At 46.1% G+C, this 46,282-nt stretch carries 33 protein-coding genes and 1 pseudogene (1 of these 34 cut by a window edge); 20 read left to right on the forward strand and 14 right to left on the reverse strand.

Annotation, left to right across the window (positions count from 1 at the left end):
* Both ABWW54_RS13875 and ABWW54_RS13880 read right to left on the reverse strand, forming a co-directional pair.
* Positions 1-862 carry the 5' portion of an S-(hydroxymethyl)glutathione dehydrogenase/class III alcohol dehydrogenase gene (locus tag ABWW54_RS13875; RefSeq protein ID WP_353412969.1) on the reverse strand. Its footprint begins 251 nt before the window's first position, so 862 of the gene's 1,113 nt are visible here — the first part of the coding sequence; it begins with the start codon at positions 860-862; the stop codon falls past the left edge of the window.
* 94 nt (positions 863-956) lie between these two features.
* Complete coding sequence (locus ABWW54_RS13880) at positions 957-1,646, reverse strand: SDR family oxidoreductase (RefSeq protein WP_353412971.1); 690 nt, start codon at positions 1,644-1,646, stop codon at positions 957-959.
* A 174-nt stretch (positions 1,647-1,820) separates the two neighbouring features.
* On the opposite strand from ABWW54_RS13880, the gene ABWW54_RS13885 reads away from it, so the two are divergent.
* Positions 1,821-3,005 (forward strand): MBL fold metallo-hydrolase, encoded by a 1,185-nt coding sequence (locus tag ABWW54_RS13885; protein WP_353412972.1) that lies wholly within the window; start codon positions 1,821-1,823, stop codon positions 3,003-3,005.
* 106 nt (positions 3,006-3,111) lie between these two features.
* Here the strand turns inward: ABWW54_RS13885 and ABWW54_RS13890 are convergent, their stop codons facing one another.
* The 3 genes from ABWW54_RS13890 to ABWW54_RS13900 are packed head-to-tail and all read right to left on the reverse strand — an operon-like array spanning position 3,112 to position 6,701.
* Positions 3,112-3,597 carry a Rab family GTPase gene (locus ABWW54_RS13890; protein ID WP_353412973.1) on the reverse strand — a complete coding sequence of 162 codons (486 nt, stop codon included), beginning with the start codon at positions 3,595-3,597 and terminating at the stop codon, positions 3,112-3,114.
* Between the two features lie 27 nt (positions 3,598-3,624).
* Complete coding sequence (locus ABWW54_RS13895; RefSeq protein WP_353412975.1) at positions 3,625-5,040, reverse strand: aldehyde dehydrogenase family protein; 1,416 nt, start codon at positions 5,038-5,040, stop codon at positions 3,625-3,627.
* Between the two features lie 20 nt (positions 5,041-5,060).
* On the reverse strand, positions 5,061-6,701 hold the full coding sequence (locus ABWW54_RS13900; protein ID WP_353412977.1) for an acetolactate synthase large subunit: 1,641 nt from the start codon (positions 6,699-6,701) through the stop codon (positions 5,061-5,063).
* A 793-nt stretch (positions 6,702-7,494) separates the two neighbouring features.
* Here ABWW54_RS13900 and gdhA point away from each other — a divergent pair.
* The 3 genes from gdhA (at position 7,495) to ABWW54_RS13915 (ending at position 10,410) form a co-directional block, all read left to right on the forward strand.
* Entirely contained in the window at positions 7,495-8,856 is a 1,362-nt protein-coding gene (gene gdhA / locus ABWW54_RS13905) for an NADP-specific glutamate dehydrogenase (protein WP_353412979.1), read from the forward strand.
* 243 nt (positions 8,857-9,099) lie between these two features.
* Positions 9,100-9,909, forward strand: coding sequence for an SDR family NAD(P)-dependent oxidoreductase (locus tag ABWW54_RS13910; RefSeq protein ID WP_353412981.1), 810 nt, complete (start codon positions 9,100-9,102; stop codon positions 9,907-9,909).
* Positions 9,910-9,915: 6 nt separating this feature from the next.
* Positions 9,916-10,410, forward strand: coding sequence for a GNAT family N-acetyltransferase (locus ABWW54_RS13915; RefSeq protein WP_353412982.1), 495 nt, complete (start codon positions 9,916-9,918; stop codon positions 10,408-10,410).
* A 71-nt stretch (positions 10,411-10,481) separates the two neighbouring features.
* Here the strand turns inward: ABWW54_RS13915 and ABWW54_RS13920 are convergent, their stop codons facing one another.
* From ABWW54_RS13920 to ABWW54_RS13955, 8 genes are all read right to left on the reverse strand, one after another.
* Positions 10,482-11,045 (reverse strand): hypothetical protein, encoded by a 564-nt coding sequence (locus ABWW54_RS13920; RefSeq protein ID WP_353412984.1) that lies wholly within the window; start codon positions 11,043-11,045, stop codon positions 10,482-10,484.
* Positions 11,046-11,114: 69 nt separating this feature from the next.
* Complete coding sequence (locus tag ABWW54_RS13925) at positions 11,115-12,431, reverse strand: multiheme c-type cytochrome (protein WP_353412985.1); 1,317 nt, start codon at positions 12,429-12,431, stop codon at positions 11,115-11,117.
* Positions 12,421-16,269 (reverse strand): LVIVD repeat-containing protein, encoded by a 3,849-nt coding sequence (locus tag ABWW54_RS13930; protein WP_502907820.1) that lies wholly within the window; start codon positions 16,267-16,269, stop codon positions 12,421-12,423. The genes ABWW54_RS13925 and ABWW54_RS13930 overlap by 11 nt, the downstream gene beginning before the upstream one ends.
* Before the next feature lie 118 nt (positions 16,270-16,387).
* Positions 16,388-18,766, reverse strand: coding sequence for a hypothetical protein (locus ABWW54_RS13935; protein ID WP_353412989.1), 2,379 nt, complete (start codon positions 18,764-18,766; stop codon positions 16,388-16,390).
* 15 nt (positions 18,767-18,781) lie between these two features.
* A complete protein-coding gene (locus ABWW54_RS13940) occupies positions 18,782-20,521 on the reverse strand; it encodes a GlcG/HbpS family heme-binding protein (RefSeq protein ID WP_353412991.1) in 1,740 nt (579 codons plus the stop codon).
* 85 nt (positions 20,522-20,606) lie between these two features.
* Positions 20,607-22,082, reverse strand: coding sequence for a cytochrome c3 family protein (locus ABWW54_RS13945; RefSeq protein WP_353412993.1), 1,476 nt, complete (start codon positions 22,080-22,082; stop codon positions 20,607-20,609).
* A gap of 6 nt (positions 22,083-22,088) precedes the next feature.
* On the reverse strand, positions 22,089-22,961 hold the full coding sequence (locus ABWW54_RS13950) for a hypothetical protein (protein ID WP_353412994.1): 873 nt from the start codon (positions 22,959-22,961) through the stop codon (positions 22,089-22,091).
* A gap of 22 nt (positions 22,962-22,983) precedes the next feature.
* Positions 22,984-25,377: an NAD(P)-binding domain-containing protein gene (locus tag ABWW54_RS13955; RefSeq protein ID WP_353412996.1), complete on the reverse strand. Its 2,394-nt coding sequence runs from the start codon at positions 25,375-25,377 to the stop codon at positions 22,984-22,986.
* 417 nt (positions 25,378-25,794) lie between these two features.
* On the opposite strand from ABWW54_RS13955, the gene ABWW54_RS13960 reads away from it, so the two are divergent.
* The 12 genes from ABWW54_RS13960 (at position 25,795) to ABWW54_RS14015 (ending at position 38,092) form a co-directional block, all read left to right on the forward strand.
* Positions 25,795-27,162, forward strand: a complete 1,368-nt coding sequence (locus ABWW54_RS13960; RefSeq protein ID WP_353412998.1) for a multiheme c-type cytochrome — start codon at positions 25,795-25,797, stop codon at positions 27,160-27,162.
* 135 nt (positions 27,163-27,297) lie between these two features.
* On the forward strand, positions 27,298-28,317 hold the full coding sequence (locus ABWW54_RS13965; protein ID WP_353413000.1) for an adenosine deaminase: 1,020 nt from the start codon (positions 27,298-27,300) through the stop codon (positions 28,315-28,317).
* Positions 28,318-28,352: 35 nt separating this feature from the next.
* Positions 28,353-28,604, forward strand: a complete 252-nt coding sequence (locus ABWW54_RS13970; RefSeq protein WP_353413001.1) for an accessory factor UbiK family protein — start codon at positions 28,353-28,355, stop codon at positions 28,602-28,604.
* 435 nt (positions 28,605-29,039) lie between these two features.
* On the forward strand, positions 29,040-29,714 hold the full coding sequence (locus ABWW54_RS13975; protein WP_353413003.1) for a TorF family putative porin: 675 nt from the start codon (positions 29,040-29,042) through the stop codon (positions 29,712-29,714).
* A 127-nt stretch (positions 29,715-29,841) separates the two neighbouring features.
* Positions 29,842-30,180, forward strand: a complete 339-nt coding sequence (glnK, locus tag ABWW54_RS13980; RefSeq protein WP_353413005.1) for a P-II family nitrogen regulator — start codon at positions 29,842-29,844, stop codon at positions 30,178-30,180.
* 40 nt (positions 30,181-30,220) lie between these two features.
* Positions 30,221-31,456 carry an ammonium transporter AmtB gene (locus ABWW54_RS13985; protein ID WP_353413006.1) on the forward strand — a complete coding sequence of 412 codons (1,236 nt, stop codon included), beginning with the start codon at positions 30,221-30,223 and terminating at the stop codon, positions 31,454-31,456.
* A 247-nt stretch (positions 31,457-31,703) separates the two neighbouring features.
* Entirely contained in the window at positions 31,704-32,660 is a 957-nt protein-coding gene (locus ABWW54_RS13990) for a LysR family transcriptional regulator (protein ID WP_353413008.1), read from the forward strand.
* 154 nt (positions 32,661-32,814) lie between these two features.
* Positions 32,815-34,356 carry a YifB family Mg chelatase-like AAA ATPase gene (locus tag ABWW54_RS13995; RefSeq protein ID WP_353413009.1) on the forward strand — a complete coding sequence of 514 codons (1,542 nt, stop codon included), beginning with the start codon at positions 32,815-32,817 and terminating at the stop codon, positions 34,354-34,356.
* Between the two features lie 353 nt (positions 34,357-34,709).
* Positions 34,710-35,075, forward strand: coding sequence for a DUF3997 domain-containing protein (locus ABWW54_RS14000; RefSeq protein ID WP_353413011.1), 366 nt, complete (start codon positions 34,710-34,712; stop codon positions 35,073-35,075).
* Positions 35,076-35,289: 214 nt separating this feature from the next.
* Positions 35,290-35,568, forward strand: coding sequence for a 1-deoxy-D-xylulose-5-phosphate synthase (locus ABWW54_RS14005; protein WP_353413013.1), 279 nt, complete (start codon positions 35,290-35,292; stop codon positions 35,566-35,568).
* Positions 35,569-35,636: 68 nt separating this feature from the next.
* Positions 35,637-36,059: a hypothetical protein gene (locus ABWW54_RS14010; RefSeq protein WP_353413015.1), complete on the forward strand. Its 423-nt coding sequence runs from the start codon at positions 35,637-35,639 to the stop codon at positions 36,057-36,059.
* A gap of 290 nt (positions 36,060-36,349) precedes the next feature.
* The gene (locus ABWW54_RS14015) at positions 36,350-38,092 is read left to right on the forward strand and encodes an ATP-binding response regulator (RefSeq protein WP_353413016.1); all 1,743 of its coding nucleotides are present in this window, start codon (positions 36,350-36,352) and stop codon (positions 38,090-38,092) included.
* Between the two features lie 54 nt (positions 38,093-38,146).
* On the opposite strand, the gene ABWW54_RS14020 is transcribed toward ABWW54_RS14015, so the two are convergent.
* Positions 38,147-38,833, reverse strand: coding sequence for a response regulator (locus ABWW54_RS14020; protein WP_353413018.1), 687 nt, complete (start codon positions 38,831-38,833; stop codon positions 38,147-38,149).
* Positions 38,834-38,989: 156 nt separating this feature from the next.
* Between ABWW54_RS14020 and ABWW54_RS14025 the strand changes: the two genes are divergently transcribed.
* The 4 genes and pseudogenes from ABWW54_RS14025 to ABWW54_RS14040 all read left to right on the forward strand — a co-directional run bounded on the left by ABWW54_RS14025 (position 38,990) and on the right by ABWW54_RS14040 (position 46,265).
* A complete protein-coding gene (locus ABWW54_RS14025; protein WP_353413020.1) occupies positions 38,990-44,395 on the forward strand; it encodes an FG-GAP-like repeat-containing protein in 5,406 nt (1,801 codons plus the stop codon).
* Between the two features lie 32 nt (positions 44,396-44,427).
* Entirely contained in the window at positions 44,428-44,748 is a 321-nt protein-coding gene (locus tag ABWW54_RS14030; RefSeq protein ID WP_353413022.1) for a hypothetical protein, read from the forward strand.
* 215 nt (positions 44,749-44,963) lie between these two features.
* Positions 44,964-45,098: pseudogene (locus ABWW54_RS14035) on the forward strand (magnesium chelatase subunit ChlI family protein); the annotation flags it as partial.
* A gap of 363 nt (positions 45,099-45,461) precedes the next feature.
* Positions 45,462-46,265: a phytanoyl-CoA dioxygenase family protein gene (locus ABWW54_RS14040; protein WP_353413024.1), complete on the forward strand. Its 804-nt coding sequence runs from the start codon at positions 45,462-45,464 to the stop codon at positions 46,263-46,265.
* The last annotated feature ends 17 nt before the right edge of the window (positions 46,266-46,282 follow it).

The following is a 46,282-nucleotide window of genomic DNA, read 5'->3' on the forward strand; positions in this document are numbered from 1 at the left end:
CGCCGATGATGATGCTCTCGCCCCATCCCTTGTGACAACACTCTAAAGCCTGGCGCATTGTATGGACGTTTCCGATGCATTCAAATGAATAGTCTGCGCCGCCATCGGTGAGGTCCATAATTGCTTCGACTACATCATCGACACTGCTGGGGTTAATAAAGTCCGTCATCCCAAACTGTTTAGCCACATCGACCTTCGACTCATTTAGATCAACGCCAATGATTTTGTCTGCGCCGACCATTTTGGCTCCTTGAATCACATTGAGCCCGATTCCGCCAAGACCAAAAACCACAACATTAGAACCTGGCTCGACCTTAGCATCGAAAACCACCGCGCCAACTCCAGTGGTGACACCGCAACCGATGTAACAAATTTTATCGAACGGAGCATCTGGTCGTACTTTGGCCAACGCTATTTCTGGCAATACTGAAAAGTTCGCAAAAGTTGAGCAACCCATGTAATGCAACAATGGTTTGCCTTGAAATGAAAATCGACTTGTTCCATCAGGCATCAAGCCTTGTCCTTGAGTGGAGCGTATTGACTGGCACAAGTTTGTTTTAGGGTGGAGGCAGTAATCGCACTCCCTGCATTCTGGCGTGTAGAGAGGAATAACATGATCTCCAGGTCTTAGTGAGCTGACACCGGCTCCTACCTCTCTGACTATTCCAGCGCCCTCGTGCCCCAAAATTGCTGGAAATGCACCCTCAGGATCGTCGCCGGACAATGTGAATGCATCAGTATGACAAACGCCTGTTGCCATCATCTCGACCAATACTTCTCCGGCTCTTGGGCCCTCTAATTGAACCGTTTCGATGCTCAATGGTTCGCCAGCGGCGAACGCGACTGCGGCTTTAGTGTCCATAATAATCTGTCTGTAAGTTACGTGGTAGTTGGTTAGTCGCTAACAATTATAGCTGTAACTTTTCAAAGCTGCGACTGAGGTTTTAGTTCCAATCTTAAATGTCACGGCCAGCAATCACGGTGCAACGTCCTGCATAAGGTTGTATGTTAGTGGCGGCGTGAGCGATGCGTTGTGCGACTCGTTCTACCGATGTGAATTGGCTGGGCAGCAGTGGTGAAATCATTGACGTCATCCAATCTAACCGAATTGCCTTTCCGTTGTCGAGTACTCTGCGGCCAGTTACCATGCCCGGTTGAATAACGATAGAACTGTGGCTTTCTGACTGAGAGGCGAACTCCTTTGCTGAGCGTAATGCCGATTGCTTACCAGCGAAGTAGGCAAATGACTTGGATTGCATCACGCCAGGTATTTTAGCGCCTAATAAAATTACTTTTTTCACGCCAGCCTGCGAAGCGCCTTCTATGGCGTTTACGCAAGCTGTTCCATTGGCAAAAAATTGTTTATCGTAGGCCTTTCTGGAAAAAGTTGGAAGTGGCGGCGAGCCTACTAAACACACCATAACGTCCGCCGTTTTCAATAATTCGATATTGGGTTTGCTGGCGTCACCTTTGCACCACCTAACGTCCTTTCCCCAGTTTTCTTCTTTTAAGTGTAGGGGTTTATGGCCAGTTCTACTTAAACAAACAACACTAGCTCCTGACGTGATCAGGGCATTCGAGGCGTGAATGCCAATAAAGCCATTGCCTCCATACACGATTACTTTCGGTGACTTTTCCTCAATCATTTGGATACAATAAAGCATCTTGCGTCACAGTGAGGTGAGCTCATTGGCATGGGCTCTTTATTGTGTAGTTTGCAATATCCCCCTTTTGAGTGATTGCCAACGTATGTCTAGTTGGTTATAACAGTAGGTCGAAGACGTAATTTGCTGGGTATGGACAAACGGGTAGGCAGTTTTATGCAAAATATCGAGAATATGAGGGTACATTTTTATGGAGTTCAGGGAAGCGGCTCTATATTTCCGTCACGCGCGGAGCGCGATGAGGCGCGAGAGTTGTCCGATATCGATTTGCTTGAACAAATTTTCCAAGACCTTGAATCAGAAGGTGGCGCTGATAAACCAATCAACAAGTCCGTCGAGGATTTGTTAGGAGGACCAATCACGCGCAAGAATATTGCCAAATATAGAAAGCAATTTGAACTCAGTGAGAGACGCGTTTATGGCGGCTGGACATCGTGCTTTAGGATAGAGACTTCCGATGGTTATGATATCGTTTTTGATTGTGGCAGCGGGTTCCGAATTTGCGCTCAAGACATTGTTGATAAGTGGGAAATTTACGGAAATAGAGAACTGAATATATTTGGGACCCACGCCCACTACGACCATACTGAGGGCTTTGATCAAGCCGCGGTGTGCTTTGATCCTCGCAATAAAATTAAGGTGATAGGGAACTATCAATACCTCAAAGCACTTGATCAAAATTTAGGTATTTTTTCGCGACATATCGACATGGATTTGAAGGGGATTCAAACGCCACTCAATTACGAGTTAATGCCGTCGTCGTTCAGTTCAGTGGAAATACGAAATATGGAGCGTTACCCAATCCCTGAAACCAAAGATCCCACGGTTGGTGAGTATCACGATATTCTGGAGCCTGTCATTATCGGTAAAACAGTTATTCAACCTTTCGAAGTCTTTCACCCGGACCCTTGTTTAGCCTATCGAATTGAACACAATGGTAAAGTGTTTGTGTATTGTACCGATCACGAACTGCGTCGAGGGGATGACCCAGAACACCCATTGCAACTTGCTAGCCGAGAGGCAGAGGATCGTCTTAGAGAGCACTGTCAGGGCATCGATTTATTGTATCGAGACGGGCAATTTTTACGAGCAGAGTACGAAGGTGAACTAGGTATTGGGACTGCGTTCGGAGTTTCTCGAAAGGATTGGGGGCACAGTTGCTTCGAGGATGTTATTGAAATGGCCGACAGTTGTGATGTGAAAGAGACTTACATCGGTCATCATGATCCAAATAGGTCGTGGGCTGAACGGAATTGGATGGATGAGACATTAACCCGAAAGTCGGCTCAGATGGGGCGCACGATTGAAATGGCAAAGGCGGAAACTGTAATCGACTTGTAGGATATTCTCCTCAAGCAGGCAGGTAAAAGGCCGATTTTCAGGAAGAATTGGCGCTAAAACCGTGAGCTAGGCTACTAGGCTAGTTAAAGGTTGGGTTGGTGTTTACTCATACTAACTTCTTACTTACGTCTAAGAAGGCCTCTTCCACGCCGTGCCCAGTTTTTGCCGATGTCTTTATCCAGCTTGCTCCCTTGGGTAACAGTTGATTGATTTCTTGCTCACTCACCTCCCAGTCCAGGTCGCTTTTGTTAATCGCAATGGTGTAGGGCAAATCACCAATAGAAAGTTTTACTTTTTCGACCAGATCAAAACCTTTTTCAAAAGACTCTCTTCGAGTGCCATCCAATACCAGTATGTAGGCCGCTGAACCAGCTATGTAGTGCATAGGAATATCAAACACGTCTTCAGTGCCAGCAATATCCCAAAGGACCATTTTTAGATCGGTATCGCCTACTTTCAATATCTTGGTGTCCATCTTAACCCCAAGTGTGGCGTGATATTTTTCATCGAATACTTGATTTACAAAACGCGAGACCATGCTAGTTTTACCCGCGCCCCATAAACCAAGCATAGATACTTTTTTGCTTATCATTTTAGAATAGCTGACTAAATCCAATATTTACAAAAGCACATCGCTTTTGATAACAGTCATTTTATCGCGCGTCATTTCGTGCATTGAATATGGGATGCCCCCCATTCCTATACCCGACGCGTCTCGCCCTCCAAACGGCATCCAGTCGACTCTAAATGCGGTGTGGTCATTAACCATTACCGCCGTGGCATTGAGTTTTTGAGAAGTGTCTAAAGCATCATCTAAGCGCTGCGTAAATATTGAGGCTTGAAATGCAAATGGTAAGCCATTGGCTCTACTCAAGGCGTCTTCCTTATTGCTGTATCCATAAACACAAACCACTGGTCCGAAAATCTCTAATTGAGATACTTCACTTTCTTCAGCGGGATTCAACAGTACAGTTGGGGTGTAGCAGGTGTCACTTATTTTTTCACCACCCGATACTACTTTTGCACCACTGGCGCGTGCGGAATCGACCCAATCGGCGACCCGGTTAACCTCCTTCGGCGTAATCAGAGGACCGACTTCGGTATCGTGCTTTAGCTGGTCACCGACCACAAGTGCGTTTGCCGCTTGCGCGATTCGTTCGGCGAGTAATTCGCAATTTTCAGCGGGTGCGTAAACCCGTTGAACGGATACGCAGACTTGTCCCGCATGATAAAACCCTCCTTTACAAAGGCTCGCGATCATGTCGTCAAGCTTACTTGATGCCGATTCCTCAAACATTGACGCATCTACTATGACCGGAGCTGCGCCACCGTGCTCTAGTGCTGAACGAGTACCGGGTGATAGTTTACTTTGCAGCATCCAGCCAACTTTGGCAGAACCAATAAAAGAAAAGAAGTTAGTTCTGGAATCGCAGACGAGTTGCTCTGCGACTTGACGTGAAGGCAAGACCGCCGTGCACCAACCGTCCGGCAACCCAGCTTCGTGGAGTATTTCGATTAGCCTGAAGCAGGAGAGAGGGGTCAGTGCCGCCGGCTTAATCACAACAGGACAACCCACTGCCAACGCGGGAATGGTCTGATGAACGATCAAATTTAAGGGGTGGTTAAAGGCACTGACTGATACAACGGGCCCAATGGGCTCGCGGCGCGTGAACGCGATTCGGTTTGCAGATGAAGCTGTGTGCCCCATTGGAATCTCTTCGCCCTTAATCGCAGGGATATGCTCAATGGCCAATTTAACTCCATTGATAGCGCGAAGAATTTCAACTTTTGAGTCAATGTAGGGTTTGCCTCCCTCGGACGCAGCCAGCGCTGTAAGCTCTTCTATTTGGGAGCTCATGATCGTGACCACACGCTCTAAAATTTCGATTCTTTCATACGCTGGAAGCCAGCGGCGGCGATCGTTAAATAAGTCACATGCTTTGTCCATGGCGACAGTGACCTCTCGGTCACTGCTTTGCGGAATAGACTTAAGTAAGCTCTGATCAAACGGGTTAAAAACGTCAATGTCAGTCATAGAATTGCTCCTCAGTATCCCTAGATGATGCACGCACTTTCTTTAATTAGCACATTCAAAATAGAATGGTTAAGAGAGTAGTCCACAGGTAAGTCGATTAGGTGTACGCCTGGTGAGTTTAAGGCTGTGTCTAGAATTTGGTTAAAGTCTTCTGATGACGTTGGTCGATGACCGATGGCACCAAAGCTTTCGGCGTATTGAATGAAGTCCGGGTTTTTGAAATCTAAGCCAAAGTTTTCAAACCCAACGCCTTCTTGTTTCCATTTTATCATTCCGTAGGCGCTGTCATTAAGAATGATAACCACAAGATCAAGTTTCATGCGTACCGCGGTTTCGATTTCTTGAGAGTTCATCAAGAAACCACCATCCCCATTGATCGACACTACCTTTCGGTCAGGGTGAATCTGCTTGGCGGCCATTGCTGATGGTAAACCAGCTCCCATCGTTGCTAAGGCGTTATCGAGCAATAGCGTGTTTGGTTGGTAGCACTTGTAGTTTCGCGCAAACCAAATTTTATAGACTCCGTTATCAAGCGTGACTATGTCTTCATCAGAAAGTTTGTCTCTCAGAGTTGCCACTAAGCGTTGAGGTAACATTGGAAAACGCTCGTCTTCAAAGTACTTAGTTATATGGCTTTCCACTTCATCACGTACCCGTTGAAAATAGCTGTAGTCGCGGTCCTCAGGCATAGAAAGCTTGTCTGTAATATCCCAAATAGACGCAGAAATATCGCCAACAACATTAAGTTGAGGAAAGTAAACATCATCCATTTGCCCTGGAAAAAAGTTTAAGTGGATCACTTTTTTGCCACCTTTTTCCATGAAGAAGGGCGGTTTTTCGATCACGTCATGCCCGACGTTAATTATCAGGTCCGCTCGTTCGATCGCGCAATGAAGGTAATCGTCAGCTGACAGAGCCGCCGTGCCGATGTACTTATCGTGACGTTCATCAATAACACCTTTACCAAGTTGAGTGTTAAAGAAGTAGATGCCGGTTTTATCCACAAAACGTGTGAGTGCCTTACCTGCCATTTTACGGTTGGCGCCTGCGCCAATGAGCAACAATGGCATTTTTGCATTCTGGATCATTTCCACGGCGGCATCTACGGATTTAACGTCGGGGCTTGGGCGTCTATGGCCTACAACGTCAAACACGGTCGCATCTGTGTCTTCCTCAGCAATGTCTTCCGGCAGCTCTAAATAGGCAGCCCCTGGCCGTTCTTCCATTGCCAGTCTGAATGCCTCGCGGGTCATTGAAGGCACGTTATTGCCATCGACAATTTGTTCCGAGTATTTGGTGATCGGTTTCATAAGGCCGACCACGTCAACGATTTGAAAGCGCCCTTGCTTGCTCTTACGTATGGGTTTTTGTCCAGCGAGCATCACCATTGGCATTGCGCCCAGTTGAGCGTAGGCTGCTGATGTCACGAAGTTGGTGGCACCAGGGCCTAGGGTCGATAAACACACACCAGGCTTACCGGTCAGTCGGCCGTAGGTGGCGGCCATAAATCCCGCAGCTTGCTCATGTCGAGTCAAAATCAATTTAATCGAAGATCCTCGAAGAGAATCTAAAAAGTCCAAGTTCTCTTCTCCGGGTATCCCATATATATATTCGACGCCTTCATTCTCTAATGCTTTAACAAACAAATCAGATGTTTTCATCCTCGTATCTCCAGTTAGTTCCGTTTGACTCGTAATAGGATCGGTGGTGCACAACTTATATTGCAATCATGAGCTGACAGGAATTATCGCGTTAGGGATAAAACTTAACCGTGCGTTGCCGCATACCACCGGCATAGCCATGAAATTTAATAAAGATTGTGGGCTTATTGAATTAACTAAGCCTTTCTGTTTTATACCCTATCTTTTCGACCCGTATTTTTGGTAGCACGCTGCTCTCATTTAGATATTAGCGTGCGCTTTGGACCATTATTTTTCTCTGTAATAGCCTTTAGGAATGCTCGATCCAGCTGAGCAAAAATCCCAGTATCTAAAATAGGTGAAATAGGCATGTCGAATCAAGCTCATTGTCTCAAATCAATTGATTTTTTCTTACAAATGTGTGATTTTTGAGTAAGCTTAGTCCGTTAGCGTTTTTGCATAGTGAGTCAGGTTAAAGTTTTCGCTTTAAGTTTGGCTTATACGGGTGAAGGAGTGACTAAGTCAATAATAATAAGGTAAGGGCTGAGGAGCCATCTAAGCTTTCGAACTAAGAAGAATACGAGCTTGATTTGATCTGACGACGACCGTCATTAAGAGGATGTTCGGGTTAAAAATAAAAGAAGACTGACCATGAATTACTGGCACTGGAATGGCCTAAATGTATTCAGTCTAATCGTCACTTCGGTGTCGCAAGAAGAAGGATTTAGAAGGTAACTATTGGTGCTTAACGTAAGAAGAATAAACGCAGTCAGTGACGACTAAAAAATTAAACAACATATGAGGTCCAAGGGATATGTCTAGTGAGTCAAATGAACAATTAAGTGAATTTATGAAAGGGCTTGTTCGCCGCAATCCAGGTGAAACTGAGTTTCATCAAGCGGTAGAAGAGGTCGCAGCGACTATTTTGCCTTTCATTGCCGATAAACCACGATATCAGAAAGCGCAAATATTAGAACGCATGAGTGAGCCTGATAGAATGATTAGCTTCCGTGTCGCTTGGGAAGACGATGGCGGTAACGTGAGGGTAAATCGAGGGTATCGAGTTCAATGTAATAACGCGATTGGCCCGTATAAAGGCGGGATTCGTTTCCACAAAAGTGTCAACGCAAGTATTTTGAAGTTTTTAGCGTTTGAGCAGACTTTTAAGAACAGTTTAACTGGGTTACCGATGGGCGGTGGCAAAGGCGGGTCTGATTTTAACCCTCGCGGAAAGTCCGATCGAGAGGTGATGAATTTTTGTCAGGCATTCATGACCGAACTTGTTCGACATATTGGTCCGAATACGGACGTGCCTGCCGGTGATATCGGCGTAGGTGCGCGTGAAGTAAGTTACATGTTTGGCCAATATAAACGCTTAAAAAATGAATTTGTGGGCGTTCTTACCGGCAAAGGCCTCGAGTTTGGTGGAAGCGAAATACGGACCGAAGCCACTGGTTATGGGTGTGTTTATATGATGGAGGACATGCTTAACCATCATAAGTTATCGATGCAAGGGCAGATTGCCATTGTGTCTGGATCGGGCAATGTTGCGCAATACACGTGTGAAAAAGCCACGGAGCTTGGTGCTAAAGTCGTTACGCTGTCCGACTCATCTGGATTTATCTACGACCCTGAGGGAATTGACGCTGAAAAACTAGCGTTTGTGAAGGAGCTTAAAGGTGCTCGTCGCGGACGAATTAGTGAATATGCTGATGAGTTTGGTTGTGAATTTCATGAAGGACAACGTCCATGGGGAGTTAACGCAGACCTAGCGTTCCCTTGCGCGACTCAGAATGAAATAAATTTGGATGACGCAAAATCTTTGATTGCCAACGACGTTAAAGCCGTTTGTGAAGGCGCGAATATGCCTACCTACAAAGACGGTATTGATGCACTGCTCGCGGCTGGCGTATTGTTCGGACCAAGTAAGGCTGCAAACGCTGGCGGTGTGGCGGTTTCTGGCTTAGAAATGACTCAAAATAGTATGCGTTTATCGTGGGATCGTGATGAGCTGGATGAGCGTCTACGAAAAATTATGAGTGGTATCCACAGCAGTTGCGTACAGTATGGTGCTGGTCAACACGACACAACAGATCAGGTGGATTACGTGAAGGGTGCAAACATAGCAGGCTTCATCAAAGTCGCTGATGCTATGTTGGCCTACGGTGTGATGTAGCCGATTTTCAATGGCAATATTGTTAGACCGGTTCACAGCTCTTTGCTTTCTATGAGCTTGAGCTGGTCATCACGTTGGCGCTGGCAAAGGAATGTCAGCCCCAATTTCCGAGTATCCCTAAAGGACGGGTTTTAGGAATCGTAAGTTTGCGAAATTCTTTATGAAGAAGTTAATCAAAGTGACACAAACTGGGCGAGACTTCGCCTATCATGATCACAACTCGATTACTTGTTGAAAAAAACGATGAATTTGCAAAATAAGATAGTAGTGGTGACTGGTGCAGCCAATGGGATTGGTGCTGCGGTAGCGAGAGCGTTTTCAGCTAAAGGAGCTAGGTTGGTCCTGTCGGATATTAACTTAGAGGCTCTTCAGCCGTTTGCGGCTGAATTAAAGGCGGTTGCCGTTGAATGTGATGCGACCAGCGAGGCCGATATTCTCAATTTGGTTGCTCAAGCCGAAAAGCTTGGGCCCATTGATTTGTTTTTTTCAAACGCAGGTTATGCTGAAGGGGAACCCTCCCACGCAGCATCGGCGAGCAATGCCACTTGGGAAAAGAACTGGCAGTTACATGTTATGGCTCACGTGTACGCTTCTCGTGCGCTATTACCCAAAATGATTGAACGTAGTGAAGGTTACTTGGTCAATGTTGCTTCGGCAGCCGGGCTGTTGCAACAAATCTCAGATGCTGCTTATTCCGCAACTAAACACGCGGCGGTATCTTTCGCAGAATCATTAGCAATCAGCCATGCAGATGATGGGATTAAGGTTTCCGTAGTTTGTCCACAATACGTTAATACGAACATTCTCTCTCTTACTGAAGAAGAGCGTGCCGCTGAGCTTCCAGGTGTTATTACACCCGAAGAGTGCGCACGAGTGATTGTCGAGGGAATTGAACAAGAGAAGTTTTTGATATTGCCACACTCCGAAGTACAAGGGTATGTAGAGCATCGAGCAGTCGAGCGTGAGGCATGGTTGGATGGAATGAGACGCTATCGTCGATCGTTGCTCGACGGTGATGGGAACGTAGACTTTCGACGTATTTTCTCAAAGTAGACGAATTTGATTCGAAGCGCAAAAGACTCTGATTGGGATTCCATTGAACGGATCTACAATGCCACAAAGCTGGACGAACTTCGTTTTGATTCAAGGAATTTCGTCTTATTACGTTTGCGAGAGGATTTTGTTAGATTCACGAAGCTTTATGAATCAGCGATCATCGTGCATGAAGCTTTCTCTCCAAATTTAGATGGCGATATGGAGAGTCGTGTCGTTGCGTTCTTGGCGCGTTTTGAGAATGAAATCAGAGGGCTTTACGTTGAAGGTGCATACAGAAACCAAGGCCTCGCATCTAATCTTTTGGAATACACATTAAGCGACGCCACGTCAGAGGTGAGCTTGAGTGTCGCTAAGAGCAATGTTATTGCCCAGCGGCTGTATAAAAGTTTTGGCTTTAGCGTGAGTGGAGAATTCCTATCCACGTACAATGGGGTTGAAACTCACGCACTGACTATGGTGCGGTGTGGTGATCAGCCAACCGCCGCTGATAGCATGTAGTTCGAGGGTAAATCCTATCTTCATCGCTTACGCTGAACCTAGACACTCTCAAAATACGTGAGCGCGTAATGCTAGAGCGCCGGGTCTTTCTTGTATAAAACTGCTGTGAAACGAGGCTTTTCATGACGTTCCAAATGGTAAACAAGAGAGGAAAGGTCTTTTGACAATTCCATGGACCACACATTTGTAGATGCAGCCGGGATGAGCTGTTTGGTGAACGCATCCGCTGGGAAGGTCTGTTTTAATACCTCACCAACAGTCAACGTATTGCCCCCATAGTTTGTTACCTCATCGGGTGTGCCATCTGAATGGCGGTGATCGTGTTTAAATTCTATTCCATCCACTGTTTTTCTAATAATCCAAGTGCGAGAAGTGTCTTCCCCGACTGAAAAAGGTATTCGAATTTCCTCATTCGAACAGGTTTTGAAATCAGCCACCAATTCCTTGTCTTTAAAGCTATCTTGACCCTCGGTAGGGAAGGTCATTTCACCTACGAATCTAGATCCACATAAGGACTGCAATGTCGCGAAAAAGGCACTTTGCTCGTCGATGGTCGCGATGGATTCGGCGGTTGAAAAAGAACCGATGGAAAGATAAGTGGCGGATAAAATGGAAATACAAATGTTCTTTATCAAAACGTGCCTACTCCGATTGAAATTCATTGTTAAAAAGAGGGTGCGTAAGACGGGCTACGCACTGCTGTTTTACTCAGATTTAAGGAAGGAGCTTAGCATTGTTCTAAAATCATTTGGCTCAAAAGTCTCGTCGCTCTTGGTAAGTTGAAACCCCTTATTTAACATAGACTCTAGAGTAAGATTTCCTGGGTACTGATAGTGAATTGCATCCATCGCCATTAATGCTTGCTCTGCAGCGGTATAGTCTCTGTATTCGCCTCTGACCCCAAATTTCGCAAGCTCTATCAACATAAGCTGACTGCTATTTTTCGAAATAGTCAGACGTTTGAATTTCGTTTCCGCTTGTTCGGTCAACTGTATTACTTGATCGGCAGCTCTCTTTACTTCAGCAATTGAACTTCTAGATGCGACGTGTAAATCCTTGATGGCTCGCACAATTTTATCTTGAAAAGCTTTGTCGATCGCTCCACTTACCGCCGCCAATAGGATCAGGCTTCCGTCATTCAGTCTAATAGAACCAGGCTTTAGTCCAGCCGTGGTGGGGCGGTTCTGCCACCTTTGGTCGTCTAAAGGTTTATGGCAACTGTGGCAATTAAACAACGCTATTTCAGGAAATCCTTGAGGGTGATCCAAAAGACTTCCTGTTAGATTTTGGGCGGTAGCCCTGGCATGCAAAGCGGCGCCAATCAGCATTCGACGAATCGGCGTATCGGCATTTTTCCGCTCTAAATAATCGGCGTCAACGTCATAGTGTTGTGGTTGACGAGCTGTGAATGTATCTAATTCAAACCCCAGTCTAGGGTGTCCAGCCCCCATAATATTATGGTTGGCAAGCTTTTTACTATTCCCAACATGACATGAGGTACACAGTTCGGTTCTATTGGCGAGAGGTGCTGATGGATACATTCCATCGCTGATATTACGTGTCGCGCTATACGGAGTCAGTGTGTGCGTTGCCAACCATTTTTCAGAGCCTCCGTGGCAAGCTTCACACCCTACGCCATCGGTAATATGAAACTCATCGCCCCGCATTTCTTCGCGTACGTTATCTGCATGGCAGTCTAAGCATATATCAGCCGTTGCCGCGCTCTTGAGACCTAGATTCTTAGCGATTCGCTTCGATTGCTCATTCATAAGAGTCTTATACGACTGCGAATGGCGATCATTGAGTAGCCAGGTGTGATACTCATTTTGTCTTACGTTACTAGGCTCGCTCAAATTTCGAACGCCATGGCAAATTGCGTTACCACAGGTGGCAACACCCATGTGTTTGTTGTTATCGTATTGAGGTAAGACCTGCTCTGAATCACTTGCCGTCGCAAGTTGCAATGAGAGTGCCCCAACCATCAGGGCCATAAGAGCTTTTTGTATAAAGCTATTTTGCATCGACTCGTTCCTTATTATTCGGAGTATCGCTAACCGTCCAAATTTTACCCTTGGAGTTTTGATACATTTTCCGCATTTCTGCTTTATTCAATGGCCTTGATCCAAGCCTTCCGAACACCGCTATTTGCCCGCCAGTTTCATCAACACCTCGGTCTCGATCTAAGCCTTTGGACAGCGCAATTGCTGGAGACTTCGTTTTTTTCCAGGCAATGAGTTCCGGTTTAGGTTCAGGGCTAAATCCATAGAACTTCGGTTGTGAATCAGGAGAGGTGAGTTGAATGACTTTAAGGCCATTGGCACCGTCAGCGACATACGCAAACAAGCTCGCGTTGGTGCTTCCGACGACAACATCATGAGCGTCGTTAATTTGACCGTTAGCGGTGAACTTCTGAACCAGCTTCATCTTAGTTGGTTGCTTTACATCCACGATTGCCAGCCCTTCTTCTCCTGCGGCTACGTAGGCGAAGGTTCTAGCAACGTAGATTCGCTGTGCATTGCTCAAAGAAATTGTATTCTCTTCGAGCAATTCTGGCTCTTGGCCCTGAGTCACATCGATTACCTTCAGACCGTCGGCGTCCGTAACGAAGAGGTATCTAAATTGAAGAGCACTGGCTCTGCCATCATTCAAAGGTATGACTTTAACTAACGTAGGCTTTAGCGGATCATCCACATTGATTATGACCATGCCCGCGTCAGCAACAACGTAAAGAAAATGGCCGCCCATTGTTATGTGTCTAGCCCCATTGAGTATGCCGTTCTCATTCCAGACCGCATCTGCATGGAGGTTGTTATTTCGAAACTCTCCGTCGGCTAGGGTATTTACATCAACGAGTATCAACCCGCTTTCAGAATCGGTTATGAACGCGTAATTGTAAATCGGGTGGAATGGTTGTTCCTGGTTTACCTCTCTCATTAACTCGCCTTGATTTCGTTCGGGGGCGATATTCTGATTGGTAGGTAAGACCATGCAGGTAGCATTATCCGTCTTCACCTTAGTTTTTTGACCTGCTTGACTGAACGGCGCCGTGACGATTCTAAGGCTGTAACCTTTATTGGCTATATTGGCGACATCGTAGGCTCTGAAGCCTTTTTTGCCTTCGGCCACGAAAAGATATTCACCTCGTAACTGTAGACAGGAGGCTCTTCCAGATTTATGGCTGTGCTCTGTTTTTAGCTTTTGTTTACGTTGTTGATGTTCTTCAAACCAGTCGGGATAAGCGTACTTTTGCAGGTAGCTGCCTATTACCGCTTGAGGTTCTTCCCACTCCGTCACCTGAACAGCCGAAATGCTCTTTTCTCCACCAACCCAGGCATGGTAGCCCACAAAGTTGACGAAGTTAGTTCCTTGTAACAGGAGCTGAGCCATGATCGCGTTGTTGTCATTTTCTTCAGACAGGTGGCAATCGGTGCAAGTTTTGGTTTCTGTCAATCGCGTTGTGTGCGGAAAATGCGGCGCAAACGCTTGAGAGCTAAAACCACTTGATGCAATGGGGGGTTGTTGAATGTAAATTTTCTCACGATTTGCGTTGGTCGATGATAGAACCAAACCTGACGATGATCGTACAGGAGCAATTCTTCCTCCGTTTATATCGCCACGTCGCCCCAGTTGAAACATCTGATCGCGTGCTACTTGAGGGTTATACGTTGCGAAGTTTCGTGATTCACCGCCTTCATAATGGTGCTTAGGTGTTTTCCAGTTAGCTTCAATCGGGAGGTGGCATCCTGCACAGCTCGTTGTCCATGATGTATGGCATGAATAACATTCCATTTCTTCATCTTGATGAGCGCGATCTTGATAAGCAACGCCTGTTCCCCAAGTTTGCTCTTCCGTATTACTGCTAACCGTTTTGGCTCTTGAGGCCTTGGGGTTGTATTGTGGGTGGCTCGGGTTGATCGTATCCTTAACTAAAGACACTTCCCATTCTAGGCCTTCAGTTAACAATGAACGTTGTATCAGTTTTCCATCGACCCACTCGAAGCGCAACTTACCATCAGGGTTTCTTAAGGTAGCTAATTTATTGCCACCACTTGGCGAAGCCGGACCAGACGTTGTCAAAGTTGGGTATTTGCTTGCGGTTCCATGGCAATCAACACAATCTATCTCTACCGCGTTGGCGACTTCTCCGTAGATATGTCCATTGCCATGTGAGTCTTGTGAAAAGTGACAATCTGAGCAATGCATGCCCTTGTCGGCGTGAATGGAAGCCATGTGCACGCCTTTTTCGAACTTCTCAGGGTCATCGTCACGTATCTGACCACCTTCGGCATCGAGCAGGTTGCCGTCTCGATCTCGCTTATAGACCGCTCTAAAATTCCAGCCGTGACCGTGATAGTCGGCAAATTGAGTGTCTCTGAGTTTTGGATTCAGTTCAGAAACTTTAGAAAGAAAGTCGGGATCACCCCATTTACCGCGAATAGCGGCTTCTTCGGGGTTACGTTCATTGATTTTCCTGATTTTCGAATCCGATGGGTACTGTTGCTCTTCAGGCCACATGTGAGGAGCATCAGATTCGTAGTCCCACATGGTGTACCCAAGATAGGTATTAACGAACATGTTTGGCTGATGCATGTGGCAAATCATGCATTGCGATGTGGGAATTGCGCGTGTGAATTCGTGTTTAAGTGGGTGCCCTGACTCTCCTTTAGGAATCGTTGGATCTTTGGTTTGCGTAACTCCATGGTGGCCAAACTTTGCGTATGGGCCAGAATGTTTCGGGTCTCGGTCGTTTGCGTAGACCACATGGCACCCGGAGCAACCTGACGAACGGTAGTCACCCGGATTGTCATTGGTACCGAGAAACCACGAAATAGGGTCGTTAAGTCGAGTTTTCGTGAGATTTATAATCGGAACCGAGATGCGAGCTCCGGTTCCGGGTCCACGGTTTGACTGACGAATATCTGGTCTGCCTGGCTCCTCTAATCTTTGTAGCTGTCCCAAGGCGTTGGGCAGTCCTGTTTCTGGAAACAAATTACTGATATTGCGTCCGCCACGTTCAAATACTCTAAATACATCGCCAGGGCGTACCGTTTCCCATGCTGGCAGAGGAGCTAGTGAGGGTAAAACGCCATGTGCTTTAGCGAGCTGCTCTGGATTCTTCATAGGAGGACCTTCAATCGCGGCGCCGACACCTTCTCGTGTGTAAGCCTCTCCCAATATGTAGTTTTTGTAGGGTAGAATTCCGTTATTGTACGATGCGCCACCCCACAACATTGCACCAGTGGTCATGAGACTTCGCTTAGCGGCTTGAATGATGGGCAGGTGGCACGCTCCGCAAGATTCTTCAGCAATTCGGTAGTCGCCAGGGTTAACGAAACGAACGTATTCTGGGCTTTCCGTGTTGAGAATCGTGTAAGAGTGTGGTGGATTAGCGCTGGAAGGGTAGTGCCATGTTTTTGGCAATGTCGGTGTAACATGAGCTGAGTCCATCGCTGCTCTGTACGCAGCGTCATACTCTTTGTTGCCTTTAGAATGATCTTTGTTGTTGTGGCCAGGCTGGTGGCTTACTTTTTCCTCTGATTTACCAGACTCATTCGCATACCCATCAGATTTGCCTTTTTCCTCAGTCGAGATTACATGATGATCTTGAGTGTCGCTGGCCGTCCAAGTCACGTTTGCGTCGCCACCATGACAATCCGTACAACCCAGAATTACGGCGGGGTTGCTATGCATTGTATGTCTGTCCGTCGACGTGTGGCACGACATACACCCAATTGACTTAGAGTCTGCTTCGGTTTGAGTTTGAGACTTCGGCGCCGGAGGATAAAAAGGGTAGGACACGTCTACCGGAACTTCACCTCCGGCCGCTGAGGTTAAATTGCTCCATCCAATGCAAAGCATCGATACCAGAATAATCGCAAAGGAGTGCGACCCCGGTCGCTTTCTGCTTTGTTCATGTATCACGCTATTTGTCATTTGAAACTCGATATTTTTTGATTTCACAATTTTAGATTTTTCTTTAGTAAGCCAATATCAAATTGGCAAGTACAGAATAGGGTGTCTTATCTCCGTAAAGATCCACGAAGCCTGACCCTGGGTTCAAAACAGCTCCAGATAGGCGGAAAACGACATTTTGGGTTGCCAAAGGGCGCCAAATAAGGGCTGCTGAGAGATCTTGACCAATGTTCTTACGAATATTAGTTTGGTTTCTCGCAAGTTCTAAACTGGACGTATCCTCAAACCACATTTGGTTAAGGTTTAGTGATAAGCGGGTTTGAGGTGTAATATCAAAATCAGCGCCTAAACCAAAAAGCGTTAACCCAGGGTTTGTAAAGTTTGATTGCCCAAGCTCTTTTGATGACCGTAATGACGGAATGATCGAATTACGACCATTGAGTGCAACGCGCCCTCCGCCAATTAATGGGACACCTTGGCGAATGAAAAATGCTGTATCGCCTCCTGCAAATTGCGGGTTTTCAAATATGGCATCAAACCCCGTTTCCTTATTGTCAAACGGGTTATCGTCACCGCTAGTATGAAGGAAAGACGCTTTTGCTCTTATCCAGTCGTAATCACGCGATAACTCGGCTGCAAAAAAGTACGCATCGATGTCGGTTTCTTCGTTAGTGAACACGCCATTGGATTGGTCTCCAAAAGCATAGTACGCTGAATAAGTTAGATTGTTGCGCCCGAAATGACCATCGCCACTCAACCCTAGGTAGGTGACATCGTAGTCACGACCTCGTTCGAACCCCAGTGAACTGGGCCTGGCTATGAACGAATTATCATCGAAGAAAAAGTCTTCAGCTTCACGATTTCTGTTGTGCGTGATCGACGCCTGAGAAACAAAGCCTAAGCTAGGGAAATCTTGCCAAAACAGGTTCGCGGTGAAAATGTCGTCGTCCCGAAGGGAGTCAGCAATGTCGTTCAGCCCGCTGTTTATTTCTTTTTCCATCCGCCGAAACCAGGCGAGATTATATTGGAAGATATTGTTATTACGAGTTCCAAACAAGCGCACGCCGAACTGGTTGTCTTGGAAAAGAAAACCTCTAAAGTCACTGGAAAACGGCTGAATTCCAATTCTGAAACTGTCAAAGTCATATCGATCAGATACATTTCTGATGTGATAGTCCCAAAACGCTCCTTGAATGCCGATGAAGCCTTCCGTTCGCGTTGTTCCCTCCGCGGGATCTGCTTTTAAAAGACCTAGTTCATCAACCACGGTGTGATTGATATTAAAGACAGTGATCAGGCGAAACTCATGATCTGGTGGCCTAAATACCGTATCTCCACGGTATAGGACAGTTTCGACAATGAGATTTTCGTTGATCAGGTATTGTTCGCCTTTACCGAGTAAGTCTAACTGTGACGCGTTTGATGTGGTTGCCGCACCGACTGGAACGGGAAATTTCCTTGGTTCATAAACGGTATCGGAAATGGCAGATAGGTTGAAGAACCAGTCTTTCCCTGGTTTGCCGAAAATTGGTTTGTCACCTTTAAGTGTATTGTTTCCGTTATAGGGATCCCACCAACGCTCTTCGTAGCCTAGGCTATCCACGATACGCCAACGATCGGGCACTGGTGCAGGGTCTGCCAATAAAATTGGACGCGGGGCGTCGAGTCTATTAGGTCTGCAATCTTCAGCTTCGTACGTCAACACTGGGTATCCGGGGCGTCGACGTTGGCGAACGGGAGTATCATTTGCTTGAGAGCATTCCTGAGCCTCAAACAACTCAGCTTTGCTTAAATCGGTGACAGATTCACTGCTAGGAGCTTTGTCTTCTTCGCTTGCGGGCGATGCGTCTGGCACAACGAGAGCTGGCAGGAACTGATTGTCTTTAGGGTTAGACTGCGAAGAAACGGACACAGGTTGCCCAATAATGGGTTTTGCGTTCCTAGACGTCGCCAATCGATCTGCAGAACTTTCGAGATCACATGACTTAGCTAGCTCAGGAGGGATTCCTTGTAAGTCACATCGACTGTCTTTGATCCTGTCCAGAGAATTAACCCAATAGTCGGTAATTGATCGTTGCGACGCATCATTATTAACGTCAGCCATTGTCGAATAGGAGCCCGAAATTGCGAAATAACGATTCGCTACGGAGCTGGATTCATAACAAAAAGCTTTTAGCCCAGTTGTGTTTGTAAAACCATCAGTCAGTCGCTGACACCGTGTTAGACCATAAACAGTTCCAATTTGCATTGTGTAGCGCTCATTGGGCTGCTGGGCAAGCCAAGAATAGCTCTGACCTAACGCTGAATTATGGCTATGTTCAGAGACGGTAGGTTCATTTGATTGTGCGAATGACGCGTGACAAGCAAGGGCAATCGCAGAAACCAACATAGGTTTTATGCGTTGGTGATCAAACCGTTTTTTTGTTTTTATGACGTTTAACATTATTGGATTGATGCGTTATTTGCCGTTACAAGGAAATGCTTCTGTTGAATCAATAAAGGGAGCTTGTGGGCAATTTATATATCGCAGCCGAATGCCTTGTGGTGACAACGTATCCGCTCGTATTGCCGGGTCCGCGTTATTGATGGCACCGCCGAGTTCAAGTCCCGCATTGTGCAGGCCTAAGAACGAAATCATGTCATCTTGATCAACGCCGTCCCCTGATACGCCTATGCCACCAATTAACTGTCTACCTCGGTAGATTGGAACACTGCCTGGAAAAATTTGGATACCATTGGGTAGATTTGGAATACCCGTACAATTATTAGATGGGGGCGCATTACTTAGTAAGCCAACGATGGCATTGAACACCAAGTCGAGTTGTAAGCCGACATTAAATGGGCTCCAATTTGCGATAGGCTTGCTGAATGGGCCATTGGGATTAGTGTCAATTCCATCTGGGTAGAAAGGCCTAGCCAAGTTTCCGCCGGCGCGATCAGAAAAGGCTATGCCGTCTGCTAATGCCGTGGGGCCAATAAATGCTCTCGCGGTATTGACGTAATGATGCAAGCCGCTGTTTATTAGAATCTGTCCGGCGTCTGGTCGAGAGAAAAAAGCCGCTGTACGCGCTTTTTGCAATGAAACGTCGGTGCCGAAAATCGGTGCATCCGTTGTTCTTGCAATTCCAAGGATGACACCATTGCTATCAACGATCGATACCGTTACACGAGCGCCGGAATCAGCGGGGTTTCGTATTTGAGCTCGTGATCTGTAAGCAATGCGTAAGGCATTAGAAATTAACACCCTTACTTCATTCGCTGTTAGCGCTCCTTGATCTGTTCCCGCTCGCGGTGTAAATCGTTGGCCTAATACTACCGCTGGAACGCCAAACTCATCGGTGGCCACAAATCCGGATTGGGGCGTGCCAAAGGGAACGCCGCGGCCAATGCCTCCGATCAATGAACCGCCACTTAAAGGCGCGACCGCGTTTGATCTAAGGTCCGAGATCTTAGCGTCTGAAAAACGAACTATTTTACCGTCGAGGCTAACTTGTCTGAGGGCGATAGGTGCATCAAAACCGCGCGTTCCGGACAGTGCAATTAATTCATCTACATCGCTGTCAATATCGGAAATAGATGTATCAACAGAGTAAAGACCATCAGCAATAACACCGATGCCTCCGACGACTTGTCCATTTTTATAAAGAGGAAAACCTCCGGGATCCGCGGACAAACCTAAAGGAGACAATTTGGGCCCTTGACGCTTGGTTTTAGAGATTAAATCCGAACAACCCAATTGACTGAATTGCACGCCGAACAGAGGGCCAGCAGGTTGATTGAACTCTCCAGGGTTGAAGTGTTCTTGAACAATTTGGCTGGCAACTCGTGTGCTAAATGAATTTCCGCCACTTGAAAGATAGTTACCGGTAACGGCTTTAGAAAGCGCCGCGAACGTCGCTGGAACGGTCGCTCCGTCGAGCCCCATTCCTTGGACCGTTGCTTTACCTGAGGTAACCGTTACTTGTTGCTGAGTGCCACTCATTTGATAGAGACCGAGTGCATTGCCTGATCGATCGACAACAGCAATCGTGGCAGGGCTGTTTCTAGCTTGTGCTTCAGCCACCGCTCTTCCAAGAATCTGACGGACGTCATTTTCGGTTAAAACTTCTTGCGCGAAGCTGGTAGACAGAGAGCTTAATATCAATGTCGACAGCGTTGTGAAACGCACTAAGCTAAGTTTATATAGGGGTGATCTCATACTATGTTTCCACAAAATTTATTAGATACATCTTACTGTTCAGTAGGACTTTGTTTTTTGTTTTTGTTGATTCACTTCTATTTTTCTACGGAGAAGACGGCGCCGAAATTGTTTGAGAATTCGCTAGCGTCGTGCTCTGGTGTGCATCGTGCGCACGGTTAATTTTATTCATGGCTGACTCTGTTGGGCCGCCCCAAGGTTTCTGTTCGGGTAAATGAAAGTCGTGGCAACCAATGCAGGTTGTGGGCAGTTTACTTTCGTGTGTTCGTGATCCGGTATGACAACTTTCACAGTTGGGTAGGTCCGGCATGAGAACGTCACTTGCTGAATCAGACGAGGTTGCACTATGACAGCTAGCGCAGTTGAACGTTTTGTGACTAAAATGATCAAAATCAGATTTAGGCATCCAGTTCGTGGTCAAACGTATTGGGTTGACGCGCCATTTTGAAAGGTGCTTCCCACTGTCGTCAATGCTGATTTCATGGCACGTTTTGCAGGTGGTTCGCTCGAATATCTCTTCAGCAATGCTCATCGCCTTTCCCCAAGGACTGGCTAAGTTTTGGGTTTGTTCTACACGCCTATCCACGGTTTTTCCGGGGCGACGAAGCATAAACTCCTTAACTTCTTGTGGGGTCGGCTCTCGGCCTAATTCGGCCAGCAAATATTGGCGCGAATAGTATTCTTCCAGGGTGAGAATCACCGTGTCTGGATCGCCATGCGGCACGACTCGATCTGGCGCTTGCTCGTCGAACACCATGGTATGGCAATCACTGCAATGATTTACCATATTAATTGGTTGCATTAGTTTGCCTGCGTCATCATTCAAATGACAACTATTGCATTGCAACACTCTCTGGCCTTCAGGGGCATCGATGCCTTCAGGAACCAAATGTTTGTCGTGCGGAAAGACTAGATTTGATTTTTCCACGGGGTTGCTTGCAAGCTCTACTCGTTTTATCTTCCAAGCAGTTTGGTCTAGAGTTCCCTCAGGTTCCAACATGGAAACTTTGAAAGAAGGGTGTGGGCTTTTACGGTTCGATCGTTGTTCTTTGCCGAAACTATCGACATCAATCAGATCCGTATTCGCTACGCCAGTTTCGGCCATGTCGCTGTGACAATTTATGCATAACTGATCGTCCTGCCTGACAATTTGCAGTGGCTTTTCATGTTCTAAGTGACAGCTGGCACAGCGTGAGCCTTCCAACTTTTCGACATCGTGTTTATTGATATCAAAATGATGATTTGTGGCGGCATGGCAGCTTAGACACGTGTTGTCTTGCACGACCTCAAAGCCATTAACATGGCACGCATCACAGTTTTTATTGAGGTCTGGTATTTGATGTGGAGGAGATAAATCACCAGAAATCCATGAGTTGTCAGAGGGCAGTGGCGAGTTTCTCAATGTCGTCGCCAGATCTTTACTCGTGAGGCTCATCAACGGGATGATCAAAAACAGAGCGAGTATGCCCACAAACAGCAGCCAAGAAGGCCAGCGTTTGCTCAAGCTGGTTTGCTCTAGAGAAACTTTATATTCTGAACTTGGTTTATTTGGATCAGCCATGACGTGCTACCAGTAGTAGAAAACAACAATTATGTGCACGCTGAGTGCGGCTAGAAGGCCAAACGAAAGCGGCACATGAAAGTATAACCACACTTTCAATAAGCCTCTTATTTGGACATCTCTTCGAATGCGGGACAACAAGGTTTGCTTGGCCGCAAAGTTAGCCAAAAGGCTCTGGATCAATCCCGACTCGGTGCTATTTTGAGTCTGTGAAAGCCGTTCGGCAAGTACGGTAATAATTCGTTCTTGATTCTTGTTTTCGACGCTCTTCCCTTTGGGCCCGCCGGGCAGCTGCATGGTAGAGGTGTCAGACGAACGTAGTTGTTGCCACCAGCTACCACCGATGCTGCACCCTAAGACAGCGCTTTCAATGAGCTCACTTAAATTTGCGCCCTTAGCGTCTTTTATACAGCGGTCGTCTATTTTCTGGATCTGCTCTAGAAGCCCGTCCAGAGTTTCGCCTGACCGATTGCTTGTCATTAGATTAGGGTAGCGAATATAAGTGTAAATCCCAAAGAAGCCACTCAGGATAACAATCACCATCAAGACGTAAGCCAAGGTGTGAATATTGCTGCCAAACTGAAGACCGCAGTGTAACGTCGCGATTAACAGTAACGCGGTGCCCAAGTACACGTGGGCCGAGGTCCAGCCTTGTACAGTACCCATGTTTGATGAGTAGCTGCGTTTGCGGACTCCCAACAACATTAGCCAAACAATCAAGAGTGCGCCGATTGTACCTAAGGTATAACCCAGCCATGTGCCCCCGTTTGCTGAGTTAATCGGTTGATGCATGTAATAAGCCAAAGCAGAAGCCAAGCTTAATATCGTTGCGACCCAAAAATAGCGGCCGCCTTTGTAGTTTGTGATTGATTGATACACGATTATTTTCTATTTGTTGTCGTTAACCAAATCGCTGACTCACTAACTCAACGAACTCTTTCGGATTGAAACGTTTTGCGGCTCCGGTTGGGCACGCGCGCACGCACGCTGGGCCTCCTTTAAGATCTTTACACGCATCACACTTGACGGCTTTCTTAACATCGCTGTCGCCGCTGTACTCTTTTCCACCAGGCCCTGGGCCCTTGCCCGTCAACAGCCAATTAAGCAAGTTTGGCTTTGGCGCGGGATTCTTCTGCAATGAAATAACGCCATAAGGACAGTTTCTGACACAATTGCCACATCCAATGCACGCTTCTTGATCGATATACACTTCGCCATCTGACGCACGATGAATCGCATCAGGAGGGCAGTCTTTCATGCAATGAGGATGTTCGCAGTGCCTGCAGGCGATTGGCACATGAAGGTCAGCAAAGGATTCGCCAGCCTCACGATTTAATCTTGAGTTCCCGTCATGAGACTCGGCGCACGCCTTTTCGCAGTTGTCGCACCCTACACACAGGGCTTCATCAATTAATAGAACATCCGTTCCTTCGCCTAAGCCTTCACTCATTAAAAAGGACATTAGCTCACCACCTTTAGGTTGAGCCTCCATCCGAGCTTCTACTGTTAAGCGGTCGCGCATATGCTCTTGGACTTCGCTTTGCATTGTTTGTTCTTTCTCAAGAAGCGTTAAAAACGACTCCTTGCTCAAACAGATAGTTTCGGTTCGCACATTCGCACGCGCGGTATCCGTTCGTTTACCTTCACCCAGCGCTCCGGTTTCACCAAAGTAATGTCCAACAGGCATATAAGAGGTAATAATCTCTCGGCTATTGCTTTCTTTTATTGTAGTGACTGATCCCAAGCGTATTAAATGGACTTCGTCGCCCTCATCGCCTTGACGATAGATGTCTTCGCCTGCGTCATAAAGTCTGAGTTCAGAATTATCTATTACTTCGGAAAGCTCAGCGTGCGCTGTATTGGGCGTAAATTTAGAATGGATGGCTCGCAGCATGAATGCGCCGTCAAGTGTCCTTTTAACCGAATCTACTGAGTTTTGTAACTTAACCATCGTTCTACGTGGCGTTTCAATTACCACACAGTTTTTCCCGGCATACACGGTGGCGGTACGCCGCCGACCTGAAATTAAGCTTTGTTCGCCGAAGAAGCCTCCCTTATTGAAATGAAACTCGCCCACACCCGGGAGCTTCACGTAGGCGTTACCGTCTGCAACCACAAAGAACGTGTCGGTAAACTCTCCTTGAACGCAAAGAGTCTCACCCTCCGGCACGAGGCGTACACTGCTGTCGAGAATAAATTCTCGAAATGCCAGTGGGTTAATATCTTCGTAAAGTGGCGAAACATTCTGTAGATAGACTAAAATTTCAGCAACGGTGTTGTCGTAAGGTAACCCTTCAAATGCTTCAACTAGCAAGGGGTGATCAGCGGGCTCGATGTCGTTCCCTCTGATATATTCCACGACCTCATATCCTTGGTTCATCGCTTGCTTGATCAGGGGATAGCCGCCAAGAGCGCCAATGATGTACATCCCGGGAACATTCGATTCGTACTGGTTACTTAATTCAGGTAAAGCCGACGGACTGTCATTCGGAAACTCGATGCCAAAGGATTCAACCAAACCCCGTTGCGGAATTGCACCCAAGCGCGCGATGACGCGGTCAATCGGAACCGGCTTTTCGCCAGTTGGCGTGCTCAGGTTAAAAATATAGCGGCTTTCGTCATCGGGGTTTTCTTCGATGCGTGCGGGGTTAGATTCGTAGTGACACTCGATAAGACCATCGCTGATGTGCGACATTATCAAATCAAGATTACCTTGTTTAGCACGAGCAAACTCGTCCCTTCGATTGATAATGTGTACGGTGTTGTTGGCCGCCAGTCCGACCGCGTTCTCAATGGCAGCATCACCCGCGCCAACGATCGCGATGCGTTCTCCCTGATATTCATCTGGGTCATCGAGTTGATATTGTACGTGTTCAAAATCAGCGCCAGGGCAGGGGAGCTTTCTCGGATTCCCTTGAACCCCAATACCTAGAATGATGTGTTCTGCTTTGAGTTGATCACCATTAACTAACGTAACTAAGAAGTCTCCTTTTTTACCTTCTATGGATTTAACTTCTGCTCGATAGCGGATGTTTGTGTTGGTTTCTGTAAGTCCATCTACCCACTTATCTAAAATGTACTCTCTGGTACCCGCTTTGAATTCCAGCGGGCTACGCAATGGCAGCCTGTTAGGAGTATCCATTACGTGTTTGCCTTTCTGGTACTTTTGAATTGTGTTCGAATGTTTGGGCGACGCCTCTAGCAAAATATGAGAGACACCTAATTCTGCCGCATGAGCTGCCGCACTCATTCCGCCTGGACCTGAGCCTACAACAGCTATTTCAAACTTCTCCATCTAATCGCTCCATTAAGCAATTCAGTTTCTTTTTTTATTCCATGACGGATCGCTACCCTAATCAATACCCTTCTTGAACCGTGTGATTTTTTGCCTTTTCACTAAAAATCTTTGCCCTGATTCGAGACAGATAAAAAACGACCCACTCACATATTTTTGACCTTGAGACCATACTAATGCAAACTTTTGTTAAATTAAAGTTAATAATCCAAACAGACTAGTTCAAACTTTACTTTAGCCTCTTGTTTGACTTAGTTGTCCGCGGGGTTCAGAATTTGAAATTGGTCGCGACGATAAGCGCTTGTTGTTTTTGGTCTATCGTTATCGTTTTTAGCATATAGTACAGAACTGAAAGTACAGAACTAACCGATACATGTTTTTACTAAGGAATAGTTTGAAAGACGGGTTTTTATCAAAATGAAACAGAGCTGTTTGTTGTTCCGAAAATTATCGAAATTGAAGCAGAGCCTCAAGGTAAATGCGGGTTTTACGTTGTCACATGGATCACTGCTTTTTTTAGTCGCACTTTTTATTACGTTCGATAGCCAACAGGGTTTCGCGCAAACCGGAGCCAAGCATCTTGGAGTAGCAAGTTGTTCTGCCAGTACATGTCATGGCAGCAATGTCAGGTTTGCGGATTCGAACATTCTTAGAAACGAGTTTAGGGTGTGGAATGAGAGCGATCCCCACGCCAGAGCTTTTTTGACATTGTTGTCAGATGACTCTAAGAGAATTGCTAAGAATTTGGGGGTAGAGAGCGCGGAAGAATCTGCATTGTGTTTGGGGTGTCATGCCGATAGCGTGTTGCCCGAACAACAAGGGGAACAGTTTCGTGTTTCCGACGGGGTTGGTTGTGAAGTTTGTCATGGAGCGGCAGAGGATTATTTGGATTTGCACACCAATGGTGATCACCAGCAAAACTTGAAAAATGGACTGTATCCCAGCGAGGACCCGCACGCACGAGCGCAGCTGTGCGTATCGTGTCATGTTGGAAATGATTCTAATCGCAAAATAACCCATGAAATTATGGGGGCAGGGCATCCTAGGCTTAGTTTTGAGCTGAATACGTTCAGTAGTATCCAGCCAGCGCATTATCTGGTTGATCAAGATTACGTAGAGCGAAAGGGCGCAATCACAGAATTGCAGATCTGGGCCATGGGGCAAGTGGTGGCGGCGGAGCGCTTTTTGGAAAATGTAGTGAGCTTTCCTAAGTCCGGTTTGTTTCCTGAGCTTGTCCATATGGATTGCTTGGGATGCCATCAAGAAATGAGCAAAATAACGTGGACTCAAAACCCTCTGACTAAGTTGCCAGCTGGGTCGCTTCGCTATAATGACGCCTACCTCATGATGAGTTATCAAATTGCAAGCGCTGTCATGCCCGAATCGGCTTCAAGCTTGTTAGCCGATATAAACGAATTTTTAAGCCTTCCTAGTGATGCCAGATTGTTGGAGGCCACCACTAAGTTGAAAGGCCGTTTGGCTGAGATTCGACTCAGTTTGACCGAAAACCCCATAAAAAATAAGCAGGGATTGAGTATTCTGTCTGAGCTGATAGACGTTGGATTAGCCTCAAGTCATCGAGACTACGCTGCCGCAGAACAGTCAGCAATGGCGATTAACTCAGTTCTCAAAGTATTGGATGCTGAAAACGAACTGACTGATACTAAGCGCGAAGTGGTTGTCGGCGTTAATGAGCTGTTTGAAAGTTTAAACGATGCAAACCGTTATCGGGCTGATGAATTCGTGAGGGGGCTTAAAAAAGTCCGTTCACTGCTTGATCATTAAGCCGGAAGAGCGGTGCCGGTTAAGCTGGCGTGTTGTGGATTGGCTGGTCTATAATTCAACGTAACCAATGGCTCAATATTGATTCGGTGTTGAGCAATGCATAAGTAAGCAAAGAACCGTTGTTGGAGAAGTTAGTTGAGTACACTAGAAGCCTTTGTAAGCGGCCTACCAAAGGCTGAACTCCATCTGCATATAGAGGGCAGTTTGGAGCCCGAGCAAATGTTTGAGTTTGCTCGTAGAAATGGCGTTTCCTTGCCCTATGAATCGGTAGCCGACATTAGAGCGGCGTATGAATTCTCAGACCTCCAAGATTTTCTGGACATCTATTATACTGGCATGAACGTTTTGTTGACTGAACAAGACTTTTACGAACTGACCGAAGCCTACCTGCGAAGGGTCGCCGGTGACGCTGTGCGCCATGTTGAAATATTCTTTGATCCGCAGGCCCATACCTCTAGAGGTGTTGAGTTTGAGACGGTAATCAATGGTGTGACCCGCGCCCTAAAGTTCGTGGGGCATGAGTTGGGAATCAGTTCCAAATTGATCATGTGCTTTCTAAGGCATCTCAGTGAAGAAGACGCCTTCAACGCGCTAGCAAGCGCTGAGCCCTTTCTTCATATGATTGACGGTGTTGGACTGGATTCGTCTGAGCTAGGTCACCCCCCATCAAAGTTTGCTAATGTTTTTTCTAGGGCAACCGAACTTGGTTTAAAAAAAGTGGCACACGCTGGAGAAGAAGGGCCAGCGGAGTATGTCTACGAAGCCATCGATATACTCAAGGTTGATCGTATTGATCACGGTAATCGTAGCTTGGAGTCCGAGGTGTTAGTGAAACGACTGGCTGAAGAGCAAATTGCGCTGACTGTGTGTCCATTGTCTAACTTAAAACTTCGAGTTGTAAGCAGACTGCAAGACCACCCAATGAAGAGCATGCTTGATGCCGGGTTGCTTGCAACGATAAATTCCGACGACCCTTCCTACTTTGGCGGATATATTAATGATAACTATACAAGATTGGCTACCGCGCTCGAATTGACTGAAGGTGATCTGGTGCAATGCGCAAAGAACAGTTTTACAGGATCCTTCTTGCCCTCTGAGAAGGTGAAGCAATTTCATTCAGAGATTGATTCTTACGCAAGTCGGAAACACACCTAACCTTTTAATGCCCACTTAAATTCGGGAGAGACACGATGAATGATAAAGCGATGATGGCAGCGGATCTGTTACAGAGAGTCATGGAGACTGCGAAAGCGGCCGTGCCGGACTCTATTTCTGAAGACATGCGAACCAATGTAAAAGCCGCGATTCAAGATGTGATCAAGGATTTGGATGTTGTGACGCGAGAAGAGCTTGAAGTACAGCAAGCCGTTCTATCGAAAACCCGGGCAAAAGTGGATGAAATGGAAAAAATCATTGCTAAGTTGGAAGAAAAACTCAGTTGAATGATGGGTCTTCAGGGCTGCAATTAGGACGAAATCGATAAAACGAAGTTTAACGAGCAGATCTGTCGCCAAGCTAACTCGGTAAGAGAATGTAAATCCGTAGATCAATCATTGATTTGATTTGCGGCCACGTTAGAAGAAGCTGCTCAAAGTTGAGCCGCTTTTTTTTTGGCATATCAATTGAACCGCCGCATCTATTGATCTAATTGCACGAAAACGGTGCCAATTTTAGTTAAATACCCACTTTTGCACTAGCATGGTGCCTGTATGACTGATAAAACCGACAATACTGCTTAAAAACAGTGCGTAAAAGTTGGCACGCTTTGTGCTTTTAGTTTGGGGACGGATTGATAGTACCGTTTGCTATTAACAATTAGAAAGAGCTCACGCATCAAGTGAGTATTCAGAAATTACGAGAGGTAATTGAAAATGAAAATGAAGCAATTTGTATTAAATGGGGTTGCGTTGGCAGTTTTGGCGGGTGCGTCATCAGCTCAAGCTGGGGATATTGAAGCAAATGTTTCTTTGGCTACTGACTACGTGTTTCGTGGTTTCTCGCAAACCAATGAAGAACTCGCCATTCAAGGTGGTTTTGATTATGGTTTTGACAACGGATTCTACATTGGAACATGGGCATCGAATGTTGATTTCGGATCAGACACGTCAACCGAATTAGATTTATACGGTGGTTACGCATTTGATCTTGCTGAAGGCGTAAGTCTTGATCTTTCGTACATCTATTTCAACTACGCAGGCGAGACCGACGGTCTTAACTATTCGGAGTTTGTTGCAAGCTTGGGTTTTGGCGATGCGTCTTTAGGTCTCGTTTATTCACCTGACTATTTTGGTTCTGATTCAAGCGCCATCGTGTTAAACGGCGATTACTCATTTTCTCTTGCAGAGAACTGGAGCTTAGATCTACACGTAGGTTACACAAAGACTGACGACGAAGGCATTGCGGTCGATGGCGATGACTACATAGATTACTCAGCAGGTGTTAGCACCTCTGCCGGTGGTTTAGATCTTGCTCTTACTTTCTACGGAACTGATGTAGATGACGTAGATATTGCTGATAACCGAGCGGTATTTTCAGTCAGCAAATCATTCTAAGTTAACTTTGTCAGAGGCGTAATTCTTACGCCTCTGTACTCACATTTTTTACAGATTGCTTTGGCCCAAAATGTGGTCAGGGGAGAGTCTTGCCGACCCAAAAGCAAAACACCAACCGAGGTAAATAATGAAATTAATCACAGCGATTATTAAACCATTCAAGATCGATGACGTTCGCGATGCATTAGCTGGCATTGGAATTCAAGGTATGACTGTAACCGAAGTTAAAGGTTTTGGGCGTCAAAAAGGCCATACAGAACTGTATCGCGGTGCTGAATACAACGTCGACTTTATGCCAAAGATCAAGATTGAAGTGGCCGTAGCTAACGATCTACTTGATCAGACGATTGAGGCTATTTCAGAAGCCGCGAATAACGGCAAAGTAGGGGACGGCAAAATATTTGTTGTCGAGCTCGATCAAGTTATTCGTATCCGAACCGGTGAAACCGGCGAAGAAGCGATTTAGTTTTTAACCCAGATTCAAATTAAAACAGAGAGACAACATCATGGAAAATCAAGTTTTTCAATTGTCGTACGCCCTCGACACGTTCTATTTCCTTATTTGCGGCGCACTAGTAATGTGGATGGCGGCTGGCTTTGCCATGTTAGAAGCAGGCCTAGTTCGTTCTAAGAACACGACCGAAATATTAACTAAAAATGTGGCGCTTTATGCAATCGCATGCACCATGTATATGGTTTGCGGTTACAGCATTATGTACCCTGAGCTGGGAAGCTCTTTATTGAGTGGTATCACGGGTGATGGCGTAGCAGGAGCCGCTGAACCAGCTACCTATGCACCGTCTGCCGATTTCTTTTTCCAGGTGGTGTTTGTTGCCACAGCCATGTCAATTGTTTCTGGTGCGGTTGCTGAACGAATGAAATTGTGGGCTTTCCTAGCATTTGCGGTAGCGATGACGGCTGTTATCTACCCAATGGAAGGCCGATGGACTTGGGGTGGCGAGTCAGTGTTCGGGCTCTATACTCTTGCTGATTATGGTTGGTCTGACTTCGCCGGTTCTGGCATTGTTCATATGGCTGGTGCAGCTGCTGCGCTTTCTGGTGTGATATTCCTAGGCCCACGTGCTGGTAAATACGCGGCTGATGGCAGCCCACGTGCAATACCTGGTGCAAACCTTCCTCTAGCCACATTAGGCACATTCATCCTTTGGATGGGCTGGTTTGGTTTCAACGGTGGATCCGTATTAGCAACAGCTTCGGTTGAAAGCGCTAACTCAGTAGCGGTTGTGTTCATGAACACCAACGCAGCAGCAGCAGGCGGATTGATTTCTGCACTTCTTGTAGCTCGAGTATTGTTTGGTAAAGCGGATCTAACGATGGCGTTAAACGGCGCGTTGGCTGGCCTTGTTGCTATCACGGCTGAGCCCTCTACGCCAACTCCGGCGATCGCAACGTTGTTCGGTGCGATTGGTGGTGCAGCGGTTGTAGGTTCAATTTTGATGCTTGATAAACTGAAGATAGATGATCCAGTTGGCGCAATCTCTGTACACGGTGTTGTCGGTATTATTGGTCTTCTACTTGTGCCTGTCACCAACAGCGATTCATCTTTCTTGGGTCAAATAATCGGTGCACTAACGATCTTTGGTTGGGTTTTCGTAACCAGCTCAATTGTATGGATCGCGCTGAAAACGATCATGGGACTGCGTGTCTCTGAAGAAGAAGAGTTCGAAGGTGTTGATATGTCAGAATGTGGCATGGAAGCTTACCCAGAGTTTACTAACTAATAACTCTTACTTAGCTGTTAAATAATTGTTATTTAAAAGACTATAGAGTTAAACGCTCACGAAGGTGTCACTGACAGTCTCGTGAAGTGGTTGAAAAGGCGACTAGCAATAGTCGCCTTTTTTGCGTTCTGTATCTCGCAGGCGGTCATTGATTTGTGATCGGCAGAGGCATCACTAAAACAAACAGTTGGCGCAATAATTAACATAGGTTATGATCCATGAATACTCATTCATTAGATGAATAATTGTGAATCTATCAAATATCGATCTGAATTTACTTGTTTACTTTAGCGTTTTACTTCGCGAAGGAAACGTCACTAAAGCGGCGGAACACCTGGGTCTTAGTCAGCCTGCAATGAGTAATGGTTTGCGAAGACTGCGCAAGGTATTTAATGATCCATTGTTGGTGAGAACATCCAATGGCATGATGCCCACCGATAAAGCAAAAGAGCTTCAGCCACTAGTACAAAATGTGTTGTCGCAAATTGAGCTATTCGTGCAGCCGACCATTGAATTTGACCCGACCAATTCACGACGTCTCTTCAGAGTAATGGCGAGCGATTACGCGGAAACCACTTTGTTACCCAGAGTGCGTTCAAGAATGGCGGTAGAAGCGCCTGATACCGCGCTGGACATTCTGACGCCCAGCGATGTTACTTTTCAAGATATTGAGCTTGGTAATGTCGATTTGGTTATGAATCGATTTGACCAATTACCCCAATCTTTGCATTTGTCGGTTCTCTGGAAAGATGATTTTTCGTGTGTGATGAGGCAAGACAACCCGCTGCGCGAAGGTTTTAATTTTGATAAGTATCTCAAAGCCAATCACGTGTGGGTTAATAAAACCGGAATGGGCGTTGCCACCGGTGTTAACCCTGATGATGTGCAAAAATTAGGCTGGGTAGACATAGCCCTGGATGAGCTGGGAAAGCGTCGAAATATATCAGTCTATACACGGCACTATATTTCCGCCATTCAACTTACGCAGCAGCAAGATCTGGTCGCCACCGTTGCCACTCGATCTACGCACCTGGTTGATCACTTTGACAATTTAGCAATCATACCGGCGCCATTCGAGATACCAAGTATCGAATTGCACATGGTTTGGAGTCCGTTGCTTCATCACAATATTGCACACAAATGGTTTAGAAACGTAATCCGAGAAGTCGCGCAGGAAATTCAGGCTGAAGAGGCTGCCGGTTGATGGTATAGTTTTTTGAATGTGCTTGTCTGCGCTTGAGCCCTCCGCTGGGCTTACGTAAAGACGAGTAAACGGCACAATGGATGTGCTAAGTCGACGTCTATATTTGCGTTGGCAAATTTAACGATTAGGTTAGGCTTTTTACAAGGAGAGTAATATGCACGCAGTTAATTTAGAGCCCATAGAGAATACAAAATCATTGGCCATGATTCGCAGCCGCGCATTGATTGGGGTTGATGCGTTACCGGTAACGGTCGAAGTACACCTTGCCAACGGGCTGCCCTCGTTTTCAACAGTGGGCTTACCAGAAACCGTGGTTAAAGAAAGCAAGGATCGTGTTCGAGGGGCGATCTTAAATTCAGGGTTTGAGTTTCCAGCAAAGCGAATAACCGTTAATTTGGCACCGGCCGACCTGCCAAAAACCGGTGGCCGCTTTGATTTGCCAATAGCCATAGGAATATTAATGGCCTCTGGTCAATTGCCGCATGCATCTCTCGATGGCCTCGAGTTTGTGGGTGAATTGGCACTCAACGGTGCTCTTCGCAAGGTAAGTGGGGTCTTGCCCACGGCGATGGCCTGTGGAAAGGGCGGTAATGAGCTTATCGTACCGAGTGCAAACGCCCCCGAAGCGGGTTTAGTAGAACAGACGTCAATACGTCACGCAAATCACATTCTCGACGTGTGTGCCCACTTGGTGGGGCAGCAGAAGCTGCAACCATGCACCCGCGAAGAAGTGCCTTGCAGCAGTGACCATGGCGTCGCAGACCTTGCGGACGTTAAGGGGCAACATCATGCTAAGCGCGCGCTTGAAATTGCCGCAACCGGTGGCCACAGTGTTTTATTGATAGGCCCTCCCGGTACCGGAAAAAGTATGCTGGCATCACGCTTGCCCGGCATATTGCCTTATTTGACACAGGAAGAAGCGCTGGTTACAGCGTCAGTTCATTCAGTAGCTTTTGGTGAGTTTGATGTTCGGTCCTGGCGGCAAAGACCGTTTAGGTCGCCGCATCATTCATCCTCCTCCGCAGCGTTAGTTGGCGGAGGGTCCAATCCTACACCAGGGGAGATTTCAAAAGCTCATAACGGCGTATTGTTTTTAGATGAGCTGACGGAGTTTTCACGAGCGACTTTAGAGCAGCTAAGAGAACCATTAGAAACAGGTCATATTAACATTGCCAGAGTCAGCAGGTCAGTTTCATACCCAGCGGATTTTATGTTCATGGCCGCCTGCAATCCGTGCAAATGTGGGTTTTTGGGAGACGGTACAGAAAGGTGCCAATGCAGTGCGATCAGCATTGAGAGCTATCGTTCAAAATTATCCGGTCCAATGTTAGATCGAATAGATATGCACGTACACCTTCCCAGGCTCGATCTTAAGACACTGCAAAGCAAAGACTCAAACAGTGAAACCTCTCAAGCTATCAAAGAGCGAGTTGTAGAAGCTAGGAGTACACAAAATAAACGACAGAATAAGTTGAACAGCCAGCTCAGTAGCAAAGAGCTGGAAACTCATTGTGATCTTAACGACGATTTATTGCGATTTCTGGAAGTCGTATGCGAAAAATTGAATATGTCCGCCCGTGCCTATCATAGAATCTTAAAGCTAGCACGTACCATTGCGGATATGTCCGGAGAACCATCGATTACCAAAGAACATCTATCCGAAGCCATTGGATTTCGAAGTCTGGATCGTGGGTGATTTTTAGCTTGCGAAATAAACTATATCTATTAAGTGCCACCCTAAAAAGGCCGTACGGGTACGCTTGTCATATCAATGAACAAGCATGTATCCTCTCAAATGACGCTAAGTAAGGGCGGCTAAGCTTTTTTCCTTTCTAGGGAAGTTAATGTCTCAAAATCAGTTCAATACAAGTAAAAAACAGGGATGGTTTCCTAGTTAATAATATAGAAAAACTGCTATATAACTAAATAGTGATCAATAAACAATGATTTATATAAAAGGAAGAAATGAACAATAAAATAAAACAAGGATTCCTGATAATAATGATATCTGGGACGCCGTCCCGTATATCATACTGTTAGAAATAGGCCATGAAATTACTTACTAGCGTACTTCTTGTATTCGTTTTGTCGGCATGCGGCCCTATGCGGGAAGACGGTGAGTATGAAGTCTACTATATAGACGGTAATATTAATCTTGGGATAAAAATCGATGATTCTGGATCGTATCACGGAAGAGTGGATCACAAAGTTGTAGCTGTAGGTGCCAACGAAAAATATGTGGTCGCAAAGCAGCTGGAGCCAGGAAGCGCAGTTCCTTCGTATTTTTATATTGTAAGAGAAAAGGATAATGTGTACCTAAACCCAGATGAAATTACGCAAGGGCCATTTACCGAAGTACGGTTTAACGAACTTAGCCGGAAGCTTGGGCTGCCCAACTTTAGTAAGGAGTTTTAGAAATTTCTAACAAATGTGTCATAAGGACATTTTTTACTTCGCTTCGTTTTGGGGTGGCTTCGCCACTTTACCCCAAAACTACACTACATAAAAAATGCCTCATACACAGGCGTTTTGTGTAATAAATATGGCTGGAAATTTATATAAATACGAAGAATAACTAAACTCTGAAGATGAGATTCCTTCTGAGTACAAATTATCTCGATCTAAAATTATGTATATCGAGGATAAAAGCCAAGGCTTAGAAGGTGATGCTAGAATTGGGCGCGTATATTTATCTAAATCTGGGAAATCTTATTGCTATCGTGGCTTACGCTTTCAAACATTAAAAGGGTCAGGTTACAAAGCAAACTATTTTGAAACAGAGTCGGGCGACCATTATTGGATTTCTGGACCTCGTAAAGATCAAAACGATCGTTTGTATGGTGGTAATCGTGGTGTAATAATTGACGCTGATGTTAAGGATGAATACTTATCTTACATAAACACATAACAAGTCACTGCATCGGAAAAAAGACTCGCTACCGCTCGCATTTTTCCGCTGAGTGAGGCGTTAACTCTATGAATATCTCTATGAATCACTGCTTAGTAATTGTCGTTGCATTCATCTTATTATTTAGTTCCTCAGCACGGTCCAGTTGTGACTTTGAGTTCGTAATAGACCAATTTAAAGTAGAGAACGCCAAATCAGATGCTAAGAATAGCTTTAAGCCTAACGGTAAAAACAAAGCTTATGGTGTCGCAAATGGAATTGGCCCGGAAAGGCCCGGTATAGATAGTTTAGTAATAGATACAAATATGCTTATTTGCTACATGGATGCTTTTGAATGGGAACTTCTATGGGTTGGTGGTGATGTCTTGGGAACATGCAATGATCGTAAAAGCACTGAGTCGCATGCATTGGCTTACGCCAAAGCATACAATGAAGAACTTATTCGTCTATTAAAAGCTAATAACCAAGATGTTTGCGATAAAAAGAGTTAACAAGGTAAAACACTGCCGCTACGCTCGGACGCGCAGAAAGCGCGCACCCGTTTTAAGGGCGTTAACTGTATCTATGAGCAGGAAACAAGAAATATATACTGAATCGCTAATCTGGGCGTTGCCAACTATTCGTAATAATCAATCAAGTTCGATTTGGCGAAAAGCAATGGATAAATCGTCATTGAGACGGTGACGAACGACTCTCATTCTCGTTTAGATTAATACAATACACCTTTAGTCTGTCACGAATTGATAAGATAGATTCTAAAATTAAGACTCTAAAATAGTAGATGACTATCACTAATAGCAAGTTGCACCTCAAAACGGAAATTCAGCAGCTACGCCTCTTACATAAATCTGTAGCGTCTACCTTGCTTGTTGTGATCGTATTGGCGGTTATCTATGCGTTTGTGCTTTGGGGAGAGGTCGATCAAAAATCTTTGGAAATTTGGTTATTCCTGGCGTTAATATTACCCATTGCTCGACTGGTTATATTTTATTACAACTGGAAATCACTCACTGAAGAAAATGCGGATACATTTAGACAGTTTTTACTTATAGGGAATTTGATATCTGGATTGTTATGGGGGGCGAGCACGGTTTGGTTTTTTCCTGAGCAGTTGGAATATCAGCTTTTTATGTTATTCATGCTAGGAGGCATCGCGTTAGGAGCATCTAACTCTGACGTGAACTATTTACCTGGATATTACGCCTATATATGGAGTTCATTGTCACTGCTCGTTATCGCGCTGATTTGGGTTGGAGAGGAAATTCAAATGGGTATAGGGATAACAACCATTCTTTTCATTATTGCAATCTCGATTTACGGGCGTGCTTCTCATAAGACCACGTATGAGAGCATAAAACTTCGGTTCGAAAATGACGATCTGGTTCAAAAGCTTGAAGAGAAAACGCTGCTAGCTGAAAAAGCAAATACGTCTAAGTCCAAATTTCTTGCCACCGCAAGCCATGACTTGCGCCAACCTCTACACACATCCGTTTTATTACTTGATGCCTTAAGGTTCACTTTAGAAAAAGACTCGCAGAATGATATTTTGGATAAATTAGTTCGTTCTCATGATCACCTGTCTACGCTGTTTGATTCGTTGTTGGACATCTCTAATCTGGATTCCGGTTCAGTCAACGTGAACTTACAGGCAGTCTCAATTCCAGAGCTATATTCTTCTCTAGAGGAGGAATACAGCCTAGCTGCGCAAAAGAAAGGTCTTAATTTTAGTATTGAACCTATTAATGGCTTTATTAAAACAGATCCAATTTTGATAAGTCGCATCATTGGAAACTTATTAAGTAATGCCATTCGCTACACACCAAAGGGCGCCATTACTCTTGGAGCGATAGAAGATCAAAATCAGCTTTTGATAACCGTTACCGATACCGGAATAGGTATTTCAAATGATCATCATCAGCAAATTTTTAATGAATTTGAACAGCTTAACAACAGTCATCGAGATTATCGCCTTGGTCTCGGTTTGGGTCTATCAATCGTTAAACGTTTGTCTGACCTTCTTGATCATGAGATCAAGCTTGATTCTACAAAGGGTTCAGGGTCAACTTTTTCTCTTCGATGTCAAACCGAAAACCCACAACAAGAGACCATGCACGCGGCTGCTGTGCTAACAGATATAGACGTTAAGCGTAGGCTGAATATTTTATTTGTTGATGATGAAAAACCAGTTAGAGAGGCCATCAGTCTGGTATTAAATAACTTTGACATGAATGTTATAACTGCCGAGTCAGCGTCTGAGGCCATTGAACACCTCGCCAATATGAAACCCTCATTGGACGTGATTGTTGCAGATTATCGTTTGAAAAATGGAGAGACTGGTTTTGATGTGATTGAGAAGACCTGTGAATTCATGAATGCCGATATTCCTAGCATCATTGTAACCGGAGAGGCGAATTTTGATCAGATGAAACCGGCACAGAGAAAAAACGTGGTCATTGTTCAAAAGCCAATAAGCTCAGCGGTGCTAATGCCGCTTATCTTAGAGCGAATTAATAAAGAAGGGTAACTTAGTTACAACAAAAGCCGCTATTTAAGCGGAAAAAATTAGTAGCAACACAATCTAAAGCAACCCCGAGTCCTTGGCTTTTTTAATGCACTCCGACCGTGAGCTCACATCAAGAATTTGAAAGATCGCATTAATGTGTGTTTTAACCGTACTGACACCAATGAACAACAGGTCTGCAATCGTTTTGTTATCGTAACCTTTATAGATCAGTTCCATTACCTCTTGTTGCCGACGACTTAATGGCGATTCGGTAACCGCCACGTTCTTTGGCAGCATCTTGAAAATGTTTGTTAGATTACGTGGGTAATAGGGCTCGCCAGAGACAACCACACTAATGGCTTCTCTTATTTTTTCGGCACTTTCTGATTTTGCCACAAACCCTGAAGCCCCGATTTTTTTTGCTTGATGTATTTTGGCAACGTTCATTTCTGAAGACACCATCAGTACTGGGGATTGCGGTTTCTTTTCCAAGCAGATGCGTAACACATCTAAACCGTCCACGTCGGGGAAAGTCAGGTCCAGCAGTATCACATCGTAATGGCCATCATTGCCAAGCAACGCCATTGATTCCTGTATGTTGGTCGATGTATGAATGCGAATGTTTTTATTTTGTTGGGACAGAATGTGGCCTAAACCTTCTGAAAACATTTTGTGGTCATCAATAATTAATACGTTCATGTCGCTTTTGCAATAGGCCTGATAGACAGACGATGAGTCAACTGTGGGTGGGGCGTGCTTCATTGCTGTTTCTTTGAGTCGCGGCCTCTGTGACAGAAAGACTGACCCTTTTCAATAAATTATATTTATCAGTAAGGCGTTTAAAAAGACAGCTTTATAACAAAATTTAGTACTTTGGGTGGACTACACAATCCTTGACTGTGGATAAGATCAGTTATCTTGAGCCCTAATTTCACCCTACCTATGTTGCAGATTATCAGACCAGCGATGGCCGTTCTCATTGTGTTCTTCTCCGGCCCTATTCAAGCTTCGTCCCCCGGTTTGCCGTTCAGCGAAAATTTCGCCAATATTGCGCTGCGAGACACCGCACAAACAAACGCTAACTGGGACACGGACCAAGAACAATTAACCTTGTCGAGATGGCAACGCCGATTCGGGGCACTGCAGTCGGCCACCACCACCAGCCGCGATATTACAGGCGATAGCAATGCCACAGCTGCCATTGCGCTGGGTGATGTCAATGGCGATGGCTATCTTGATGTAGTTGTGGGTAATGCCGACACAAACAACCGGTTGTATTTAAATAATGGCAGCGCCGACCCGTTTAGTGGTGTCATGGGCACGAATATCAGTGAGGATATCAATAACACTACTGCCATTACACTCGGCGATGTGGACGGCGACGGCGATCTCGATGTGATTACAGGTAATTTGGACCAGCCTAATCGGTTGTATTTAAATAACGGCAGTGCTGGCCCGTTTGATGGTGTCACTGGTACGAATATCAGCGCGGATGCTAATATTACTTTTGCCATTGCCCTAGGCGACGTGGATGGCGATGGCGACCTTGATGTCATTTTTGGTGACTTCGGTGAAACGAACCGATTGTATTTAAATAACGGCGGTGCCGACCCGTTTAACGACGTTACCGGCACTCACATCAGCGCGGATAGGAATCGGACGCAAGCCATTGTACTCGGTGACGTGGACGGCGATGGCGACCTCGATATCGTTGAGGGTAATTCCCGCGGTTTTGATGATACTAACCGATTGTATTTGAATAATGGCAGCGCCGACCCGTTTAATGGCGTCACTGGCACCGATATCACGGCAGATGCTAATGAGACTCGTGCGATTGCTCTAGGCGATGTCGATGGTGATGGCGACCTGGATATCATTGCGGGTAATGCCCGCAGCAGCCGTGAAATTAACCGGTTGTATTTAAATAACGGCAGCGCCGCACCGTTTGACGGTGTCACAGGCACCAACATCGGCTCGGCTACTAATTCCACACAATCCATTGCCCTGAGTGATGTGGATGGCGATGGCGATCTCGACGTCATTGCGGGCAATCGAGGACGAAACCGGTTGTATTTAAATAACGGCAGCGTCGGTCCGTTTGATGGTGTCACTGGTACGAATATCAGCGCGAATACTAATGAGACTCTTGCTATAGCCCTAGGCGATGTGGATGGCGATGGCGACTTGGATGTTATTGCCGGTAATTCCGGCGATACTAACCGCTTGTATCTAAATAACGGCAACGCCAACCCGTTTAACGGCGCCACCAGCGTCAACATAAGTACGGATAGCAATCTTACAGAAGCCATTGCGGTAGGCGATGTGGATGGTGATGGCGATCTCGATGTTGTCGCGGGTAATTCGGGCCTAAACCGGTTGTATTTAAATAATGGCAGCGCCGACCCGTTTAACGGCGTTACTGGCTCCAATATCAGCACAGATGACGATTCGACACGATCCATTGCCTTAGGTGATATTGATGGTGATGGCGACCTTGATGTTATCGCGGGAAATATTTTTGGTATTAACCGATTGTATTTAAATAACGGTACTGCCGACTCGTTTAACGGCGTCACTGGCATGGACATTACGACGGAGCGCAATGGCACTCGTGCCATTGTGTTGGGCGATGTGGATGGCGATGGCGACCTTGATGTCATTGAGGGTAACGATCGCAATTTAGTTGGCGCTGCCATTACTAACCGGCTGGTTTTAAATAATGGTACGGCTGATCCGTTTAATGGTGTCATCGGCACGAACATCAGTGCAGATAGAAATAGAACTTTAGCCATTGCGCTGGGCGATGTGGATGGTGATGGCGATCTTGATGTCATCGTGGGTAATGTGCGCGAACCTAACCAGCTGGTTTTAAACAACGGTACGGTTGACCCGTTTAACGGCGTCACTGGCACCAACATCACGGCAGATGTGAATGATACTCTTGCCATCGCACTGGGCGATGTGGATGGTGATGGCGATCTTGATGTTATCGCGGGCAATGAACGCCAACCCAACCGACTGGTTTTAAATAACGGTACTACTGACCCGTTTAACGGCGTCACTGGCAGCAACATCACGGCAGATGCCAATCAGACAGGCGCCATTGCACTGGGCGATATGGATGGTGATGGTGATCTCGATGTGGTTGTGGGTAATGCTGATTTGGCTAACGCCGATGGTGTCGGTGAAACTAATCGCTTATATTTAAATAACGGCAGCGCCGACCCATTTAACGGAGTTACCGCTGCAACTATCAGCGAAGATCGTAACGACACCCGTGCTATTGCCCTAGTTGATGTGGACGGTGATGGCAATCTCGATGTCATTGCTGGCAACCTTCGCAGCCAACCTAACCGACTGGTTTTAAATAGCGGCAGCGCGGATCCGTTTAACCGGCTCGTCAGGCCGACTATCAGCGAGAATCGTAATGACACACGTGCTATTGCCGTGGGCGATGTGGATGGCGATGGAGATCTCGATGTGGTTGCCGGTAATAGAGGTCGAAATCGATTGTATTTGAATAACGGCAGCGTCAACCCGTTTAACAATGTTACGGGCGTTGATATCACGACAGATAGCAATACCACGAGTTCTATTGTCTTAGACGATGTGGATGGCGATGGTGATCTGGATGCTATTGCCGGTAATTCGGATACTATTCAGCGGGAAGCCAATCGACTGTATTTAAATAATGGTACTGCTGACCCGTTTAACGGTGTCGCTGGAACGAACATTGGCGAAGATAGAGATGTGACATTATCCATTGCCGTGGGCGATGTGGATGGCGATGGCGATCTCGATGTGATTACGGGTAATGTCGGCCGTAGCAGGTTGTATTTAAATAATGGCAGCGCTGCCCCGTTTAACGGTGTCGCTGAAGCCATCATAGGAGAAGGCAGTAATACTAGTGCGATTGCCCTGGGCGATGTGGACAACGATGGAGATCTCGATCTTATTGTGGGCGGTTCGAGAGAAGAACCTAACCGGTTGTATTTAAATGATGGCAGCGCTGCCCCGTTTAATGGTGTCGCTGGAGTCAACATCAGCACAGATATCTATGAAACTCTTGCCATTGCGCTAGGAGACGTGGATGGCGATGGCGATCTTGATGTCGTCGCAGGTAGTTTTGGCCTAGGTAATTCTGCCCAAGAGAGCCGGCTGTATTTAAATAACGGTACTGCAGACCCATTTAACGGTGTTGCTGGAACGAACATCAGCCAAGATAGAGGTTCGGTAGTGGCCATTGCTCTGGGCGATATCGATGGCGATGGTGACCTGGATGTGATTGCCGCTAACAATCGAGCAGAAAACCGCTTGTATCTCAATAACGGCAGCTCCGACCCGTTTAACGGCGTCGTTGGAACAGACATCAGCCCAGATAATTCTACAAGGGCCATGGCTTTAGGCGATGTGGATGGCGATGGTAATCTCGATGTGATTGTCGGGAACAATAGAGGGGGTACTGGCGCGCGAAACAGGTTTTTTCGAAGAGACACGCGTTTTGACACCGCACGCAATAGGGCGCGCTCGGTGCGGGTGGATACGCAAACCAGCAACATTAGCAGCGCCACCCTCAGTGACACCCAAACCCAGCCGATTCCGATTAACACCTCGGTTGACTATTACCTAAGCAATAACGGCGGCGCACAATGGTTTAGTATTCAACCCGGCAGCCCCTTTGTTTTCCCCACCACTGGTAACGACTTACGCTGGCGTGCCGAGTTGCAATCATTGTCACCGGCGTTAACGCCCGTTATTGATCAAATAGACATAACCAGTGGCACTGCTGCAAATTTAACGCTCAGCATACTTGCCGCATCGATCAGCGAAGCCGATGGTTTGGCGGCCACCACAGCAACGGTCTCGCGGACCTTAGATACTTCTAACGATTTAGTGGTGACATTAATCAGCAGCGACACGTCAGAAGCAACGGTGCCGACCACCGTCACCATCCCTGCAGGCCAAACGACGTCACACGCGTTTGCGGTTAACGCGATCTACGATGGCTTGGTAGACGGTGATCAAGCGGTGGAAATTCGAGCTGTGGTTGCGGGGTTTATTGATGGCACCGCGAGCATTATGGTGCGCGATGCTGGTGCGCCTGATATCCCTAACGTGACACATGGGCCACCCACCATTTGTGCTGGGAACTCCGCTTTGGTTAACTGGAGGGGTTCTCTTAATGACGCAGCTCAGTGGGCGGTTTACAACGACAGTTGCGGTGGTACGCTCATTGGTTCCACTGTTAGTAACGCAATACTTCTAACCCCCCCTGCTAATCTTGCCTCAATTACGTATTTTGTACGCGGTGAAGGTGGGAGTGTCGTAACACCTGGCATGTGCGGCGCTCATACAGTACCGATTACCCCTCGTGAAGATGCGTCATTTAGCTATCCGGCGACACGTTATCTGACCACCGACGCTGACCCAACACCCAGCATAACAGGCATTGCTGGCGGTGATTTTTCTCAGGAATTTGGGGCTGGTGATTTGTCTCTTAATCCGACCACTGGCACCATCGACTTATCTAACACGCCGCCTGGAACTTACACAATAGTGTATGAATCACCAGGCCTTTGCGATGGAACAGAAACTCAAACAATTACAGTAATTGATAACAGTACTCGCATCTCAGTGAGTGACGCAGTGCCTGTTAATGAGGGTAATACTGGTAGCGTGACATTGAGTTATACAGTGCGCTTATCGCGAGCGAATGCGGGTACGGTGACCGTGGATTATGCAACGGCAAATGGTACCGCAGAGGCTGGGCAAGATTACACGGCCGTAAGCACAACCACACTGACATTCAGTCGCGGTGAATTGTCGAAAACAATCAGTGTTTCGGTAAGCGGAGACGCTATGGTTGAAGATGATGAAACTGTGTTGGTTAATTTATCCAATGCTACTGGCTTCGGTGTCGCCATTGTCGACGGGCGAGGGTTGGGCACCATTAAGAACGACGATTTTGATCGTGATGGCGATGGTGTTCTTGACCCGTTAGATAACTGCCCTGATGACCCAAACCCTAACCAAGCCGACTTTGAAGGCGACGGTGTGGGCGACGCCTGCGATTCAGACACCGACGGCGATGGTTTGCCTGACGACTATGAATTGGCTAATGGCTTGAATCCAAGAAACTCTTTTGATCGTGATGCCGACCCAGATAACGACGGCTTTACCAACATAGAAGAATTCGAATTCGGTTCTGATCCCCAAGTTGCCGACACCGACAACAACGCTAATGGCATACCCGATGCCGTAGAAAACCGAACCCCTGCCATTACTCCCATCCTGCAATTACTTTTGTTAGATGACGATGAATAGACACACTATCGAATCAAAAAGAGAACGAAACAATGAAAGAAATAGAAACTGACATCAAAAAGCGAAAATTACTTGGTTTAGCCACCGCAACGCTGCTGGCCCCAATCTGGAGCAAACCTCTTATTAACGCGGTGATATTACCCGCCCATGCGCAAACATCGGTTGCTATGTGCACGACGGATACCACCGTTGGTGGCCCACTAGCCGGTAACGCCAGTGGCGCCACGACATGTCAAGCCGCGTGTGAATTTGAAGCCGATGCTATCGGCCCTGATGCCGAGGTATGTGAGGTGCGTGAAACCACGAATGCGTCAGGCGGTGTGGACTGCGCTTGTGATATTGACTCCGATTGAGTCTTTCAAGGCTCTTCATGATTTGATAATGGTCTTTTACTATACAACTAATTAGCTGCATGGGTTTTCATGGCACAAATAGGTTTATGAAGATTGGGAGAGATAGGTAACTTCTTCTGAATGAGGCTCAAGATTACGATCAGAGCGGTAATAAGTAGTGTCGATCGATTGCATGGAGTAAAATGGACGAGGTGCCGATCACGGGCATTGTGATACTGAATATGTCCGCCCGTGCCTATCATAGAATCTTAAAGCTAGCACGTACCATTGCGGATATGTCCGAAGAACCGTTGATTACCAAAGAACATCTATCTGAAGCCATTGGATTTCGAAGTCTGGATCGTGGGTGATTTTTAGGTGGCGAATTAAACTATATCTATTAAGTGCCACCCTAAAAAGGCCGTACGGGTACGGTTGTCATATCAATGAACAACCATGTATCCTCTCAAATGACGCTAAGTAAGGGCGGCTAAGCTTTTTTCCTTTCTAGGGAAGTTAATGTCTCAAAATCAGTTCAATACAAGTAAAAAACAGGGATGGTTTCCTAGTTAATAATATAGAAAAACTGCTATATAACTAAATAGTGATCAATAAACAATGATTTATATAGAAGGAAGAAATGAACAATAAAATAAAACAAGGATTCCTGATAATAATGATATCTGGGACGCCGTCCCGTATATCATACTGTTAGCTGTAAGAATGGAGTTACGATGAAACCAATAGATCAGTATGAAAAGCATGGATATGCTGTCCTTAGAGGATTCTTTAGTGATAAAGAGGTATCTATGCTAGATGAGCATGTTGATCGCATTTATCAAAAATGGCAGTCGGAAAACGAAGCCATAATATTTGATAATAAACTGGTCAACATGCATTCGCTGACGAGCCCAGAATACTTTCTAGAAGCTCCTGATCGAAGAAAAGAGTTTTTCGAGTTAATTGCCTCTCCAAAATTAACTGAAACTGTTAAGACTATGTTCGGTCCTGATATCCACTTTCATAATACGCAGCTGTTTTTTAACCCTTCTAATATCGAGCGCCTTCCGTATTGGCATAGAGATATGCAATACAGCCCTATAGAAGATTCAGTGCAAAGTGATGAACAAAGCAAAATGTTAAGCCTTCACATTCGGATTCCATTAATTGAAGAAACGGGCGTTGAAATCGTAACAGGTACGCATAGGCGGTGGGATACTGAGCTGGAGAGAGATGTACGATTTGAATTAGATGGTCACAGGAACAGTGAATCACTTCCTGATTCTGAACTAATTGGCCTTGCGCGCGGGGATGTATTGATATTCAGCGCCCAAATGATACATAGGGGCAACTACGAGCTAAACCCTGAAAGAAAGGCATTTGATCTTTGTGTCGGCAAGTATCATCCTTTGGCGTCAGAATTCTTAGATCCTCAAGTTTTACCAACAGATGAAGAAATTGGCAATATTGCTAATAATCATTGGTATAGGTTGGCGCGAGAAATCACAGCTAACAAGCAAAGGCAGTCGGACGCGTGAACGCGCCGCTGCTTTGA

The sequence above is a fragment of the Arenicella sp. 4NH20-0111 genome (assembly GCF_040366405.1).
Lineage (GTDB): Bacteria > Pseudomonadota > Gammaproteobacteria > Arenicellales > Arenicellaceae > Arenicella.

Coding starts and splice junctions, on each gene's coding strand:
- ABWW54_RS13880 (WP_353412971.1), bottom strand. CDS start 1,646: ATGATTGAGGAAAAGTCACCGAAAGTAATCGTGTATGGAGGCAATGGC.
- ABWW54_RS13885 (WP_353412972.1), top strand. CDS start 1,821: ATGCAAAATATCGAGAATATGAGGGTACATTTTTATGGAGTTCAGGGA.
- ABWW54_RS13890 (WP_353412973.1), bottom strand. CDS start 3,597: ATGATAAGCAAAAAAGTATCTATGCTTGGTTTATGGGGCGCGGGTAAA.
- ABWW54_RS13895 (WP_353412975.1), bottom strand. CDS start 5,040: ATGACTGACATTGACGTTTTTAACCCGTTTGATCAGAGCTTACTTAAG.
- ABWW54_RS13900 (WP_353412977.1), bottom strand. CDS start 6,701: ATGAAAACATCTGATTTGTTTGTTAAAGCATTAGAGAATGAAGGCGTC.
- gdhA (WP_353412979.1), top strand. CDS start 7,495: ATGTCTAGTGAGTCAAATGAACAATTAAGTGAATTTATGAAAGGGCTT.
- ABWW54_RS13910 (WP_353412981.1), top strand. CDS start 9,100: ATGAATTTGCAAAATAAGATAGTAGTGGTGACTGGTGCAGCCAATGGG.
- ABWW54_RS13925 (WP_353412985.1), bottom strand. CDS start 12,431: ATGCAAAATAGCTTTATACAAAAAGCTCTTATGGCCCTGATGGTTGGG.
- ABWW54_RS13930 (WP_502907820.1), bottom strand. CDS start 16,269: ATGCTTTGCATTGGATGGAGCAATTTAACCTCAGCGGCCGGAGGTGAA.
- ABWW54_RS13935 (WP_353412989.1), bottom strand. CDS start 18,766: ATGTTAAACGTCATAAAAACAAAAAAACGGTTTGATCACCAACGCATA.
- ABWW54_RS13940 (WP_353412991.1), bottom strand. CDS start 20,521: ATGAGATCACCCCTATATAAACTTAGCTTAGTGCGTTTCACAACGCTG.
- ABWW54_RS13945 (WP_353412993.1), bottom strand. CDS start 22,082: ATGGCTGATCCAAATAAACCAAGTTCAGAATATAAAGTTTCTCTAGAG.
- ABWW54_RS13955 (WP_353412996.1), bottom strand. CDS start 25,377: ATGGAGAAGTTTGAAATAGCTGTTGTAGGCTCAGGTCCAGGCGGAATG.
- ABWW54_RS13960 (WP_353412998.1), top strand. CDS start 25,795: ATGAAACAGAGCTGTTTGTTGTTCCGAAAATTATCGAAATTGAAGCAG.
- ABWW54_RS13970 (WP_353413001.1), top strand. CDS start 28,353: ATGAATGATAAAGCGATGATGGCAGCGGATCTGTTACAGAGAGTCATG.
- ABWW54_RS13975 (WP_353413003.1), top strand. CDS start 29,040: ATGAAGCAATTTGTATTAAATGGGGTTGCGTTGGCAGTTTTGGCGGGT.
- glnK (WP_353413005.1), top strand. CDS start 29,842: ATGAAATTAATCACAGCGATTATTAAACCATTCAAGATCGATGACGTT.
- ABWW54_RS13985 (WP_353413006.1), top strand. CDS start 30,221: ATGGAAAATCAAGTTTTTCAATTGTCGTACGCCCTCGACACGTTCTAT.
- ABWW54_RS13995 (WP_353413009.1), top strand. CDS start 32,815: ATGCACGCAGTTAATTTAGAGCCCATAGAGAATACAAAATCATTGGCC.
- ABWW54_RS14000 (WP_353413011.1), top strand. CDS start 34,710: ATGAAATTACTTACTAGCGTACTTCTTGTATTCGTTTTGTCGGCATGC.
- ABWW54_RS14005 (WP_353413013.1), top strand. CDS start 35,290: ATGTATATCGAGGATAAAAGCCAAGGCTTAGAAGGTGATGCTAGAATT.
- ABWW54_RS14010 (WP_353413015.1), top strand. CDS start 35,637: ATGAATATCTCTATGAATCACTGCTTAGTAATTGTCGTTGCATTCATC.
- ABWW54_RS14015 (WP_353413016.1), top strand. CDS start 36,350: ATGACTATCACTAATAGCAAGTTGCACCTCAAAACGGAAATTCAGCAG.
- ABWW54_RS14020 (WP_353413018.1), bottom strand. CDS start 38,833: ATGAAGCACGCCCCACCCACAGTTGACTCATCGTCTGTCTATCAGGCC.
- ABWW54_RS14030 (WP_353413022.1), top strand. CDS start 44,428: ATGAAAGAAATAGAAACTGACATCAAAAAGCGAAAATTACTTGGTTTA.
- ABWW54_RS14040 (WP_353413024.1), top strand. CDS start 45,462: ATGAAACCAATAGATCAGTATGAAAAGCATGGATATGCTGTCCTTAGA.